Source organism: Lutimaribacter saemankumensis, assembly GCF_900100005.1.
Classification (GTDB): domain Bacteria; phylum Pseudomonadota; class Alphaproteobacteria; order Rhodobacterales; family Rhodobacteraceae; genus Lutimaribacter; species Lutimaribacter saemankumensis.
Genome location: NZ_FNEB01000013.1, coordinates 1 through 46,448, shown reverse-complemented (window position 1 = coordinate 46,448; position 46,448 = coordinate 1). Strand labels below are relative to the sequence as shown.

Sequence of the window (46,448 nt, the reverse complement as noted above, 5' to 3'; positions counted from 1 at the left end):
AGCCGCTTCAGCTCTTTCAATTGATCTACGCCCATTCCGCCATACTGCTTGCGCCAGCGATAGTACGTCTGTTCAACAACGCCGATCTGTCGGATTGCGTCGAGACGGGACATGCCCTGTCCCATCAGCACCTCAACCTGTCGTAACTTCGAGACAATCTCTTCGGGTTTGGGTCGCCTGTTTGCCATTCTCGGTCCTCCGTTTCCTAAACATAGTGGTGGACCAGTTCAGTTGGGGAGGCTCATTCAGGTTTCGCCGGGGTTCCGATTGTGTGTTGTCGTTTCCTCGCAATCCGCGCCGGCATGACCGTCGCGCGGCGCTCAATCCTCAAGGAGAGGTTCCCCATGCGCAAGCCAAAGCAATCGAACAGCAGCACCTCTTTGTTTCGCAACACAAGGCTGGCCATCGCTGCCCTTGCCCTGGGCGGTCTGGCCGCTTGCGATGGTGTCATCGTGGCGGGCCCCCGTCCCGGGCCCTCGATCGTTGTAGGCGTTCCAGATACTTGCGTTGAAATCCGGGATCCGGGGCTGCGCGCAACGGTCATGACGCGGCTCGAGCCCGGGTTCCGCGGCCCGAAGCGTGGTGGCCGCCATGTATCTCTACGCGAGTATCTGCGTACGCATCGGTACCGGGTGTATGACTGCGGCACCATTTGGCGCGTGGTTTTCGTGGCGACACTTTCGACGGTGGAACCGGATTACATCATTCTCCGAAAGGACGGGGTGATCATCCGGCAGTCGTTCTGACCGGTTGCCATGGTTGCGCCCTCCTGTCGTGAGGGCCAGCGCGTCCAACGTCTGTGCCGGCAACGGCCCGGCGAAGTTCGTTTGCGCAATAGGCTGCGAATTGGCGAGGCCGATTCCCCGGCGAAGCTTGACCATCTCAATGCTATCGGTCATTGCAGCCCACACGCCCGCAAATTGAAAAACGAACCCCGGACGCCTCAATGATTCCAGCATGGAAAATCAAACGCGAACTGAAGCGTATAGTCATGCAGATTGCGAGTATTCCGTGGTTCGCGATCTCGCCCATCGCCAAGCGCCACTACGACAGGAAGAAGGAACAATACATCACGGTCACCGAGGGTCGGCTGCCGTATTCGACCGATGTTGCAATACTCTTGATCTTTCAGCCCAGCGGGTTGCTGGACTCGACTTTTCACACGCTGGATCACTTCAAGGCGCGCGGGATTGCTCCGCTGGTCGTTTCCAACGCGCCGCTCAGCGAGAGCGACAAATCCCGGTTAAGCCATTACGCCTGGAGGATCATTGAGCGTCCCAATTTCGGATACGATTTTGGCGGATACCGGGATGGTATTCTGTATCTGCTCGATGCGGGCCATGAACTCACGCATCTTTATGTGATGAATGACAGCATCTGGTTCCCACTGGAAGACGATAGCGATCTGATTGACGAAGCGCGGCAAACGGATGCCGATCTTTTCGGGTTCACGCTGAACAACCGGGTTCGGGGGGATCACAGGCGCCATATCCAGTCCTACTTTTTCGCATTTGGCGGAAAGCTTGTTGGGAGCGCTGATTTCGAGGCGCACTGGAGGGGTCTCTTCCTGACGAACAACAAGAATCTTGTGGTGCGGCGCTGCGAGATACCGATGACCGAAGAGTTTCGAAGCCGTGGATATTCGGTGAAGTTCCGCCACACATATGCCGACGGGGCAGAGGCGTTGAAAGCACTGGACAACGCAACGCTCAAGCGCATCATCGAATACCAGATACGCGTCGATACCGGTAGCGCGCCCCGCCTGGAGCGCCACCTGAAAACCGACACCCTTGACGATGCATGGCGGGCCGGTGTCATGGAAGACGTGGAGCGCGGCATATTCGAGAAGTACTTCCTGGTGATGCATCCCGAGGTTCTGATCCGCCAACTCCATTCTCCTCTCCTCAAGAAGGATCGGCAGGAAATTTATCAGTTGCAGCGCAGGGAACTGATTTCATGCGGTCTGGATGAGAATTTTGCCGACGTGGTGCGCGACGAGATACGACGTTGGGATGCGAAGTGAAGACGATGGGTGGCGGATTGACAACGGAATTTGCTAAGCTCCACCTAACCGCCCAAAAGTCAGATTTGATTATTAAGGCAGGGCTTCGATATGTGGCCTTCGTGATCTATTCCTTTGCCAACCGCATCGTTGGCAGGCTCGCGTCACGGAGCTGAGACACCGCACAAGAATGCATATATCGGACCAGGACGCCCTTGAATGAGTGGATATTGCGAGAGCCTCAACTAATGCTTCCGGGACGGGGTAGCCAATGGCGATGCTTTCTACATCCAGCGCGAAACACAGATCAACATCTAAGAATGCAAGACGCCCTGCAGCACTAGGAGACCACACATTTCACTGGGCTACCGCACATCGGCTCTGGAACCCACCATCCCGATGGAAGCCAGACCCATCTTGCAATAACAATCAAACTTGATAGGTCAGGTAGACATGCGAAATGGGGACAAAGAGCCACATTTGCATTTGCTTGAGCGCTAAGAGAGAAGGTCAACTAGTGCAGCCTCGAACAAAAAGACTCTTTTTACACGTTGGGCATGGGAAAACCGGCACAAGTTTCCTTCAAAATGTACTTGTATTAAGCCAGGATAACCTTCTGGAAGACCACATCCTATATCCAACAGACGTTTCCCGTGAGTCTGCGAACTTTGGAGAAGTGACCTCAGGAAACGCACGCCATATTTTTGAGAGTCTCTCCAGCGTAGATGAGTTTCTTTCAAGTATTGAAGAGCGTGAGAGCTCTATTCTTTTGTCAAGTGAATTTTTGTTTTTGCATTTTCCGGATATACTAAAGGAAGAGGGTAGTGCTAGAGAGTTGTTTAGCACTCTAAGGAGGCATGGTTTTGAACAGATTGATGTTTTACTTTTTATTAGAGACCCAATTTCATTCGCAGTGTCAGCTTGGCTCCAATTGATTAAGTCGAATAGAGGTCAGTTAGACCTGTCCGATTTTTTATCTACTACAACTGCCCGTTATCCATCGCGCGTTCGCCGCTTCATTGAGATTTGTATCAATCATGATTTAGTAAGCCTTACGATCTTGAACTATTCGCGAATAAAGGAAAATCAAATTAGTGCTCTTTCGAGTTGGCTTGGAGTAAATGAGTCACGCTTTGTTATACCTTCAAACGTTAAGGTGAATAGATCTTTAACTGGCGGTGAGGCTTGCATAATTAAGTTGTTGAATTCTTCCGGTGCGCATTTTGACGGCCACGTTGGAAAGGAGTTAGCCTCTCTGTTACCAAATGTTCCTTCGTCCGGTGTTACTTTTCCATTGGAACTGCAAATTGATTTTCTCCATTCGATGAGGCAGGATATTGATTTCGTGTCGAATTTCACTGGCATAGAGCACGCGTATCGTGACGATTTAATAGAAGACGCAATGGACGTTTATTGTTTTAGTAAAGAGCAGTTGGAAATAATCTCAGAATATTTGATAAACCATGCTATTCCGGGCAGTCATTTTCAGCAAAAAACGACAATCAGGCATAAACTAAAGTCCATTATCTCCAAGCGGTTTTCTTCGAAAAAGTAAACTACGAAACGTATATACTATTACCCGCTTTTCTCTTCGTGCGAAAATGCGATATCTCATGATCTCAGTTGGCGACACTTTTAGGGGGTCAAAATTGCCGTGTGTCAAAAAGCGAACAGAAGAGCTAAAAAATGAAACGCATAGTATCCATAGCGACTAGGGTCTGAACTTCGGTAACGGGGGCGTCCCGGTCAAGCCGTTTTGCGCAAAACAATAGATCCGCCATAGCGGTTCCTTTGATAATTTTTGGTGCCCGCCCTGGCTTTTGTCGCGGCTATTGGCTGAGGTCCTTCGGGTACATGCTTCGGTTCGTGGTCAGCGCGGCGGCTGCCAACATGATGCTGGTTCGATGTAATTCCGATGAGCCCATCTCATAGGCGTGCTTGACTTGTGTCAGCGACAGTCCAAGCCACGGCATCCTCGGAACCACGTCCCTGCGGGACGTCGGAAGCCTACGATCAATCAGGCAAGGGGTGATGTGTCATCCGGTCAGGCAAGGTTCGGCGCGGCATCTGGCTGGAAGGTCGTGTTATCGATCCAAATCCGGTGAAGTATGACAGCGATGCGGCGTGCGATGGCGACCATCGCGATTTTACGACCGCGCCGCTGCGCGAGCTGGGCTCCCCATGTTCTCAGCCATGTCGATCGGCCGCGGTTCATCATGACGGTTGCTGCTTGGCACAATGCTCGCCTCCGCGAGGCCTTGAAAGACAAAGTGATACAATCCTGCATCCCAGGCAGGAAGTCGCGCGGCAAGCCTGTCAAATATGACAAGCGCTGCTACAAGCGCCGCCACCGCATTGAGATCATGTTCGGGTGCCTGAAAGACCGGCAACGGGTTGCCACATGATACGATCACTGCCCAGAAGTCTTCTTCTCGGCCATCGCTCTAGCCGCAACCGTTATTTTCTGGTTATGAGGCCTGAGCCTAGACAAGGTTGCTCTGATACTTCGGCCTAAACCGGGAAACTGAGCTGGTAATCCTCCCCATGGTTAATGGGATGCGGAAGTAGAATTTTCTCGGCAGGATGAACGAGGAGATTCCGATGAAGAAGAGCCGTTTCACCGAAGCCCAGATCATGGGCGTGCTGCGCCAGGCGGAGGGCGGTATGCCCGTTCCCGAGCTGTGCCGCGAGCACGGGATCAGTAGCGCGACGTTCTACAAGTGGCGGGCCAAGTATGGCGGCATGGATGCGTCCATGATGAGCCAGATGAAGGCGCTGGAGGACGAGAACCGGCGGCTGAAGCGTATGTTCGCCGATCTCAGCATGCAGGCCGATCTGCTTCGAGAGGCACTGGGAAAAAAGTGACGCGGCCAGCTCAGCGCCGCGAGCTGGCCGAGAAGGCGGTGGCGACGAAGGGGGTCAGCATTGCGCTGGCCTGCCGGGCGTTCGGCGTCAGCGAGACCTGTTTCCGCTACAGCCCGAAGCGTGACGAGGAGAACGAGTTGATCGCCGAGCTGCTGATCGGGCTGACCAATGTCCACAAGACCTGGGGTTTCGGACTGTGTTTCCTGCACCTGCGCAACGTGAAGGGGCATGTCTGGAACCACAAGCGGGTCCACCGCATCTACTGCGAGCTGGAACTGAACCTGCGGATCAAACCCCGGCGACGGCTGAAGCGGGAGAAGCCCGAGGAACTGGCGGTGCCGGAGGCGCCCAACCTGGTCTGGTCCATGGACTTCATGGCCGATCGCCTTGCCGACGGGCGACAGTTCCGGCTTCTGAACGTGCTGGACGACTTCAACCGTGAGGGCCTGGGCATCGAGGTCGATTTCTCGCTGCCCGCCGAGCGGGTCGTCCGGTCCCTGAACCAGATCATCGAATGGCGCGGCAAGCCTTTGGCGATCAGGGTGGACAACGGCCCCGAATATGTCAGTTCAACGCTGACGATCTGGGCAGAGAAGCAGGGCATCGCCCTGACCTACATCCAGCCCGGAAAACCGCAGCAGAACGCCTACGTCGAGCGCTACAACCGGACGGTCCGTCATGAATGGCTGGACCTCTACATCTTTGAAACCATCGAGGAGGTGAACCAGATCGCAACTGAATGGCTATGGACCTACAACAACGAACGCCCCAACATGGGCATCGGCGGCGTCACACCCGCCATGAAGCTGAAAATGGCCGCGTAAGTTCTACAGTCGCGCCCCGTCAAAACGGGGAGGATTACCAGCTGTCGAACTACTATTTTGGCTTGGTTCTCCTGTTGCTACTTGTGGAAAAAACATCCATCAAGAAGCCCTGCTACTTTTAACTATGATGTGCACAGATGGAGATCGTCCAAATATGGAAAAAGGGCTGATGGAAATAGTCGAGAGCGGCCACGAGAAGGTATCCGACAAATGGGCGTCCTATCTTCCGTTTTACCAGAAGCATTTATCTCCCTTTCAGGCCAGCCCGGTTAGATTGCTGGAAATCGGAATACAGAATGGTGGCTCACTTGAAGTTTGGTCGCAATTTTTTCCCAAAGCTGAGATCATAGTTGGATGTGATATTAATCCAAAATGTGGGTCGCTTACATACGACGATCCGCGTGTGCGGGTGTTTGTAGGTGATGCTGGGACCAAGATCGTTAAAGCAAAAATCTCTAAGGCTTCAGAATATTTCGACATAATAATCGATGACGGGTCACATAAATCGGAAGATATCGTGAAAGCATTCTCACTTTATTTTCCTATGCTGAAACCTGGAGGTGTCTATATCGCTGAGGATCTCCACGCGAGCTACTTCGAAGACTACCAAGGTGGCACTGAGGCGCCGTACTCGTCGCTCAATTTCTTTAAGCGTTTGACGGATTACGTAAATCGAGAGCACTGGGGTGCCGATGTGCCAGAGAATACCCTTTTAAGTTATTTTAGTAAGCATTGGGCCGTTGATTTCGACTCAAATTCGCTTGATTGTATTACTGAGGTTATATTTTCCAATTCACTTGTTCTGGTTCGCAAGGGGCATCCCGGAGACAATGCGCTTGGTCACCGCGTCGTCTCCGGGACATCAGCGCTGGTTGATGAGAGCATCAAAAATCTCGACCTTAGCGAACCACTTAAGCGCAACGAAAGCCGGAACCCTACGGGCCCGCTCAGTATGCGCCTTGAAGCTTATCCCGGTGAGGCCCGACGCCTTAGCGCCGCCTTAAAGGCGACTGCCGACGAACTCGAAGAAAAAAAGAGTGAGCTTGCCGCAGCCGTGGAAAAGGCGATAGCCGTGCGCGTGCAAATTGAAGAGATAGCCACGCCTCGGGAGCTGCTAAAAAACCTATTCACCACTTTGCAGTACAAAATTTTGCATGGTCTGAGCAAGTCGCGGCCGATCGTCTCAAAGAGGGCTGCGGCGCGTTTTGCTAGGAGTGCGGCCAAACGGGATCCCTCTCGCTTAGAGCTAACCCCGACGTTGTCGGATCAGCTATTGCCGATTATGGAGTCTGGGTTTTGGGATGAACGCTGGTATAGGGATCGCCACTGGAGCGAAATCGAAACCGCAGCAAAGCGCGATAAAAGAATCCTCTCCCCCTTAAATCATTATATCATTGAAGGCTGGAAAAATGGGTACGAGCCGTCGGACTATTTTCCGATAAAGCGTCCTGCGGATTTGGAAAAAAATCCAGTAACCCATTTTATGGATACGGTACGACACAATGGATACCAATTTGAAGAAAACGTTTGGAATCCAAAGCCGCAGGACATCAGCGATTATTGGTTGTATAGGGAAAGTCGGGAAGCGAAGCGCGTTATTTATACTTGTATAGTGGGCCATTACGACGACTTAATTCAGCCCAAGTATATCGATCGATCCTCAGACTACGTTTGCTTTACAGATAGACAAGATCTCCTTGAATCTAAGGAAGTCGGTGTCTGGAAGATTCGCCAGCTCGAAAAAACACTCGAAAATGCAACGCTGACTAACCGCTGGCACAAGATGCATCCGAGCGAGCTTTTTGCCGACTACGAGGAGAGTCTCTATGTAGATGGCAATATCAACGTGCTCACTCCCTACATCTTTGAAGCCATCGAGAAGAGAGGCGCAGAAATGCTTTTGCCTCAGCATTTTTCGAGATCCTGTATCTCCGAAGAATTGGACGAGATCGTCAGAACCGGTCGGATCGATGAGAAACAGGCTCGCCTCGTGGACAACATTATTCAAAAGGCCCGTTCCGACGGTTTTCCAACGAATTGGGGGTTGACCGAAAACAATGTAATCTTCCGTAAGCATCACGATGCCCGGATAAAGTTGCTTATGCAAGAGTGGTGGACGTTGATCGAAACGGTGGCTCCCAGAGACCAGGCCCATTTCTGCTTTCTTCTCTGGAAGCACGGCTTCTCGTTTCCAAGCATTACATTCCCGAATTGTCGTAGCCTCTACAAGGACTTTGCTGTGGTGCGTCATAACACTCCAGAAGAGATACAGTTGCGGAAGGTAATTGAAAAACGAATTGAACCCATATTCGATGACGGTGCGGTGGCGATTGTCTTGTCTTGCAACGAAGCATTCGTAAATTTCCTTGACGTCCTTCTGGCATCCGTTGTTGCAAACAGCTCGAAAGAACGGAATTACGATATTATCATCCTAACTCGCGATGTGACTGATACCTCGAAACAGCGCATTCAGGACAACTACAGTTCAAATGAAAATATATCTATTCGATTTTACGACATGACACCTGTCTTGGCAGCACTTACCAACATGGATTTGCATATCGAAGGCTATGTACCAGTCGAGACGTACAATAAGATTTTCCTCAATGATATTCTTAGAGGTTACGAAAAGGTGGCTTATATCGATACTGATATCATTTTAAATCGGGACATAGCTGACCTATATGATATCGATCTGTGTGGTAGAGCAATAGGCGCGTCCCCTAACGTTGCCAATATCCACGCCGCTAATGCAGGCAAAAAAATAAAGAGCCGAGACTTCTACGCGTATCTTCAAAAAGACCTAGGCATCTGGAATGTCGACCGGTATTTTCAGGCGGGTATTCTGCTTGTGGACCTATCTCACCGAAACACCCAAAAATTGTTTCGTAAGTGCGTAGACAAAATTAAGGAGATTAATCAGCCAGTATTTTTCGATCAATGTATCTTCAATAGTGTTTTTTATGGAGATGTCTACTATTTGTCGACAGAGTGGAATACAGTTTGGTATCTTCAAAACTATTCTCATCTTCGCTCTACTGTGCCTGAGGACTTGTTCTTCGATTATGCAAGGGCGTTCAACAAACCATCGATTATTCACTTCGCCAGTGGTGACAAACCGACTAACAAGACAGATTGGCGGCTCGGCGAATATTTCTGGAAATATGCGGTCCAGACCAAAAGCAAAGATGCACTACTTTCGTCGCTTTCGGATGATCAGCGCCAGTCTCCGCAAGTCGTCGGTGCAATTTCAGGGCTAACAGTAATCCCGGAGATGATCCGCATACTTGTTCATGTGCATTTATATTATGAGGATCAGCTTCCCTTCATGATGGAAGCTATTTCCAGTTTTCATGATTTCCCAAGAGATGTGTATTTTACGACCCACAAAGGCTCGAAAATCGACAAGGCCGCCGTTCTTGCGGCAGAGCCGGGGTGCAAGTTTATCGAACTACCGAACCTCGGATACGATATTTTTCCGTTCATCGAAGTGTTACGCAGGGTGAATCTCTCACAATATGATTATATTCTGAAGCTTCACACCAAGGCCCCTCGGACTACAGAACAGGGAGATGTCTACGGGATTGATGTCCCGGGCTACACTTGGCGCGATGAACTTGTGGGCGCTTTGGCCGGCTCACCGAAAATTGCGAGCGCCAATATTGAGCGCTTGCAAAAGGACAAGACGATCGGCGCACTTGGTTGCGAAGACTTCATATTTAACACTCACGACAATAACGAGGAGAATAACTATAAACTGAAGGAGTGGCGATCCTATATTGGTGTTCAGTCAGGAAATAGGTATATCGGTGGAACCATGTTCTTGGCCCGCGCTTTCCCTTTCGAGCATTTCAAGAAACTCCACAACAAGCCGGAACTCTTCAAAGGAGATTCCATGAGCACGAAATCTCATAATGATTTTGCGCATGTTGTCGAACGCCTGTGCGGCATTGTCATCGAAAATGAGGGCATGACAGTGCAAGGATGCTAAGTGTTTGATCCCACGGTTTGATGTGGCGCTTCATTCGGCGGAGTAGAAGTAGACACTATTGGACAAGTTCGTCACGGCTACGCCACGACTACGGGCGCCAACCCGGCAGCAACACAGCGATTGCAAGCTTCGACCGCTGCGCTGAGTCGGGAACTCGGGCTCAATCCGAAGACCGTCGTGAATTGGTGCAACCGCGAGACGGTCGAGGCTCTCACGACTGGGCCCAAGGAGCCTCGGCCCTCCGTTCTCAACGAGGCTTAGCAAGCAATGGTCGTTGCTTTTCGGCGTCACACGCTCTTGCCGCTAGGCGAAAGCCTCTATGCCCTTTGACCTGCTGACCTGCCCCCCGCGAAATCCCTCATCATGATGTAGAGTCTGCCCAAGCTTGAAGGAGCAGACGAATGCGAAAGAGCCGTTTTACCGAGGTGCAGATTATCGGGATGATCAAGGAGCAAGAGGCGGGCATGCCGACGGCCGAAGTGTGCCGTCGTCACGGGCTGAGCCCTTCCACGTTTTACAAGCTGAAAGCCAAATACGGCGGCATGGAGGTGTCGGAAGCCGTCCGACTGAAGGCGCTGGAAGACGAGAACACCAAGCTCAAGCGCCTGCTGGCCGATACGATGCTCGACAACGTGGTCCTGAAAGATCTTCTGGGAAAGAACTGACGACGCTGACCAAGCGGCGAGAGGCAGCGCTCAGAGCGATGCGGGATCACGACATCTCGCAGCGCCGGGCCTGCCGGCTTGTCGGTGTCGATCCAAAGACGGTCCGGCGCGAACGCCCGCCGGATTGCCCGAGATCCGCAAAGAGATGCAGGAGATTGCCGGCAAGCGACGTCGGTTCGGCTATCGTCGGATCGGCGTCCTGCTCGAACGCAAGGGCATGATCATGAACCACAAGAAGCTGTATCGGCTTCACCGGGAGGAAGGTCTCTCGGTGAAGCGACGACGTGGCCGCAAACGGGCCCGCGGCACACGCACACCGATGCCGGAGGCGGCGCGCCCAAATGCGCGGTGGTCGCTGGACTTTCTGTCGGACAGCTTTGGTGCTTCACGCAAGTTCCGCATCCTGGCAGTGATCGACGATTGCTGCCGCGAAAACCTGTGCCTCATGGCCGACACCAGTATCTCGGGAGCCCTTGTCGCCCGCGAGCTGGATGCGCTGGTGAGGGTCTACGGAAAACCAGGTTGCATCGTCAGTGATAACGGCACGAAGTTCACAAGCCGGGCCATCCTGAAATGGGCCGACCAGAACGATGTGCCGTGGCATTACATCGACCCAGGGAAGCCACAGCAGAACGCCTTCATCGAGTCGTTCAACGGCAGCCTGCGCGACGAGCTATTGAACGAGGAGATCTTTGACACCCTGAACGATGCCCGGCGAAAGCTGGCGCTATGGCGATATGACTACAATGCCGTCAGGCCGCATTCGTCGCTCGGAAACCAGACGCCACTGCAAGCGCGCCGAGCGCTTGAGCAATTTGAGGGCTCCGCGCCCGGCGCGCTTGCCCAAACCGAAACCCATGATTATCAAGATCAAACCCGCAGACTCTCGTTATGAACGAGGGACCGAAGGGGGGCAGGTCACCTGGACTCCAGAGCCGGGCAGATTTACCATCAATCTGAACTACCAGATGCCGGGACTGAACATCGATAGAGTTTCTAAGATGAACTCACCTTGAATTGGGCGCGAAGATTTCTCCCGTCCATGGTGTAGCAGCCCGACGTGTCTTATCCAGTTTGATTCTTATTGGATCATGGGGCTTGGCTTCCATCGGGATGATTGTTTCCGGAGCCGATGTGCGCTAACCCATTGAGCTTTGTTTTCTCCTGCTGTGTGGAGCCTCTGACGCAATACCGGGTGGGGACGGGTGCGTCGTTCCAGGCCCGATCCTTGGGTGCGTTGGATTATCGTGCCCGTCGCATGAAAATCCTGATGGTCTGGCGAAATGTGCTGTTGGCGCGGTGGGCGGATGCAACGACCTATGGGCTTTCTCACGACCATCCCGTGATGCAGGACATTCAGGACGAGCTTTTCGACGTTGAAACGCGCCTGCTTTTCTGTGGGGGCGGTGACGCGGGTACTGCCTTTCGCAAAGCTCTGGCAAAGCCCGGGCGCTTCCTTCGCACGGCCGCGTCAGAACTCAACCGGCATCGCCGCAAGCGGGTCTGACTGCTGCAGCGATGCTTGTGCGCCAAGTTGACTGGTGATCGTGCAACAGAGTGCCACACAGACGAGATGCGCATGTTCTGTTTGCATCCCCTGCCTACTGGGGTAGGAACGCGCAGATCAACATGACGGGAAGCCCATGTCCGTTTCAATGCTTTCGACCTTTGTCAAACCGATGCACCCGGAGGGCCGGCGCTTTGTCGCGATTGCGGCGGGCATTGCCGTGCTTTTGTTTTTCCTGTGGGAGCCGCTTGGCTGGATCGGTGTCGGCCTGACGATCTGGGTCTATTACTTTTTCCGCGACCCAGAACGGGTCGTGCCCATGCGGCCCGATATCATGGTGTCGCCGGCGGACGGTGTGGTGTCGATGCTTGAACCGGCCGTGCCGCCAGCCGAGTTGGGCCTGGGCGAAACCGAGATGCTGCGCGTTTCGGTCTTCATGTCGGTTTTCAATTGCCATGTGAACCGGCTTCCTGCCGAGGGGCGGATCGAAAAGGTCGCCTATCGCCCCGGGAAATTCCTGAATGCGTCGCTCGACAAGGCGTCGGTCGATAATGAACGGAACGGTATCACCGTCGCCATGGCCGATGGCCGGCGTTACGGTGTCGTTCAGATCGCGGGGCTGGTTGCCCGCCGCATTCTGTGCTGGTCGAAAGAAGGCGACACGCTGAAGCGTGGCGACCGTTTCGGGTTGATCCGTTTCGGATCGCGACTGGATATCTACCTTCCAGACGGCGCCACGCCGATGGTGCGCATCGGGCAGACCATGCTGGCCGGCGAGACTGTCATCGCCGATCTCTCCGGTTCATTGCACGAGTCGTGACCGATGGACGATAACACGGGCGAAGACACATCCAACGGCCAGCAGAGACCGGTTTCGGTCCTGATGCTGGTGCCCAACATGGTCACGCTGGTCGGATTGAGTTTTGGCCTGACGGCTATCCGTTTCGCCATCGAGGGCAGTTTTGCGACGGCGGTGTTCCTGATCCTGATGGCTGTGATTGCGGACGGTCTCGACGGTTTGCTGGCCCGTCGGCTCGGGGCGTCATCGCTGTTGGGGGCGCAGCTTGATTCCCTGTCGGATTTCCTGTGTTTCGGTGTGGCGCCGGTAATCGTCGTCTACCTGCTGCACCTGTCCGAAGCGGGCGGGTTCGGTTGGGTTGCCGCGCTTCTGTTCGCGGTCGCGACAAGTCTCAGGTTGGCGCGGTTCAACGTGATGTCGGGCCAGGCGGATCCGGGGGAGGTTCCGACCCGTCACCTTGTGGGCGTCCCGGCCCCCGGTGGGGCCCTGCTTGCCTTGCTGCCGGCGTTCCTGGCGCTGGCGAACGTGATCGAGCCGCACGACGCACATGTGATCGTATCGATCTGGCTGTGCTGCGTCAGCGTTCTGATGATCTCGACCCTGAAAACGATCTCTCCCAAGGCCCTCAGGGTGCCGCCGCGCCTGATCGTCGTCATTTTCCTTTCGACGATCATCCTGATCGGGTTGAGCTTTTTCCGCCCATGGTTCCTGCTTATCGCGCTGGACGCGGTGTATCTGATGACGATCCTCTACGCGCTGGTGCAGGCGAAAGGCAGGCTGTTCGCCTGATCCAACCGTCGGCACAGCTACAAGGCGGGGGCCCGGTATAGGCCGGGAACCAGCCCTTCGGCCAGCGCTTTCAACCTTTCAGGCGGTGTGCCGGCCGGCTGCGGCGGGCCATAATGCACGTCATAGCGCCCCCCCAATTTGGCCAAAAGTTCGGATACGTAGCGCAAGGACGCCACCATGCGTCCGAAATCGTCGTTGCCGCCGGACATGGCGCGGGCCAGCCGTCTGGTTCGGTAATACTGGTGCGAGTTTCTTAGATTTGCTGATGCGGGCACGATGGGTGCACTGCAGGCGGCAGACATCCGGGTGATGCCGCTGCGCCAAGGGGGCTCGATCAGATACCCGTCGGTCATGCCCGGCACGCGACCCGATCCGAAAACGAGCAGCGCGCCGCCATCGTGAAGATGGGCCTGCATGCCCGCCCGCGTCTGGCGGGCGGTCAGCACGTTGTCCTTTCGATCGAGATCGACGGCAATGATGCAGTCCCGCCCCAGAAACCTTTCAGCCTCGCGGTTGGCGACAACTTTCAGGTCCGGCCGCCGGTCCAGCAGAGCCCCCGCATGAGCGATGAAATCGAAAGTTCCGATCGGATGCGTCGCACCGATGACCACGGGCCCCTGCGCCGGTACGTTTTCAAGCCCATGCGGTATGATCTGCGTGCCGCCGTTCATCGCCAGCAGCGCCCGCACCAGTTCGGGGCCGGTACGCCCGTCGAGTTCGATCAATACGCGCTCGGCCTCTTTCAATGCGAAGAACGCATGCCCACCAAAGCTGCGGCTGAAGAAATCGACCATTCCCATGACCCGCCGCAAAGCGTTCAGCCGAAAATCCGCGCCTTCCGGTATGCGCAGTCGTGCACGCAGCAACTCGTCCATGGGATTGTCGTTTTTTCTTTTCGTCACCGGCATTGCCCCTGCGTGCGGAATTGGGCCGCACTGCATCAAAAGTTCCCCTCGGGAGTATTTTGCTTGTAAAACAGGCTATCGCAACGTCGAGACGCAACAGTTCGACGATTATGGGAGGGAGCGGCGATATGAACACTCCGGCGGCGGCTGGCATCGACGAGGTGATGCTGAACTTTTCCCCCACAAGCTTGCAGATACTCAATGCCGTACTTGCGGTCGTCATGTTTTCGATCGCCATCGACCTGAAGCCCGACGATTTCAAGAAGATCGCCCATGCGCCCAAGCCATTGCTGACCGGACTGTTCTCGCAGTTTGTCGTGTTGCCGGCGCTTACGTTCTGCCTTGTTCTGATCACGGCGCCGCAACCGTCCATCGCGCTCGGGCTTATCCTCGTGGCGGCGTGCCCCGGTGGCAACATTTCCAACTTCATCACCCACCGTGCGCGTGGCAACGCGGCCTTGTCAGTGTCGATGACGGCGTTTGCCACGGTCGGGGCGATCGTTCTGACCCCCTTGAACATCGCCTTTTGGGGCAGTCTCTACCCGCCGACCCGCGCAATCCTTCAACGAACATCGATCGATCCGGTATCGGTGGCCATCACGGTCGGCGTGATGCTGGTGTTGCCGCTTTGCCTTGGCGTTCTGCTGAACATGCGCCGACCGGACTTGACCGCGCGGTTGCGTACACCGCTGCAATACGTGTCGATGGGTATATTCGTGGCATTCGTCGTGCTGGCGCTTGCGGCGAACTGGACGCTGTTCCTGCAATTCGCGGGGGCGGTTGCCGTTCTCGTCTTTCTGCATAACGCGCTTGCGCTTGGTGCGGGCTTTGCCACGGCGTCCGTCATGGGATTGTCCGATTTCGACCGCCGCGCGGTGATGATCGAAACCGGTATTCAGAATTCGGGGCTGGGGCTGATCCTGATCTTCGGGTTCTTCAGCGGCTTGGGCGGTATGGCCGTCGTCGCAGCATTCTGGGGGATTTGGCATGCGATTTCCGGCATCGCGCTGGCCGGCATGATGGCGCGCACGCAACCCGCCTGATCGAGCGTGTTCCCTTGAAACCGCTGCATCGGAGGCCCATCTTGCCCGAACCGGCATGCGAAGTGGAAGTCGCGGTTGCAGGTATCAATCGTCAGGCGCCAGGCCGCAGGGGCCCTATCCCGAGATGGCTGGTTCAGGTGTCTGATTTGCATCGACTGTCCCCCACAACCTTGCTAGATACGCGGGACCAAGAAACGGTTAGGCGAGTTGAATGGCGTCGCTACTGAAAAACTGGCTGCCGGCTTTTACGAAGAGCGCGCGGGATAACAGCCTTTTGTGGCGTTTGTTGCGCGACAGTATCCCCGAGCACAAGAACAGATACTTGCTGGCCGTCATGGCGATGATCGTCGTGGCCCTCACGACCGCCAGCACCGCCTGGCTGATGGGGGAAATCGTCGACTCAATGAACGACGCGGACAACCGGGCGCGTGTCTATTGGGTGGCGGCGGCTGTTGCGCTGACCTTCATGTTCAAGGGGCTGGCGTCTTTCGCGCAGGCGGTGCTGATGGCGCGTGCGGGCAACAGGATCGTCGCCGAGAAACAGACCACCCTGTACAATCGCCTGCTCAAGCAGGGGGTCGGGTTCTTTTCCACGACCGAGTCTTCCGACATCCTGATGCGCGTGACGAACAGCGCGCAACGGGCAAGGTCGGTTATCGATGTCATCGTCACAAGCGTCGTGCGTGACAGCCTGACGCTGATCGGCCTGATCGCCGTGATGGTTTATCAGCAACCCGTTTTGTCGCTGGTCAGCCTTGTCGTTGGTCCGGTTGCCATGTTCGGGGTGCAAAAGATCCTTGCGCGTGTGCGTGAGGTGATGAAGCAGGAACTCAAGAGCATCGCCGAGATCATCAAGGTGGTTCAGGAAACTGCAACCGGCGTCCGCGTGATCAAGACTTTTTCGCTGGAAGGCGTGATGAGCGACCGTATGGATCAGGCGGTGCGCAATGTCGAAAAGCGCAACAACAAGATCGTCCGGCTGGAAAACGCCACCGCCCCCCTGATGGATACGATCACTGGGCTTGCGATCGCATCGGTCGTGGTTCTCAGTTCGGTCAGCCTTTTCGGCGGGCAGCCTGCTTCACCCGGTCAGCTGATGTCTTTCGTGACGGCGTTTCTTATGGCCTATGAGCCCGCCAAGCGCCTGATGCGTATGCGTGTCACGATCGAACACGGCATGGCTGGCGTGCGCATGATGTTCGAGCTGCTCGACAAGCCGATCACTCTTCTCGAGGCGGAAAACCCGGTGGAGCTGCCCGATGGTCCGGGGCATGTAAAGTTCGACAAGGTCGGATTTTCGTACACGGACGGAAAATCCATCATCCGTGACATGACCCTCGATTTCCCCGCGGGGAAAACCACGGCGCTTGTCGGTCCGTCTGGGGGCGGCAAGTCGACCATCCTGAACCTGATCCTGCGGCTGTACGACCCGCAGGAAGGCACCATTCAGATCGACGGCGTCGACATCAAGACGGCAAGTTTTGCAAGCCTGCGGGAAAAGATTTCCTATGTCGGTCAGGACACGTTCCTGTTTTCGAACACGGTGGCCGAAAACATCCGTATCGCGCGGCCGGATGCGACCGACGAAGAAGTGGTCGAGGCCGCCCGCGTTGCGCATGCCGACGAATTCATCCGCGACTTGCCGAACGGCTATGAAACGAAGATCGGTGAAAACGGTGCTTTCCTGTCCGGTGGACAGCGGCAGCGCCTGGCGATTGCGCGGGCGGTTCTGAAAGAGGCGCCGATCCTGGTTCTGGACGAGGCCACAAGCGCGCTCGACGCGAATTCCGAAGCTTTGGTCAAGAGTGCGCTGGAGCGTGTAACCGAAGGCCGGACCACCATTGTGGTGGCGCACAGGCTGTCCACGGTCATCCACGCGGATCAGATCTGCTATCTCGAAGACGGGCGCGTCGTCGAACGCGGCACACGCGACGAGCTTTTGGCCAAGGGCGAAAAGTTCAAGGATCTTTACGAAATGCAGTTGCTGGACTGACGCGTTCTGATCATTTCTGGATTTCAGATGCGTCTGCCGCCCATCTGCAATTCACCGGTAGTCAGCACCGGAGCGGCGTCAATCTCTTCGGCGTCAAGCATCGTTGCGATGCGTTCCAGCGCTGCGACGAGCATGGCTTGCTCCCAGTCCTCGAGCGCCTCGAAGGAGCGGACGAATTTCTGCTGCAGGGCATCCGGCGCGTTTACCAGGGTTTCGTGACCTTCCGGTGTGATCGTCACGTTGGTTTGACGCCGATCCGTTTGTGATGGCACGCGGCATACCTGGTTGCGGCTGACCAGTTTGTCGACCAGCGCGGTTATGGTGGCCTGGCTGACGCCCATCTGCTTGGCCAGGTCTTTCGGAGTTGCACTGCTTTTTTCATCGACGATTTGCAGAACGCGCAGCTGCGCTGGCGTAAGCCCCGCGGAATGAGCAAGCTCGCGCGCGTACAGTTCGGTCGCGCGCAGGATACGCCGCAGGGCGATCAGGCTGTCGTCGGTTCTGTCCATCAAGTCCTCCGCATTGAGAGGTATCATCTCAAGTTTTGTCATATCCTTCAATCGCCTAAGCATTCCTTTCTTGGTGCATCGGATTTCTAAGGTCATCAAATTTACACAATTCACAAAAATAAAGCAAATTTCCGGGAAAAATGGCAATATTCGGCCTTTCTTTGAGAATTTTACTTTGTGACTTGAAATAGTTTGCTTGCTGGTTATTTTAACAATCGAACAAAACAAGCGAGGGAACTCGATCCGATGCCGAAAGATGTGACACCGCCCCGAACGCGTATGCCCCGGCTGCGCAAACCCGAAGCGACGGACGGGGCCGAAATCTGGGAGCTGGTGCGCAGCTGCAAGCCGCTCGATGAAAATTCGATGTACTGCAACATCGTGCAGGCGGAGCACTTTCGCGACACCTGCGTCGTTGCCGAGATGGATGGCGAAATCGTGGGCTGGATTTCCGGCCACATGATCCCCAACCAGGACGCGTTTTTCGTGTGGCAGGTGGCTGTCAGCCCCAAGGCCCGCGGCCTGGGGCTTGGCAAGAAGATGCTGCATCACCTGATCGAACGCGAAGAATGCGACGGGGCGGCCTGCCTCAAGACCACGATCACGCGCGACAATGACGCAAGCTGGGGCCTGTTCCGCAGCTTTGCCCGGATGATCGGTGGCGATCTGAGCGACGAGCCGCATTACATCCGCGACGAACATTTCGATGGCAAGCACGCCACCGAGCACATGGTCACGATCGAGTTTCCCGAAGAGCTGGCGAAAGCCGCCTGATCGCGACCCTACAATCCCAAACACGAGGATATTCCCATGCCGACTGACAAGTCAGCCGACAACACAGCTATTTTCGAACGCCGCGAAAGCGAAGCACGTTCTTACTGCCGCGGCATGCCCGCGATGTTCACCCGCTCGCAGGGCTCCGAGATGTTCGATGCCGATGGTAATCGCTACATCGACTTCCTGGCGGGCTGTTCTTCGCTGAATTATGGCCACAACGACCCGGATATGAAGGCGGCGCTGATCGAGCATATCCAGAATGACGGTATTGCCCATGCTCTGGACATGCACACCGAACCCAAGGCCGCATTCCTGGAGGCGTTCGAGCGCATCATCCTCAAGCCGCGCAATTTTGATTACAAGGTGATGATGACTGGCCCGACCGGCACCAACGCCGTTGAATCGGCGATGAAGCTGGCCCGCAAGATAACCGGCCGCAAGAACATCATCGCCTTCACCAACGGCTTTCATGGCATGACCATGGGGGCGCTCGCGGCAACCGGTAACGCCGGCAAGCGTGGCGGTTCCGGCATGAGCGCGCTGGATGGCGTGACCCACATGCCCTACGAAGGCGCATTCGGTGATGATGTCGATAGCCTCGCGCTGATCGAACAGATGCTCGACAATCCGTCGAGCGGCGTCGATGCCCCGGCTGCCTTCCTGATCGAGCCCGTTCAGGGCGAAGGCGGGCTGAACGCGGCCAGCACCGAATTCATGCAGGGCATCGCCCGCATCGCCAAAAAGCATGGCGCGCTGTTCATCGTCGATGACATCCAGGCGGGTTGCGGCCGTACCGGCACTTTCTTCAGCTTCGAAGAGATGGGGATCGAACCCGATCTTGTGCCTCTGGCCAAATCCTTCGGTGGGATGGGTCTGCCCTTTGCGGCCCTGCTGATCAAACCCGAACACGACATCTGGAAGCCTGCCGAACATAACGGCACCTTCCGTGGCAACACGCATGCCTTCATCACGGCGCGTGTCGCGCTGGAAAAGTTCTGGGCCGACGACGCGTTCCAGAAAGAACTGGCTGAAAAGTCGGTCATGCTGACCACAGCATTGCAGCAGATGGCCGAACTGATCCCCGGTGCGACGCTGAAAGGCCGCGGCCTGATGCAGGGTGTCGATGTCGGTTCCGGTGACCTTGCGGGCGATATCTGCGCCCGTGCCTTCGAAAAGGGCCTGGTGATCGAAACATCGGGCGCCCATGACGAGGTGGTCAAGGTTCTGGCCCCGCTCACCACGTCGCCCGCGCTTTTCCGCGAAGGGTTCGATATCCTTTTCGAGGCGACGCGCGAAGCAACGACCAGCATGAAATTGGCAGCGGAGTAAGCAGAATGATTGTCCGGGATTTCGACGACATCACCACGAACGAAAAAGACCGCGTCGTATCGGACGCACAGTGGACATCCGTGCGGATGCTGCTGGCCGACGACAAGATGGGATTTTCGTTTCACATCACCGTGCTCGAAGCCGGTTCGGAACACACGTTCCACTACAAGAACCACTTCGAAAGCGTCTATTGCATGCAAGGCAAGGGCTCGATCACCGATCTGGCGACTGGTGAAACGCACCAGATCAAGCCTGGCACGATGTATGCGCTTGACCAGCACGACAAGCACACGCTGCGCGCCGAAGAAGAACTTTGGATGGCCTGCTGCTTCAACCCGCCCGTGACGGGCAACGAGGTTCATCGCGAAGACGGCTCGTACGCAGCGCCCGAGGAACTGGTGGATTGAACCATGACCCATACGGTTGAGAAAATCGGCGGGACGTCCATGTCCCGCGTCAACGAACTGCGCGATACGCTGTTCATCGGTGATCGCGAAGGTGCCGACCTGTATGGCCGCATCTTCGTCGTGTCAGCCTTTGGCGGCATCACCAACCTGCTGCTGGAACACAAGAAAAGCGGCAAGCCGGGTGTCTATGCGCAATTCGCGAATGCCGACACCGATCATGGCTGGCACGAGGCGCTGGACCGCGTGGCCGATGCGATGGTCGAAGCGCACCGCGCGGTTCTGGACAGCGCGGCGGATACCGAGCGCGCGGACGAATTCGTGCGCGACCGGATCGAAGGGGCGCGCAACTGCCTGATCGACCTGCAGCGGCTGTGTTCCTACGGGCATTTCCGGCTGGCCGAACACATGCTGCAGATCCGCGAATTGCTGTCGGGTCTGGGCGAGGCCCATTCCGCCTTCGTCACCACCTTGCTGCTGCAGCGGGCAGGGGTGGATGCGCGGTTGGTCGATCTGTCCGGATGGCGCGACGAGGGCGACGTGACCCTGGAAGAGCGGATCGAGACCGCGATGAAAGGCGTCGATCCGATGACCGAGATGCCGATCGTGACGGGGTATGCCCAATGCGCCGAAGGGTTGATGCGTGAATTCGACCGGGGCTATTCCGAGGTGACGTTCTCGATGATGGCTGCCCTCACCGGCGCGCGCGAGGCGATCATCCACAAGGAATTTCACCTATCGTCGGCCGACCCCAATCTTGTGGGACAAGACGCAGTGCGCAAGCTGGGCCGGACGAATTACGACGTGGCGGACCAACTGTCTAACATGGGTATGGAGGCGATCCACCCCAAGGCGGCCAAGACCTTGCGCCAGGCCGACGTGCCGCTGCGTGTGACCAACGCGTTCGAGCCGCATGATCCGGGCACCCTGATCGACGATCAACCCGCAGATGAGGCGGCAGTCGAGATCGTGACCGGCCTCGACATCATCGCGCTCGAAGTGTTCGAACAGGACATGGTGGGCGTCAAAGGCTATGACGCGGCGATCCTCGATACGCTGACGCGCCATGATGTGCGTATCGTGTCGAAAGTGTCGAACGCGAACACGATCACGCATTACGTCGACAGTTCGCTGAAGACGATGCGCCGCGTGGAAAAGGATCTGGCGGCCAAGTACCCGTCTGCCGAAATCAGGTCGCGGACGCTGTCGCTGGCCTCGGCCATCGGGCGCGATCTGCGCGGTTTGTCGGTGCTGACGCGCGGTTTGCAGGCCATCGCCGATGCAGGCCTGGAATCGATCGGCGCGACACAGGGGCCGCGCAACGTGGATGTTCAGTATATCCTCGACCGCGAAGACCTGAAGCCGGCGATCAAGGCGTTGCACAGCGCCTTTATCGAAGACCAGGCGCGCGAGTTGCCGCGCGTGGCGTGACCGCGACTGCAGTCATGTGACTTTCGCCCCGGCCAAAGCGCCGGGGCTTTTTTATCGGGACGCGGCGTAGCGCTTTTCCTCGGCGAAATAGTCGTCGAACCCGATCCGCGTCTTCAATTCGTCGAAACTCATCAACGTATCGGCGGCGGGCGTGCCGGTCTTGAAGGCTTCGAGCGCGTCAGCCATCGCCTTCATCGCGGCGGCCATAACCGTCAGCGGGTAGGCCGCTATCTTGAAACCCAGCTTTTCCAGCTCTGCCGGCGGCAGGGCGGGCGTCAGGCCGCCTTCGACGATATTGGCCATGCAAGGCCCGTCGATCTCGGTGCAGATGCGGGCCATTTCCTCGACATCGCGGGGGGCCTCGACGAACAGGATGTCGGCGCCGAGGCGGCGGAATTCCTGCGCGCGGGCAATCGCCTCGTCCAGCCCGTGTTCATGGCGCGCGTCGGTGCGGGCCAGGATCAATATCTCGTGGCCTTCGGCGCGGGCGTCGGCGGCGGCGCGGATGCGCTCATAGGCTTCGTCACGGCTGACCACGGATTTGCCCGCGGTGTGCCCGCAGCGTTTCGGCGATACCTGGTCTTCGATCATCACGCTGGCGAACCCGGCCTGGGCAAAGCCGCGCACCGTGCGCTTGACGTTCAGCGCGTTGCCATAGCCGGTGTCGCCGTCCCCGATTACCGGGATCGACACGGCGTTGCAGATATTGCGGCCCTGGTCCAGCACCTCGGCATAGGACATCAGGCCGGTATCCGGCATACCCAGCCGCGCGGCCGCGGTGGCAAAGCCCGACATGAAGGTCAGCGGAAAGCCCGCCTGTTCGATCAGCTTCGCTGACAGCGGATCGAAGCAGCAAGGCATGGTGATCAGGCCGGGTTGCGCCAGAAGGGCGCGCAGGGCATCGGGGCGGGATTGGGTCATGTCATCAGTCTCAGAGTTTGAAGGGAATATAGAGCGCGAGATCGGGCCAGATATAGAGCAGCGCCACCATCACCAGCATCAGCGCAAGAAACGGCAGCGTGCCGCGCGACACGTCGCCCAGCGTGGATTTCGTCACAGATTGTATGACGTAAAGGTTCAGTCCCACGGGCGGGGTTATCAGCGCGCATTCCACCATGATGACCATGTAGATGCCGAACCAGATCGGGTCGAACCCCATGCCCATCGCGGCAGGCAGCAGCACCGGCGTCATGATCAGAACCATCGACAGCGCCTCGAACACGAGACCCATCAACAGCAGAACCACCGACACGATCAGCACCAGGCCCAGCGGGGAGCTGACCACATCCGACAACATCATCGAGATGTCCTGCGGAATGCGGTAGAGCGTGATCGCCTTGCCGAATATCTTGGCCCCGCCGATGATCAAAAGGATCGCAACCGTGGTCGCCATGGAATCCACCATCGCTTCCCACAGGGCCTTCCATGTCAGGCTGCGCAGGATCACCGCCGTGATGAACAGCGCCAGAGCAAAGCCTATGGCCGCGGCCTCGGTCGGGGTGAAGGCGCCGGTATAGATGCCGCCAAGGATCACCAGAGCCAGCAGGAAAGACGGCGCAGCGCGCATGCTGGCGCGGATGCGTTCCTCCCAGCTGACGGCAGGGACGGGGGTGTAGTCCTGCAGAAACCGTGCGGATACGATGGAATAGACGATGAACAGCGCGATCAGCCCCAAGCCCGGACCGATCCCCGCCATGAACAGTGAAATCACCGATTCCTCGGTGACGAAGCCGTAGATGATCAGCGGGATCGACGGCGGGATAAGGATGCCCAGCGTGCCGCCTGCGGCCAGCAGGCCATAGACGAACCGCTTGTTGTAGCCGCGGTTGATCATTTCCGGGGCGGCGACCGTGCCGATCGTGGCCGCTGTGGCGACCGAACTGCCGGAAATGGCGGCGAAGATGCCGCAGGACAGGATCGTCGCCACCGCCATACCGCCGGGCCAGTGCCCGACCCAGGCCTGAACGGCGGAAAATAGGTCGCGCCCGACGCCGCCTTTCAACAGGATGTTCGACATCAGCAGGAACAGGGGCACCGCCAGTAGGATGAAGCCGTCCAGTGTCGACAGCATCGCCTGCGGCGCCATGAGGGGCGAGAAACCACCGAAATAAAGCATTCCGAGGCCCAGCATCCCAAGGGCAAAGGCCACCGGAACGCCGATCAGCAACAGCGCGAACAGCGCGACGAGGATCGTCAGGACGGTCATTCGCTGATCCTTTCCTCACCGGGAAGGTCGCCCTGCGCCGCACGCCACAGGCAGGCGAGGGACGAGATGGCCAAGATCGCAAAACCGGCAGGGATTGCCGCCTCGGGAAGCCAGGCGGGCATGTCCAGCATGGTCCCTGTCGTGCGCCCGCGTTCGAAACTGTCAAAGAAGATGTCCCAGCCGTAGATCACGACGACGACCGAGAAAACCAGGACGACCAGCAGCGCCAGGATTTCGGCAATCTGCCGTCCGCGCGGGGGCAGTTGGGCGGTGACGGCCGTCACGCGGATGTGCCGGCGCTGGCTGAGCGCCCAACCCATTGCAATCGGGCAGGCCCAGATCAGGAACAGCTGGCTCAGTTCGGCCGCCCAGATCGTCGGCGCGTTAAAGAAATAGCGCGCTACGACCTCGTAGGTCAGCATCACCCCGGTGCCGGCCAGCAAGACCGCCGCGATCCACGCTGTCGCGGTTTCGATCCATGAAATCAGACGCATTCCCACCCCCGTTGCGAAAGACACCGCCCCGCATGAGCAGCGGGGCGGTGTGCAGGTGTCATATTGCGATCAGAACTGCGACGCAGCGTCCAGCATCGCCTTGCCGGCATCGCCTGTCTTTTCAAGGAAGGCATCGTAGACGGGCTGCGACACTTCCTTCCACGCGGCGATTTCCTCGGCGGTGGGGGTGTAGACGGCCATGCCGTTTTCCTTTGCCGCGGCAAAGGCGCGGGCCTCGATCGCCGACATCTCGTCGCGCACGGCGTTTTCCGCGTTCCGGGCGGCCGTTGCGATGATCTCTTGCTGGTCGGCGGGCAGGCCGTTCCACCAGTCGGTGTTGACCACGACAATGAACTCGATATCGGCGTGGTTGGTCACCGTGATGGTGTCCATGACTTCCCACAGGCTGCGCGACTGCACGCCCGAAACGCCGGTCATGCCGATATCGACAGTGCCGCGTTGATAGGCCAGGTACTGCTCGGAGCCCGAGATGATCGTGGGCGCACCGCCCGCGGCCTCGGTGAAATCACCCAGCGTCTTGCCGAAAACGCGGACCTTCTTGCCCTCCATGTCGGCAGGCGTCTTGATCGGCCCGCCGTTCGACAGCATCACCGCGCCGCCATAGGCCTGCCACCACAGCACGGTCGATCCGGTATCCTTGATCGCCTCGTCGATGGGACTGCGGATCGGGCTGTCGGGGGCCACGGCCTTGCGCACCTTGTCTTCGGTATCGAACAAGAACGGCTGGTAGAACACGTCGACCATCGGGATATCGCCCACATACCGGGTCAGCGAGGCGACACCGGCCTCGATCGCGCCCGAGCCAACTGCCTGCGGCACTTCCTTGTCCTTGTAAAGCTGCGCGCTGTCATAGATTTCGACCGCGATATTGCCACCCGATTTCGCCTCGACCTCTTCCTTGAACATCAAAAGGTTCTGGCCGAGGTGGCTTTTCAGCGGCAGTTGCAACGAAATGCGCATCGTCGTGTCGGCGGCATGCAGCGCCAGGGTCGATGCAGCAAGAAAGGCGGCCGAGGCCAGCCCGGTTACGAACTTGTTCATTGTCTCCTCCCATTTTTGTCCGGAAAGATTTGCGGAAAAAAATTCTGCTGACAAGCCATTCGTGTGCAAACGGATCTATTCCTGCCGTTCAGGGAATTGACCATGGCGCGGCGCTGTAGTTTCCTTTCCGGCGAACTCAGGGAGGATTTGACATGTTCGATGCATTGAAATGGATTGCCGGTGCCGCGGCGGCCGGTGCCATGATCGCCGCGCCCGCTTGGGCGGAAACACGCGTCACCTATAAGTCGGCCAAGGCCGGAACGTCCTATTACCAGATGGGTGTGCAGATTTCCGAGGCGATGAAGGCCGGTTCGGGCGGCGACATCATCGTGACCGTCGAAGAAGGGCAAGGCTCGGTCCAGAACGTGATGGAAGTGCGCGCGCGTGGCGGGGATTACGTGTTCACGACGCCGCCCAGCCTTGTGGGGCTGGCGCAAGGCGGCAAGGCAATGTTCGAAGGCAAGGGCGACCCGGCATTCGACGAAATCCGCGCGCTGTTCCCGATCCCGTCGCTGACGATGCATTTCGTCATGTCCGAGGCGTCGGGCGTCAAAAGCTTTGCCGACATGGAAGGCAAGACGATCCTTCTGGGCAAGGGCAGCTTTGGCGCGCGCGAGGGTGAGAAATACCTTGGCCTCTTCGGACTCGAAGGCAAGGTGAACATCGCCGATGCAGAACTGTCGAATGCCGTTGCCGCGCTGAAGAACGGGCAGATCGACGGGTTCGTGACGGCAGGCAGCTGGCCCGCGCCGAACGTGGTCGAGGCCGCGGCCTCGACCGGGGTCACGGTTCTGTCGCTCGATGACGATCAGGTCGCCCAGACCAAGCGCACGCGGCTGGTGATCCCGGCGGGCACCTATGCCGGCCAGGATGCCGACATCGTCACCACCTCGTTGCCGGTCGTCGCGTATGCCACGACCAAGATGGATGACGAAACCGCCTATCAACTGACCAAGACCTTCTGGGAAAACAAGGCGAAGATGGCCGAAAGCGCCGCCTGGTGGGCCGGCGTGGACGAAGGCCTGATGTCGACCATCACCGGCAAAATCCACCCCGGTGCGATCCGCTATTACAAAGAGGCCGGCATCGCGCTGACCGAGGGCCAGATGTAACAGCCCGGCAGGGCGGAAACACGGGGCCGGGCCGCGATTGGCCCGGCCTTTGATTTGCAGGGGGCAGGGATCATGGGCACGACGGACGATCAGGCGCAACACGGGTGGGCGCAGGTGCTGTGGCTGGCGCTGGCGGCGCTGCTGGTGGCCTATCACATCGGTCTGATCTTTTCGGGGCTGGTGCCGAACCTTGTCAGCCGCCCGCTGCACATGGCGCTGATCTTGCCGTGGATATTCCTTTACGGCGCAACGGGCTGGCGGTTCGTCACGGGCGGGGTTCTGTGCGCGCTCGGCGTGGCTGGCAGCGTCTGGATCGCCTGGAACGCCGACGCGCTGGGCGATCAGTACGGGTTCCTGGAAAGCGAATTCCAGGTCTGGCTGTCCTTTGTCCTGCTTGCCGTGGTGATCGAAGCCGCGCGCCGGGTGATCGGATGGCCCTTGCCGATGGTCGCGCTGGCCGCGCTGCTTTACGCGTTTTTCGGCCACCTGATCCCCGGTGAGTTCGGCCATTCCGGCACGCCGCTGCGGTCGTTCCTGGGCACCATGGTGATCGCCGAAGGGGGGATATGGGGCAGCCTGACGGCGGTGTCGGTGGGCGTCGTTTCGATCTTCGTCATTTTCGGGGCGGTGCTGAACGCGGGCGAGGCCGGGCAGGGTTTCATGAATGTGGCGGCCGCCGCGGCCGGGCGGCTAAAGGGCGGGGCGGCCAAGGTTTCCGTCCTGTCCTCGGCGCTGTTCGGCTCGATCTCGGGGTCGGCCAGCGCCAACGTGGCCTCGACCGGCGCGATCACGCTGCCCGCTATGGCAAAGCTTGGCTATCCCAAACGCCTGGCCGCGGGCGTCGAAGCGGTGGCCAGTTCGGGCGGGCAGATCATGCCGCCGCTGATGGGGGCAGGGGCCTTTGTCATGGTGGAGCTCACCGGCACGCCCTACACGCAGATCATCGCCGCCGCGTTCCTGCCCGCGATCCTCTATTTCTGGGCGGTCTGGGTGGGGATCAACGCCTATGCCACGCGGTTCGACCTGCGCGGGCTGGACGAAAAGGACCGGCCCGCAACCCGCGATGTGGTGATAACGGCGCTGTTTTTCCTGATCCCGTTCACGGTTCTTCTGCTGGGCATGTTCGCCTTTGGCTATACCCCGCAATACGCCGCGTGCCTTGCCATCATCGCAGGCGCGGTCCTGTTGCTGAACGGGGGCGACCTGCGCTTCGACGCGGTCCGCACCGGCGCGCGCGTGGCCGAGGCGCTGCTGACCGCCTCGAAACAGGTGGCGATGATCGCGTCGATCATCCTGTGCGCGTCGATCATCATCGGGGTGCTGGGGGTGACCGGGCTGGGGGTCAAGATCACCTCGGTCATTTTGGAAGGGTCGGGCGGGCTGTTGTGGGCCTCGCTGCTGCTGACGGCGCTGGCCTGCCTTGTTCTGGGGATGGAGGTGCCGACCACCGCGGCCTACGTGATCTGCGTGTCCGTCGCCGGGCCCGCGCTGATCGAACTGGGGCTAGAGCCACTGCAGGCGCATCTTTTCGTGTTCTGGTTCGCGCTGCTGTCGACGATCACGCCGCCCGTCTGCGGGGCCGTCTTCATCGCGTCAGGGATGATCGGGGAAAACTGGTTGCGCGTGGCCGTAACCTCGATGGCGCTGGGCGTGGGGCTTTACCTGATCCCGTTGGGCATGATCGCGCAGCCGCAGATCATTGCTTTGGCCGAAAACCCGGGCGCGGCGATCCTCGCTTTCGCGATGATCGGCGCGGGGTTGGCTGCAATATCCTTTGGCCTGATCGGCCGCGCGCCCGCCCTATTGCGACTGGGGCTGAGCGTTGGCGGGGCCGTGTTGATCTTCGGCCCCGCCCTGTTCTGATGCGTCAGGTCTTGGCGATGCGATAGATCGCCGGGATCACCAGGACCGTCAGCGCGGTCGAGCTCAGCAGCCCAAACAGCAGCGAGATCGCCAACCCCTGGAAGATCGGGTCGACCAGGATCACGGCCGCGCCGATCATCGCCGCGATTGCCGTCAGCAGGATCGGCTTGAACCGGGTTGCGCCCGCTTCGATCAGGGTTTCGACCGTCACCTTGCCCTCGGGGTCGGCGTGCCGGATGAAATCGACCAGCAGGATCGAGTTGCGCACGATGATCCCCGCCAGCGCGATGAACCCGATCATCGACGTGGCCGAAAACGGCGCGCCGAACAGCCAGTGCCCGGCCATGATGCCGAGAAAGGTCAGCGGCACGGGTGTCAGGATCACCAGCGGCAGGCGGAAGCTGCCGAATTGCGCGACGACAAGGATGTAGATCCCCAGCAGCGCCACGCCGAACGCGGTGCCCATGTCACGGAATGTGACCCAGGTCACCTCCCATTCGCCGTCCCACAGCAGGACGGGCGTGTCGGTTTCGGTCGGCTGACCGTTCAGGCGGATTTCGGGCTTGTGCCCCTCGGGCCAGTCCATCGCTTCGATCCGGTTGGCGACTTCGATCATGCCGTAAAGCGGCGCTTCGAAATCCCCGGCCAGTTCGGCGGCGACCATGATCGTATCAAGGCCGTTGTGGCGGAAGATCGGAAAGCTGGCCCGCTCTTCGGTGACGCGCACCACGTCGCCCAGTTCCACCACGCCGCGCCCACCGGGCAGGGCGTTGGCCGGAACGGGGGTCGACAGCGTCGTGGCGTCCATCACGCGTTCGGCGCGGTCACGCGCGACGACGATGGGAATGGGCTGCCGCCCGCCGCCGCGATGCGAATAACCCACCACCATCTCGCCGTTGAGCAGGCGCAGGGTCTGGGCCACATCGGCCTCGGCCACGCGGTAGAAATCGAGATCGGACGGCTCCATCACCGCGCGCAGGCGGCGCGGCTGTTCGCCATAGCTGTCATCGACATCGACGACAAAGGGGATCTCTTCGAAAACCGCGCGGATTTGGGCCGAAACCGCGCGGCGCGTCTCGGCGTCTGGGCCATAGACCTCGGCCAGCAGGGTCGCGATCACGGGCGGGCCGGGCGGCCGTTCGACGACCTTCAGGACAGTCCCCGCGGGGACGTCCATTTCCGCCAGTTTCTCGCGCAGTTCCAGCGCGATCTCGTGGCTTGTGCGGTCGCGGTGGTGCTTGGCCTCGAGGTTGAGTTGCACATCGCCCATCTCGGGGTTCTGGCGCAGGTAATAGTGCCGCACCAGCCCGTTGAAGTTGAAGGCCGAGGCTGTGCCCGCATGGGTCTGGGCGGAATGCACCTCGGGCAGGGTCATGGCGATGCGGGCGGCGGCCTGCGCCACCGCATCCGTTGCCTCGACGCTGGCGCCCTCGGGCAGGTCGACCACGATGGACAACTCGGACTTGTTGTCGAAGGGCAGCAGCTTGACGGTCACATCCTTGGTGTAAAGCGCACCGAGCGAACCGAAGGACAGGACCACGACCACCAGCAGGAACAGCCAGCTGCGCCCCTTTCCGGCCAGCAGCGGCCGCGCGATGGCGGCATAAGCGCGGCCCAGCCGTCCGCCGGGGAAGCCGCCTTCGCCTTCGCCGTGATGCAGCGGTGCGCGGCCCGCGATCTTGAGCATCAGCCAGGGTGTGACAATCACGGCGACGAAGAACGAAAAGATCATCGCCGCGCTCGCGTTGGCGGGGATCGGGCTCATGTAGGGGCCCATCAGCCCGCTGACGAACAGCATCGGCAAAAGCGCGACGACGACGGTCAGGGTTGCGACGATGGTGGGGTTGCCCACCTCGGCCACCGCGTCGATGGCCGCGCGCATCCTGTCGCGCCCGTCCTTCATCGCCCAGTGGCGGGCGATGTTCTCGATCACGACGATGGCGTCGTCCACCAGGATGCCGATGGAAAAGATCAGCGCGAACAGCGACACACGGTTCAGCGTGTAGCCCATGATCCAGGCCGCAAAGAGCGTCAGAAGGATCGTGACGGGAATGACGATGGCCACGACCAGCGCCTCGCGCCAGCCGATCGCCAGGAACACCAGCGCGACGATGGACACCGTGGCAAGGCCGAGGTGGAACAGCAGTTCGTTGGCCTTTTCGTCGGCGGTTTCGCCGTAGTCGCGGGTTACTTCGATCTGCACGGTGTCGGGGATCAGCTTGCCCTGCATCGCCTCGACCCGGTGGAGGATTTCCTCGGCCACGATCACGGCGTTCGATCCGGCCCGCTTGGCCACCGCAAGGGTGACCGCAGGCGCGCGGGTGATTGCGCCATCGTCGCCCCGATGCAGTGTGGCGACATGGTGTTCGTCGGTCTCGGTGACAAAGGACACATCGGCCACGTCGCGGACATAGACGGTGCGCCCGTCGCGTGCGGTCAGTTCGAGATTGCCGATTTCCTCGGGCGTGGACAGTGTCTGCCCGATGACCAGCCCGATCTGTTCGCCGCCATCGCGCAGAAGGCCCGCGGGCGTGGCGCTGTTGGCGCCCTGCACCTTGCCCGCCAGCTGTTGCAGCGTGATGCCGTAAAGCGCCAGCTTTTCCGGGTCGGGCGCGACGCGCAGCGCCTCGTCCGTGGCGCCGATGACGTAGGTCAGGCCGACGTCGTCGATGGTGGCCAGCTTGACCTCGACCTCGCGGACAATGCGGGTCAGGTCGGCGGCTGTGACCGCCTCCTGCCCATGCGCGGGGCTGAAGGTGAGCGCGACGATGGCAACGTCGTTGATACCGCGCCCCACGACCAGTGGCTGGGGTATCCCCACGGGGATGCGATCGAGGTTCGACAGGATTTCATCACGCACGCGCAGGATGGCGGTGTCGGCGGACACGCCCACTTCGAACCGGGCGGTCACCATCACCCGGTCGTCGCGGGTGTCGGAATAGACATGTTCGACGTTGTCTATGCCCTTGACGATGGTTTCCAGCGGTTCGGTCACCAGCTTGACGGCATCTTCGGCGCGCAGGCCATCGGCCTGCACGTGGATGTCGACAAGCGGCACGGAAATCTGCGGTTCTTCCTCGCGCGGGAGGCTGATCAGCGCGATCAGGCCCATGGCCAGCGCGGCGATGAGCATCACGGGCGTCAGCGGCGATGTGATGAAGCCGCGGGTCAGAGCCCCCGCGATCCCCAGCGGGCCCTTGTGGTTCGAGCTGTCGTCACTCATTTCCGGTCACCACGATATCGCCGGGTTCAAGCCCGCTCAGAACTTCGCGCCAGACGGCGCCATCGTGGATGATTTCCTGCCCAAGGACCACGACGTGGCGCAGGGGCTGTCCATGATCCTCGATCGTCACGAAATCCAGCCCGCCGGTCTGGCTGACCGCCGATTCCGGCACCAGAAGCGCCTCGCGCTCGCCCACGGGCAGGCGCACGGGGACGCGGCGGCCGATAAAACGGGCGTCCAAGCCTTCGACCTCGATATCGGCCTGCAGCCGCCCGCCGGTGATCAGCGGATAGAGCTTGGCCAGGCGGCCTTCCTGCAGGCCATCCGCGCCTTCGATCTGGATCGTATCGCCCTCGGCCAGCGCGGCGGAGAACCGTTCAGGGATGGCAAGGCGCATGAAAACGCCGCCACCGCCGATTTCGGCCACGGCCTCGCCCGGGGTGATGACCGATCCGCGCGACACCGGCACGTTCAGGATGATGCCGGCCTCGGGGGCCAGTACGCGGCCTTCTTCGATTTGCCGTTCGACGACCAGTTTTTCGGATTCGGTGCCGGCGATTTCGCCTTCGAGCACGTCCACCTGGGTTTGCAGCGCGTCAAATCGCTGGGTGGTGATGACGCCGCGATCCAGCAATTGCCGGCCGCGTTCCAGGTCGGCGCGGGCGGTTGCAAGTTGCGAGTTCAGCGCGTCGAGCCGCGAATTGAGCGCGTCGATCTGGAATTGCAGCTTGTCGTCGGTGATGACGGCAAGGGGCTGCCCCGCCTCGACCTGGTCGCCCTCGGTCACCATCAGGCTGTCGACAATGCCGCCGATGCGCGCCCGTCCGGGCACGCGGTCGCGGGTGTCGACCTGGCCGTAGATCGCCTTCCATTCGGTCAGCGTGGTGGGGCTGAGTGTCAGTGTTTCGGCCCAAAGCGGGCTGGCCAGCAGGCCAAGCAGAAGGATAACCGGGATAGGGCGCATGACGGGCCTCATTAATATTCCAAACTTTGAATTTGATGTAGTGGCATACAGTGGCACTTTTCAAGCCCTCACAGTAAACTCGCGCAACGCATGTTGTTGCAAGGGCGCAGATCGCAAAGCGGCGGCCGGGCGCACCTTGGGCATGCTACGCTGCGTCATTTCCCACATGCGTCGCCGGGGCGTTACGCTCGGACCCGACAGGGACAGGGAAGTGACCGATGCAGAACCCGTTCGATACACCCGAGCGCCGCGCGTTTCGCGATAGTGTCGCGCGTTACGTCGCCACCGAGATAACCCCGCATGTCGATGCCTGGGACGAGGCGGGCGACGTGCCATGGTCGGTGCATGAAGGGTTGGGCGCGCTGGGCATCTTCGGCTTTGGCGTGGATGAAAGATACGGCGGCCTGGGGTTCGACGACGTGTTCATGCGCGCGGCCTTTGCCGAGGAACTGGCGAAATGCGGCGCGACCGGTGTGGGGGCTGCCGTGGGCGGGCGGATCATTTCGATCGGGCCGTTGCAGAAGCTGGCAAGCGACGAGATCCGCGATGCGGTTCTGGCCGACATCGTGGCCGGGCGGGTGGGGTCGAGCCTTGCGATCACCGAACCTTCGGGTGGGTCCGACGTGGCACGGCTGAAAACGTCGGCGCGGCGGGAGGGTGGCGATTATGTTCTGAACGGGCAAAAGGCTTTCATCACCGGCGGGATGAAATCGGATTATTTCGTGGTCGGGGCCAGGACGGGTGGCGAGGGGCTGGAGGGTATCTCGCTGTTTTTCGTGCCGGCGGACACGCCCGGATTTTCGCGTGCGGACATGGGCCCGAAGATGGGGTGGTGGGCGTCGGATACCGCGGCGCTTTATCTGGACGAGGTGCGGGTGCCCGCGCGCTACCTGATGGGCGAGGAAAACCGCGGCTTTCTGTCGATCATGGGCAATTTCAACTACGAGCGCATCACGATGGTCGCGATCATGCTGGGCATGATGAAGGTCTGTTTCGATCATTCGGTCGCCTGGGCGCAGACGCGGGAAACCTTTGGAAAGCCGCTGATCCGGCACCAGGTGATCCGGCACAAGCTGGCGGACATGTCGGCAAGGATCGACATGATCGAGGCCTATCTGAACCAGATATGCTGGCAGGCCAACGAAGGCGCGATGCCGGTTGCCGAGATCAGCAAGGCCAAGTTTTCCGCCTCGACCGCGCTGGAGTTCTGTGCAAGCCAGGCGATGCAGATCCTGGGCGGCGCGGGATACCTGCGGGGCAATCCGGTCGAACGGATGTATCGCGAGGTCAAGGTGCAGGCCATCGGCGGCGGGTCGGAAGAGATCATGCGCGACCTGGCGGTGCGGCAGATGGGGCTCTAGCCACGCGCTGTATATCCCGCCTTCGGCACGGGCCGCCGGTGGGGATATTTCCGGCAAGAGGACGCGGGGCCACGGTGCATTGCCCCGGCTGCGTGCGCCATGTATCAGGGGCCAAATTCGAATATCCATCAGGAGCGGAACACATGGCGTCCTATCAGTATGTCTATCACATGCAGGGGGTCTCCAAGACCTATCCCGGCGGCAAGAAATGTTTCGAGAACATCCATCTCAACTTTCTGCCCGGTGTGAAAATCGGTGTCGTTGGTGTCAACGGCGCCGGTAAATCGACCCTGCTGCGTATCATGGCGGGCATCGACAAGGATTTTCAGGGCGAGGCCTGGGCGGCGCAGGGCGCGAAGGTGGGATACCTGCCGCAGGAGCCCGAACTGGACCCGAACCTGGACGTGCGCGGCAACGTGATGCTGGGTGTGGCCGAAAAGAAGGCCAAGCTGGACCGGTTCAACGAGCTGGCGATGAATTATTCCGACGAAACCGCCGACGAGATGGCCGAGTTGCAGGACGAGATCGACAGCAACAACCTGTGGGATCTCGACAGCCAGATCGACGTCGCGATGGAGGCCCTTCGCTGTCCGCCGGACGATGCGGATGTCACCAAGCTGTCGGGTGGTGAAAAGCGTCGTGTCGCGCTGTGCAAGCTGCTGCTGGAAGCGCCCGACATGCTGCTGTTGGACGAACCGACCAACCACCTGGACGCGGAAACCATCGCCTGGCTGCAGCAGCACCTGATCGAGTACAAGGGCACGATCCTGATCGTCACCCACGACCGGTATTTCCTGGACGACATCACCGGCTGGATTCTCGAGCTGGACCGCGGGCGCGGCATTCCCTACGAGGGCAATTATTCCAGCTGGCTGGAGCAGAAGGCCAAGCGGCTGGAGCAGGAAGCGCGCGAGGACAAGAGCCGCCAGAAGACGCTGGAGCGCGAACTGGAATGGATGCGCGCCAGCCCCAAGGCGCGGCAGGCGAAATCCAAGGCGCGTATCAACGCCTATAACGACCTGGCAAACCAGTCCGAACGCGAAAAGATCACCCGCGCGCAGATCGTCATCCCCGCGGGCAAGCGGCTGGGTGGCAAGGTGATCGAGGTGAACGGCCTGAAAAAGGCGATGGGCGACAAGCTGCTGATCGAGGATCTGTCCTTCAGTCTGCCGCCGGGCGGCATCGTCGGCGTGATCGGCCCGAACGGCGCGGGTAAGACCACGCTGTTCCGCATGCTCACCGGGCAGGAGCAGCCCGACGAAGGCACGGTGGAATATGGCGATACGGTCGAGCTGTCCTATGTCGACCAGACACGCGACGCGCTGCCCGCGGACAAGACCGTGTGGGAGGTGATTTCCGGCGGGAACGACATCATCCAGCTTGGCGATGCCGAGGTGAACAGCCGGGCCTATTGTTCGGCGTTCAATTTCCGTGGCGGCGACCAGCAGAAGAAGGTCGGCGTTCTGTCGGGGGGTGAGCGCAACCGCGTGCACATGGCGCGTCTGCTGAAATCGGGGGGCAACGTGCTGCTGCTCGACGAACCGACGAACGACCTGGACGTGGAAACGCTGCGGGCGCTGGAAGACGCGCTTGTGGATTTCGCGGGCTGTGCGGTCGTGATCTCGCACGATCGTTTCTTCCTCGACCGGATCTGTACGCACATCCTGGCCTTCGAGGGTGAAGCGCATGTCGAGTGGTTCGAGGGTAATTTCGAGGATTACGAGGAAGATAAGAAACGCCGCCTCGGTCCCGACGCGCTGGAGCCCAAGCGGCTGAAATACAAGAAATTCGCGCGCTGAGGCGGCGGATTTCCGCGATTTGGGCCCGTACAGAGCGATCTGTACGGGCCCTTTTTCTGCCTGGCATTGCCGTGGCGCGGCCCCGTTCCCATGTGACACGCACGCAAGGAGAAAAGGAGACCGCCATGCAATGCCCGATTGATGGAACGACGCTGCAAATCGCCGAACGGCAAGGGGTCGAGATCGACTTTTGCCCGCAGTGTCGTGGTGTCTGGCTGGATCGTGGAGAGCTGGACAAGATCATCGACCGCAGCATGGCCGAGGCCCCTGCGCCGCGTGGCGGCGGGTACGATGACAAGCCGCGCAAGAAAAAGCGCGAGAGCTTCCTGTCGGAGCTGTTCGACTTCTAGGACAGGCCGGGGGCCGGGCAGGCACGGAATGCCTGCACCGGTTCCCCTGCGTCTTGCAGCGGAATGTCGACCCGCCGCGACCCTGCAATCGCGGTGGCGATGCTGTTGAACTCCAACCCGTTCAGGACGTTGCCGAAGCCGGTATCGGTGACGGTCAGGGTGCGCCCGTCGCCCGACAGCCTGTGCCGGTCGGTTCCGATGGTCAGCGCCCGGCCACCGCCGAATGCGATGGAAAACCCGTCGGAGGCCGGCCATGCGCCGTCGCGAAGCGTCAGGGCGATCGTGTATTCCGGTAGGGCCGCGTCATAGGTGATGCGGACCGACACCTGGCCTGTGGCGTGCTCGAGCGTGCACAAGGGCAAGGCCGAGAACTCCCATGCCGGTGCGGGGCTTGCGATGAATGCCATGAGGGCGGCCAGTCTGAACATGCGTATCATCCTGTGGCGATGCGTTCCCCGCAGAACCTAGCGGCATCACGGTTGCGTTAAAGTCTTTCGGCAATCTGGACTTGCGCCCCCCGAGCCCCAAATCAAATGCGGAACCTAGGAGAGGGGAGTTTGACAATGACCGAACAGGAACGTCAGGAGCGCGTCTATCAGACCGCGCTCCGCCGTATTCGTGAAAAGGAACGGATCGAAAGCGGCTTTGCCGGAGGGTTGGTTGCGGTGGCGCTGACCATGGAAGAAGTCGACAGGCTGAGCGCCTGGGGTGAACGTGCAAAGACCTTTGTTTACCTCTTCGCGATGGCGCTGCCGCCGTATTTTGTATGGGCGTTCCTGCTGAATTGAGGTGGATGGTCAAACTGCGCGGCACTTGATTTTTGCAAGCCGAAATGCGATATGGGCGGTGCAAGACCATCTCTACGATCTTTCTGTTACCGCGACCCGGCACACAGTCTTCGATCCAGACGTGACTTCGCCGAGCCGCTGCATGACGCGAGCGGTAGTTAAACAGAAAGGAAACTCACATGGCCAACGGCACTGTGAAATGGTTCAACACCACCAAGGGCTACGGCTTTATCGCACCTGAAACGGGCGGCAAGGACGTTTTCGTGCACATCTCGGCTGTCGAGCGTTCGGGCCTGACCGGCCTGGCCGACAACCAGAAGGTCACCTACGACCTGGAAGCCGGCCGTGACGGCCGCGAAAGCGCAACGAACATCGCCCTGGCCTGATCCTTCGGGCGAATGGATGAATTTCGCGCGGTCCCGGAAACGGGGCCGCGTTTTTCGTTGTCGATCTTCGCTTTGACGCGAGTCCTGTCAGGGGGCTAGGCTGAGGCCAAACCGCGCTGACCGAAGGAGGACGTCAAATGCGTTTTGCACTTGTTGCTTTGGGGCTGATGGCTGGTATCGCACATGCCGACGAGGTCGCGATCACCAAGGACTTGCCGCGTGTGACCGTGGAAACGGGGGCCGGGCCGGTGGTGATCGAGCGTATTCAGGACCAGAACCACGAGGTCACCGGCGAATGGGCGCGCACGTCGCGACCCTGCCCGAATTTCTGCGTGCAGCCGATCATTCCCGCGCCTGGCGTCACGCCGATCGGCGAGCTGGAACTGATCGGGTTCCTGAACGATCCCGATGTCGTGGTGGTCGACGGGCGTGTACGCCGCGATTTCGAAACCGGCGCCATTCCCGGTGCGGTCAACGTGCCCTACACCGAGGCCGCCGACAGGCTGGGTGAATTGGGCTGTGAGCCCGACTTCGAAGGGTTCATCTGCGAAGGCGACAACATCAAGAGCGTCGCGCTTTACTGCAACGGGCCGTGGTGCGGTCAGTCCCCGACGGCGGCGCGGCGCATGATCGAAGCCGGTTTCCCCGCCGAAAAGATCTATTACTATCGTCCGGGCATGCAGGGCTGGCGCATGCTGGGCCTGACGGTGACAGGCGAATGAGCGACCTGCCCGTGATCGGGGCGCAGTTGACGGTGCTGGATCTCGACCGGCACCGCGACTGGATTTTCGAAAAGGACCGGGACATCGAGCTGCCCGAGTTCTGCATGGCCGACATCCTGAAAAACCCCGGCCCGTTCATCGACATGGCCAAGGCCAAACTGAAGGGCTGGAAGGGACGTCTTGGCATCCACGGTCCGTTTTCCGGGTTCGAGCTGAACGTGAAAGACCGCGAAATTCGCGCGGTCGTGCAGGCGCGGCTGGATGCGGCGCTGGATGTCTGCGGCCGCCTCGAGGCGCGGCAGATGGTGATCCATTCGCCCTATGATCCATGGGATGCGCATAACCTCGATAACGGACCGCATGACCGCGAGAAATCGATCCGTGCGGTGCTCGATACACTGGAGCCCGCCCTTGCCCGCGCCGCCGATATGGGCGTGGAGATGGTGCTGGAAAACATCCGAGATACCGACCCCGCGCTGCGCCGTGCCGTCGTCGAGGCGGCGGACAGTCCCGCCTTGCGCCTGTCGGTCGATACCGGGCATGCGGAATGGGCGCATGTCAGCGCCGGAGCCCCGTCGGTCGACCGTTTCGTTCAGGACGCGGGCGATCTGCTGGGGCATGTGCATCTGCAGGATGCCGATGGCTATGCCGACCGCCACTGGGTGCTGGGCGAGGGCAGCATCAATTTTCACGCGATCTTCAAGGCGCTGGGCGATTTGCACGGCAACCCGCATCTCATCGTCGAAATCAACGATTTCACCCGTGTGCCCGACAGCGTCGCGTATCTGGAGCGGTTGGGCCTGGGCCAGTGATCCGGCGTCAGTCGTCCGGCGCCATGCAGGAATATGCGCGCCCGTCGGGCAGTACGCATAGCTGGCTGTAGAACCCTTCGGACAGCGCGCCTTGGGCGGGCAGGCGGTGGCTGCGTTCTTCGCGGTCGAGATAGTCGAGACAGGTCGACGCATAATAGCTGCGGCGGCGGTCTTCGTTGTCGTACCAGGCGGCAAAGGCCGCTGCGGCGGCAGCCTCGACGCCTTGCGCGCGGGCGGCGTCATAGGCGGCGGCGATATCCGCCTGCATCGGCCATTCCGCCAGAGCCTGCCACATCGCCGGCTTACCCCGTTCGCGCAGGTAGTCGGCGACGACGAGACTGGTGACCGATGCGTCGGCCTCCATCGCGAAGACGGCCTGTGCATAGTCCTGCATGGTCAGCGCCGGGGTGGGGCAGGTGCCAAGCGAGAATTGCTGCACGTGGCGCAGTTCATGCACCAGAACGGCCTGACCAAGGCCAGGCGGCAGGTCGGCGGCCAGCATCAGGCGGCCGGTATCCGGTTCGAAATACCCGCGCGCGCCGATCATCGGATCGACGATACACACCTGACTGACCTCGGTGTTCAGCGTGTCGCGAAGGGCCGCAAAAGCGTTGAAGACAAGGGACAGATCGGAAAGGGACTGAGTCAGCGCAGGCAAGGTATCGAAGGGGGGCGCCGCACATTTCGTTTCAGCCCGGGCCGGGGCGGCGAGCACGCAAAGGGCAAGGAGGATGGGCATCAAGCTGCGCATGGCAAAATGGATATGCGGTTCGGGCGAAGTTGGAAAGCGCGTCATTGCCGGGTTTGGATGCCGGGCGGTGGGTGAGTGATGCGGGGCGACAGGCGGGAAGCCGCTGTTGTCGGTTTGCCTTGAGTCACGGTTTTGCTTGCTATTGGTGGGCCGACCTGTCACTGAGCAGTTGCTTAGACCTTCTATTCGACTTCTGTTTTCCTTCACCGGCGCGCAGTCTTTCGATCCAGACGCCTCTTCGCCGGGCCGCTGCATATTGCGAGTGGCATACATCAAAGGAAAACACAGATGGCCAATGGCACTGTAAAATGGTTCAACTCCACCAAAGGCTTCGGCTTCATTCAGCCTGAATCGGGCGGCAAAGACGTGTTCGTTCACATCTCGGCCGTTGAGCGTTCGGGCCTGACCGGCCTGGCGGATGACCAGAAGGTGACGTTCGACGTCGAAGCGGGCCGTGACGGCCGCGAAAGCGCGACGAACCTTCAGCTGGCGTAAGCCCTTGCCGGGCCCAGGCCCGGCCTGAGAAGAAATTTTGCGCGGCTTCCGAAAGGAGGCCGCGTTTTTTTCTTTGCAGATGATAGGCTTACGACAAGAGGGCAGCCTTCGGGTGGGGTTTCATCGGCCCTTGCGCCGCTTGTTGCCGCCCCGCTGGCCGGCCCGGCCTGCCGTTGACCGACCGCGCGACTTTACAGCGTCTTCGCTGGCTTTTTCGACCGCCTGCTGGCGGGCCAGCGGGTCGTCGTGGATCGCAAGATCGACAGCTTCCAGCCGCTTGATTTCGTCGCGCAGGCGGGCGGCCTCTTCGAATTCGAGGTTTTCGGCGGCCTTGCGCATGTCGTCGCGCAGGCCGTCCAGAACCGCCTGCATGTTCGAGCCCTGCAGCTTGTCGTCGATCTTGGCGGTGACGCGGTTCATGTCCACGTCGCCCTTGTAGAGCCCAGCCAGAATGTCGTCGACATTCTTGCGCACGGTTTCCGGCGTGATCCCGTGTTCCTCGTTATAGGCGATCTGCTTGGTGCGGCGGCGGTCGGTTTCTGCGATCGCCCGCTCCATCGAGCCCGTGATGCGGTCGGCATACATGATCACCCGGCCATCGGCGTTTCGCGCGGCGCGGCCGATCGTCTGGATCAGCGAGGTTTCGGAACGCAGGAACCCTTCCTTGTCGGCATCCAGGATGGCGACCAGACCGCATTCGGGGATGTCGAGACCTTCGCGCAGAAGGTTGATGCCGATCAGCACGTCGAACGCCCCAAGGCGCAGATCGCGCAGGATTTCGATCCGCTCGATCGTGTCGATGTCGGAATGCATGTAGCGCACGCGCACACCCTGTTCATGCAGGTATTCGGTCAAATCCTCGGCCATGCGTTTGGTCAGGGTGGTGCAGAGCGTACGGTAACCGGCGGCCGAAACCTTGCGCACCTCGTCCAGCAGATCGTCGACCTGCATTTCGACCGGGCGGATTTCGACCTGTGGATCAAGCAGCCCGGTCGGGCGGATCACCTGTTCGGTGAACACACCGCCGGTCTGCTCCAACTCCCAAGCGCCGGGGGTTGCGCTGACGAACACGGATTGCGGGCGCATGGCGTCCCATTCCTCGAATTTCAGCGGGCGGTTGTCCATGCAGGACGGCAGGCGGAACCCGTGTTCGGCCAGGGTGAACTTGCGGCGGTAGTCACCACGATACATGCCGCCGATCTGCGGCACCGAGACATGGCTTTCGTCCGCGAAAACGATGGCGTGATCGGGGATGAATTCAAACAGGGTGGGGGGCGGTTCGCCCGGAGCGCGGCCCGTCAGGTAGCGGGAATAGTTTTCGATCCCGTTGCACACGCCCGTCGCTTCGAGCATCTCGAGATCGAAATTCGTGCGCTGTTCGAGCCGCTGTGCTTCGAGCAGCTTGCCCTCGCCCACCAACTGGTCGAGCCGTTGGCGCAGTTCCTTTTTGATGTTGATGATCGCCTGCTGCATCGTCGGTTTTGGCGTCACGTAATGCGAATTCGCATAGACGCGCACACGTTCCATCGACGCGGCCTTTTCGCCGGTCAGGGGATCGAATTCGGTAATGGATTCCAGTTCTTCGCCGAAGAATGACAGCTTCCAGGCCCGGTCTTCGAGGTGGGCGGGCCAGATTTCCAGGCTGTCGCCCCGCACACGGAACGATCCCCGCTGGAAGGCCTGGTCGTTGCGCCGGTATTGCTGCGCGACCAGATCGGCCATGACCGAGCGCTGGTCGTATTCCTTTCCGACCTGCAGATCCTGCGTCATCGCACCATAGGTTTCGACCGAGCCGATGCCGTAAATGCAGCTGACCGAGGCCACGATGATCACGTCGTCGCGCTCCAGCAGCGCGCGGGTGGCCGAGTGGCGCATCCGGTCGATCTGTTCGTTGATCTGGGATTCCTTCTCGATATAGGTGTCGCTGCGCGGCACATATGCCTCGGGCTGGTAGTAGTCGTAGTAGCTGACGAAGTATTCGACCGCGTTATCGGGAAAGAACCCCTTGAATTCGCCATAGAGCTGGGCGGCAAGTGTCTTGTTCGGGGCCAGGATGATGGCGGGGCGCTGGGTTTCCTCGATCACCTTGGCCATGGTGAAGGTCTTGCCCGTGCCTGTCGCGCCCAGAAGAACCTGGTCCCGCTCGCCGGCGTCGATGCCGCCCGAAAGCTCGGCGATGGCGGTGGGCTGATCGCCGGAGGGCTTGAACTCGGTATGCACGACAAACCGTTTTCCGCCTTCGAGCTTTTCGCGGGTCTTCACGTCCGGGGCTGGGGAATGGAGGATCGGTTCCGACGCGTCGGAATGTGCGTAAGGCATGAGAATCTCCGGCTGGGCTGCTACAGATTTGATCTGTTTTTGTTCCAGTTCAAGCCCGCAGGACACATCCGGCCCAAGGGCCGCGGGAAAAACAGGCGACCGGCATTATTTGACGTTCCGGCATGTGCTTACAACCTTTGGCCTGTCAGGACAGACTGGAAACGCGAGTTTCAAAAACATCTATTTCTTGCGTGATTTCCGTTTGCGTTGCTAGTCTTCGGCTTGCAAGCAGTGTGCTAGGTTGCGCCCCCGGCTGCAACACCCACCCCTCGCTCCCCGTGGCCGGGGCATGACCATGCAGCTGTTTGCACCCCAAAGGTTTTCACACCTTGTGTTGGCCCTTGCCCCGTTGAGGGTTTTGGCCGATAACGGCTGCGCAAACTGGCAAGAGGATTCCGATGCGCGCCCGTATCTACAAACCCGCCCGCAATGCGATGCAATCCGGCACGGCCAAGTCCCGGCACTGGGTTCTGGAATATGCGCCTGCCTCGCAGCGCGAGGTGGATCCACTGATGGGCTGGACGTCGTCGTCGGATACGCAATCTCAGGTCAAGCTGCGCTTTTCCTCCAAGGAAGCCGCGCTTGAATATGCCGAAGCGCACGGGGTCGACGCGATCGTTGTCGAACCGAAGCCGCGCAAACCCAATGTCCGTCCGGGTGGCTATGGCGAGAATTTCGCGACCAACCGCCGTGGAGCATGGACCCACTAACGCTTGCGCCCGAGCGGTATCCTGCGCAAACAGGCACCAGCGGTCCCATAGCTCAACTGGATAGAGCAGCTGACTTCTAATCAGCAGGTTCGGGGTTCGAGTCCTCGTGGGATCGCCATAATTTCAAAGACTTAACGATTTAGCGATCGCCATGTTGGATCATGTTGGATCAGTGTTGTTCCCGATCTGATCCAACTACTTCTGGCGACGCAGTTGAACGATCTGGTTCGCGCCTTCGCTTCTGTTGCGCGAATAGCGGTTGGTGGTCGAGACGCTGGCATGTTGTGCGGCATCTCGCAAGGCATAGGGATCCACGCCCAAGCTCTTTGCTTCCGTGACTGCACCGGCCCGTACATCCATCATCCAGATATTCTCCGGAAGTCCGGCATCCTTGCGCATGCGCGCCCAGGCTTGGGACCAGCCGCTCGGTGTATAAGGAAGTCCACCAGACCGCATAGACCGGATGACGGGCCCAACCGGGTTCTCAGGCCGCAGCAACCGCAGCCGGGTTTGGATCTCGGGAAGAGGCGTGAGGTCGAAGAGATATGGCTCGGACAGGCTCTTCGCGGTATTCGATATGACCTTGGAGAAGCTGGTCAGATCTGCATCGAACATGTCCCATGTCAGGCCATCTTGCCAGCGTTTGCCATTGCGGATGATGCCACCTTCCTGCTCATCCGTTGGCAGCCACTGACCGCGGACGTCGACGGCGCGCAAGGTGAACTCGAACTGGATCAGGATGCCAACCGCAAAGTCTGGCAGGCCCGTGGCATCCGCGGCGGCAACGATCTGGTAGACCTGCTCCCGCGTCGGTGCCACTTGCCGGGCCGCCCCGACCTGGAACCGCATCTCTCCGAGCGTCTCTGCGACGGCAGCAGCCTCCCTGATCTGCAGGGCCTTGCCATAGCGTGCGACGCGCCGAAGCGTATTGAAGAAACGGTGGACGTACGATGCGGACCGTCCCTTGTCCTCCATCGCCTTCTGCGTCCGCTTGATCTGCTCATAGCTTAGATCCTCGATCCGCATATGTCCGATCGCGGTTTCGAGTTTGGCAAGCTGCTGGAGGTAACCGTGTTTCGTGTTTCCCTTCACTTCGTGGATTGGCGAGAACTCATCCGACTTGTACCGAGCGATTAGGTAGTGCCAGGTGCCAATTTGTATTCTTGCTTGATCCAGGCTGTCCCACCAGCGGACAAGTTCCTGCGTGAGCTGCCGGCAGCGGAGAGCGCGGTCGAGTTGGTGCTCGTCATCCGGATGGCCTGATTCTCCGACCTTGACGGATTTAACTTGGTATCCGGCTGACAGGTACTTCTTCGGGCATTTCCATCGCGCTTGTCGTGCAAGGGGATCCCGCCCGGACCACGAAAGGCATGGTGCATAGAGTGGGTCTGAGCCGTCCCACAAGGCGTCCTTAAACGGCATCGAGATTTACCTCCGTTCTGGATGTCAGATTGGATACCGCCACCGTTTTTGCATCAGGGATGCGGCGGCGATGATCTATCCAAGCATCCACGTCGGCCTTGTGGTAGTTTTTTGTAAGCGGATCCTTTTTAGGGAAACCCTCACCTTCAAGCGTGTCACGTTTGCGAAGGAACTGATCTTTGGATAGCCCAAGACGCTGCGCCACCCAGGAAACTGATCCAAATGAACTTTCTTCGCTCATTGTGAGATCTTTGCTCATGATGAATGTGTCTCCTGTAGGCATAGAGGCAGGGTTTCCGGTTCCAATCGCCGCATGGCCGTTTTCTGTCGATCAGGCCTTGGCATCATGCCCTTCGGTCGCGTCATAGATCCACTTCAGGACAGGGCCATGAATCGTGACGCTTACAGTCACAGTCGCGGGGGACTTGAACTCAAATTTCTCCGGAAGGTCCTCAAAAACCAGCCGTTTCGTATCAAAGAGTCCGCCGTAGAAGATTTCCGCAGGACCATTTTTCTCGATAGTGACCGAGACTTTTTGATCGGGGTAGTTCTTCTCGCCGAGCTGTCGAGCGAGCCTCGTCACGGCGTCAAGAATGTTGCTGTCTGATAGGTCTTTGAGCGTTGCGCCGAACGGATCGACAACCTCGTTCAATGTACTGTCCGCCAGGCCGTCGGTTGGCATAACGCAAAGCTCCAAGCGGCGGACCTCGTCCGCCGCTTGTGTCAGATTAGTTGCTCTCGCCCATGCACATACGAGTTGGACCCCTTCTTTGAGCGTGATGTCGGGATGAAAGCGGCCCCGGGCAAGCTGTCGAAGACCTTGCTTTGCCAGGGCCCGATCGACCGTGGCGAGTTCTGTGCTCTCGACTTGCATGGCGTCGGCCAAGCCAGCGATGAATTCTTTGGGCTTCATGTGATCCAGTCTCTGTCGCTCTGACTTTGTGATAAATAAAATTCACACCAAAGTAAATGGAAGGAATAAAATTCTTCCCAAAATTTCAGGAAGTGCTGCGTTTCCTGCCTCTTTCGAAGGAGCAAGGCATTAGACGCCGCAATCAATAAGCGAGGCTTCGCGCATATGCGGGAACGCCAGACGCAAACACTAAAGCAGTAACGTGGTTGGTGCGAGATCCCTTTCCATCAAAGCCATTAGCTGTCCTCTAAGGCTAACAGGGATGTTGCCAGGAGCCGAAGTAGATCCTCCGGTGTTCCAGAATTCGAGCTGGAGTTAATTATCGAGCCTTTTTATGAACAATTCTCTGGTAATTGTCGGTACCAAAAAGGCCCTCGCGTCTCATTTGATCCGTCGTGAACGGTATTCATTCGGACTTGCAGGCGTTCCTATCTGAAATGTCATGCAGCATCTGATAGCCAACTCGTCCAAATCGCACGTAGTTCGTCGGCAAGTGTCATCGGATCGAATGGCTTTGTGATTACCGCGATTGCGCCTTGCGCACGCAGCTCTTCTGCAAAATGGTCTTCAGCCTTCGCTGTAACAAACACCGTCGGTACGTCCGCCATGCCTGGAATTTCTTGAATTTCACTACGGAGTTCCTGGCCACTCATCTCTGGCATCATGACATCCAAGAGCAGAAGATGCGGCGCGAATTCCTCTGCTGAAGAGATCGCCGATTGGCCATCGCTGGATTGAAGGATCCTGAATTGACCGACGGTTTCCAGTGCGATCTGCACGATGGTGCGGATGTCTTCATCGTCATCGACATGTAGTATGCGTTCAAGTTCCATTAGTTGACCTTCGATTGGTGAGTTGCCCAA

The 46,448-nt window shown here is 59.3% G+C and carries 41 protein-coding genes, 1 tRNA gene and 4 pseudogenes; 29 read left to right on the top strand and 17 right to left on the bottom strand.

Annotated features, from left to right (window positions below; genetic code table 11):
* Positions 1 to 188 (bottom strand): transposase (locus tag BLT50_RS17600; protein WP_139170485.1); only part of this gene is annotated, 188 nt, incomplete at its 3' end.
* Between the two features lie 156 nt (positions 189 to 344).
* Between BLT50_RS17600 and BLT50_RS17595 the strand changes: the two genes are divergently transcribed.
* The 3 genes from BLT50_RS17595 to BLT50_RS19110 all read left to right on the top strand — a co-directional run bounded on the left by BLT50_RS17595 (position 345) and on the right by BLT50_RS19110 (position 3,557).
* Complete coding sequence (locus tag BLT50_RS17595; protein ID WP_139170567.1) at positions 345 to 746, top strand: hypothetical protein; 402 nt, start codon at positions 345 to 347, stop codon at positions 744 to 746.
* Between the two features lie 200 nt (positions 747 to 946).
* Positions 947 to 2,023, top strand: coding sequence for a rhamnan synthesis F family protein (locus BLT50_RS17590; protein ID WP_090030412.1), 1,077 nt, complete (start codon positions 947 to 949; stop codon positions 2,021 to 2,023).
* Between the two features lie 469 nt (positions 2,024 to 2,492).
* A complete protein-coding gene (locus BLT50_RS19110; RefSeq protein WP_139170566.1) occupies positions 2,493 to 3,557 on the top strand; it encodes a hypothetical protein in 1,065 nt (354 codons plus the stop codon).
* A 489-nt stretch (positions 3,558 to 4,046) separates the two neighbouring features.
* On the opposite strand, the pseudogene BLT50_RS19795 reads toward BLT50_RS19110, so the two are convergent.
* A pseudogene (locus tag BLT50_RS19795) lies at positions 4,047 to 4,169 on the bottom strand (IS110 family transposase); the annotation flags it as partial.
* An 82-nt stretch (positions 4,170 to 4,251) separates the two neighbouring features.
* Between BLT50_RS19795 and BLT50_RS17575 the strand changes: the two are divergent.
* The 8 genes and pseudogenes from BLT50_RS17575 to BLT50_RS17540 all read left to right on the top strand — a co-directional run.
* Positions 4,252 to 4,476: pseudogene (locus BLT50_RS17575) on the top strand (transposase); the annotation flags it as partial.
* 127 nt (positions 4,477 to 4,603) lie between these two features.
* Positions 4,604 to 5,691 (top strand): IS3 family transposase gene (locus BLT50_RS17570; RefSeq protein ID WP_090030429.1). Its coding sequence is split into 2 segments (ribosomal slippage): positions 4,604 to 4,853 and positions 4,853 to 5,691, totalling 1,089 coding nucleotides; the frame shifts between segments, so codons are not numbered across the junction.
* Positions 5,692 to 5,845: 154 nt separating this feature from the next.
* Positions 5,846 to 9,682: a glycosyltransferase gene (locus BLT50_RS17565; RefSeq protein ID WP_175491523.1), complete on the top strand. Its 3,837-nt coding sequence runs from the start codon at positions 5,846 to 5,848 to the stop codon at positions 9,680 to 9,682.
* Positions 9,683 to 9,739: 57 nt separating this feature from the next.
* Positions 9,740 to 10,009, top strand: a pseudogene (locus BLT50_RS19790) (IS481 family transposase); the annotation flags it as partial.
* 74 nt (positions 10,010 to 10,083) lie between these two features.
* Positions 10,084 to 11,242, top strand: a pseudogene (locus tag BLT50_RS17555) (IS3 family transposase).
* A gap of 363 nt (positions 11,243 to 11,605) precedes the next feature.
* The gene (locus BLT50_RS17550) at positions 11,606 to 11,854 is read left to right on the top strand and encodes a hypothetical protein (protein WP_090030403.1); all 249 of its coding nucleotides are present in this window, start codon (positions 11,606 to 11,608) and stop codon (positions 11,852 to 11,854) included.
* Between the two features lie 136 nt (positions 11,855 to 11,990).
* Positions 11,991 to 12,674 carry a phosphatidylserine decarboxylase gene (locus tag BLT50_RS17545; RefSeq protein ID WP_090030401.1) on the top strand — a complete coding sequence of 228 codons (684 nt, stop codon included), beginning with the start codon at positions 11,991 to 11,993 and terminating at the stop codon, positions 12,672 to 12,674.
* Between the two features lie 3 nt (positions 12,675 to 12,677).
* The gene (locus BLT50_RS17540) at positions 12,678 to 13,442 is read left to right on the top strand and encodes a CDP-alcohol phosphatidyltransferase family protein (RefSeq protein ID WP_090030398.1); all 765 of its coding nucleotides are present in this window, start codon (positions 12,678 to 12,680) and stop codon (positions 13,440 to 13,442) included.
* A gap of 17 nt (positions 13,443 to 13,459) precedes the next feature.
* On the opposite strand, the gene BLT50_RS17535 is transcribed toward BLT50_RS17540, so the two are convergent.
* Positions 13,460 to 14,344, bottom strand: a complete 885-nt coding sequence (locus BLT50_RS17535) for a 1-acyl-sn-glycerol-3-phosphate acyltransferase (protein WP_139170565.1) — start codon at positions 14,342 to 14,344, stop codon at positions 13,460 to 13,462.
* A 131-nt stretch (positions 14,345 to 14,475) separates the two neighbouring features.
* Here BLT50_RS17535 and BLT50_RS17530 point away from each other — a divergent pair, with 131 nt between their 5' ends.
* Together BLT50_RS17530 and BLT50_RS17525 are read left to right on the top strand one after the other, a co-directional pair.
* On the top strand, positions 14,476 to 15,390 hold the full coding sequence (locus tag BLT50_RS17530) for a bile acid:sodium symporter family protein (protein WP_090030426.1): 915 nt from the start codon (positions 14,476 to 14,478) through the stop codon (positions 15,388 to 15,390).
* A gap of 286 nt (positions 15,391 to 15,676) precedes the next feature.
* Entirely contained in the window at positions 15,677 to 17,383 is a 1,707-nt protein-coding gene (locus BLT50_RS17525) for an ABC transporter ATP-binding protein (protein ID WP_342706711.1), read from the top strand.
* 23 nt (positions 17,384 to 17,406) lie between these two features.
* Here the strand turns inward: BLT50_RS17525 and BLT50_RS17520 are convergent, their stop codons facing one another.
* On the bottom strand, positions 17,407 to 17,892 hold the full coding sequence (locus tag BLT50_RS17520; protein ID WP_090030424.1) for a MarR family winged helix-turn-helix transcriptional regulator: 486 nt from the start codon (positions 17,890 to 17,892) through the stop codon (positions 17,407 to 17,409).
* A gap of 246 nt (positions 17,893 to 18,138) precedes the next feature.
* Between BLT50_RS17520 and ectA the strand changes: the two genes are divergently transcribed.
* The 4 genes from ectA to BLT50_RS17500 are packed head-to-tail and all read left to right on the top strand — an operon-like array spanning position 18,139 to position 21,833.
* On the top strand, positions 18,139 to 18,666 hold the full coding sequence (gene ectA, locus BLT50_RS17515; protein ID WP_090030391.1) for a diaminobutyrate acetyltransferase: 528 nt from the start codon (positions 18,139 to 18,141) through the stop codon (positions 18,664 to 18,666).
* Between the two features lie 36 nt (positions 18,667 to 18,702).
* Positions 18,703 to 19,998: a diaminobutyrate--2-oxoglutarate transaminase gene (ectB, locus tag BLT50_RS17510; protein ID WP_090030388.1), complete on the top strand. Its 1,296-nt coding sequence runs from the start codon at positions 18,703 to 18,705 to the stop codon at positions 19,996 to 19,998.
* Between the two features lie 5 nt (positions 19,999 to 20,003).
* Complete coding sequence (locus tag BLT50_RS17505; RefSeq protein WP_090030385.1) at positions 20,004 to 20,405, top strand: ectoine synthase; 402 nt, start codon at positions 20,004 to 20,006, stop codon at positions 20,403 to 20,405.
* Between the two features lie 3 nt (positions 20,406 to 20,408).
* Positions 20,409 to 21,833 carry an aspartate kinase gene (locus BLT50_RS17500; RefSeq protein WP_090030383.1) on the top strand — a complete coding sequence of 475 codons (1,425 nt, stop codon included), beginning with the start codon at positions 20,409 to 20,411 and terminating at the stop codon, positions 21,831 to 21,833.
* Positions 21,834 to 21,884: 51 nt separating this feature from the next.
* On the opposite strand, the gene BLT50_RS17495 is transcribed toward BLT50_RS17500, so the two are convergent.
* The 4 genes from BLT50_RS17495 to BLT50_RS17480 form a co-directional block, all read right to left on the bottom strand.
* The gene (locus BLT50_RS17495) at positions 21,885 to 22,754 is read right to left on the bottom strand and encodes an isocitrate lyase/PEP mutase family protein (RefSeq protein ID WP_090030381.1); all 870 of its coding nucleotides are present in this window, start codon (positions 22,752 to 22,754) and stop codon (positions 21,885 to 21,887) included.
* A 10-nt stretch (positions 22,755 to 22,764) separates the two neighbouring features.
* Positions 22,765 to 24,039, bottom strand: coding sequence for a TRAP transporter large permease (locus tag BLT50_RS17490; protein WP_090030379.1), 1,275 nt, complete (start codon positions 24,037 to 24,039; stop codon positions 22,765 to 22,767).
* A complete protein-coding gene (locus BLT50_RS17485; protein WP_090030376.1) occupies positions 24,036 to 24,533 on the bottom strand; it encodes a TRAP transporter small permease in 498 nt (165 codons plus the stop codon). The genes BLT50_RS17490 and BLT50_RS17485 overlap by 4 nt, the downstream gene beginning before the upstream one ends.
* Positions 24,534 to 24,602: 69 nt before the next feature.
* A complete protein-coding gene (locus tag BLT50_RS17480) occupies positions 24,603 to 25,595 on the bottom strand; it encodes a TRAP transporter substrate-binding protein (RefSeq protein WP_090030374.1) in 993 nt (330 codons plus the stop codon).
* A 152-nt stretch (positions 25,596 to 25,747) separates the two neighbouring features.
* Here BLT50_RS17480 and BLT50_RS17475 point away from each other — a divergent pair, with 152 nt between their 5' ends.
* On the top strand, positions 25,748 to 26,707 hold the full coding sequence (locus BLT50_RS17475; RefSeq protein ID WP_090030371.1) for a TAXI family TRAP transporter solute-binding subunit: 960 nt from the start codon (positions 25,748 to 25,750) through the stop codon (positions 26,705 to 26,707).
* A gap of 72 nt (positions 26,708 to 26,779) precedes the next feature.
* Positions 26,780 to 28,570 carry a TRAP transporter permease gene (locus BLT50_RS17470; protein ID WP_090030368.1) on the top strand — a complete coding sequence of 597 codons (1,791 nt, stop codon included), beginning with the start codon at positions 26,780 to 26,782 and terminating at the stop codon, positions 28,568 to 28,570.
* Between the two features lie 4 nt (positions 28,571 to 28,574).
* On the opposite strand, the gene BLT50_RS17465 is transcribed toward BLT50_RS17470, so the two are convergent.
* Both BLT50_RS17465 and BLT50_RS17460 read right to left on the bottom strand, forming a co-directional pair.
* Entirely contained in the window at positions 28,575 to 31,793 is a 3,219-nt protein-coding gene (locus BLT50_RS17465; protein WP_090030366.1) for an efflux RND transporter permease subunit, read from the bottom strand.
* Complete coding sequence (locus BLT50_RS17460; protein WP_090030363.1) at positions 31,786 to 32,757, bottom strand: efflux RND transporter periplasmic adaptor subunit; 972 nt, start codon at positions 32,755 to 32,757, stop codon at positions 31,786 to 31,788. Before BLT50_RS17460 ends, BLT50_RS17465 begins: the two co-directional genes overlap by 8 nt.
* Before the next feature lie 218 nt (positions 32,758 to 32,975).
* Between BLT50_RS17460 and BLT50_RS17455 the strand changes: the two genes are divergently transcribed.
* The 3 genes from BLT50_RS17455 (at position 32,976) to BLT50_RS17445 (ending at position 36,267) form a co-directional block, all read left to right on the top strand.
* Positions 32,976 to 34,118, top strand: coding sequence for an acyl-CoA dehydrogenase family protein (locus BLT50_RS17455; protein ID WP_090030361.1), 1,143 nt, complete (start codon positions 32,976 to 32,978; stop codon positions 34,116 to 34,118).
* Between the two features lie 143 nt (positions 34,119 to 34,261).
* Positions 34,262 to 35,917, top strand: coding sequence for an energy-dependent translational throttle protein EttA (ettA, locus tag BLT50_RS17450; protein ID WP_090030358.1), 1,656 nt, complete (start codon positions 34,262 to 34,264; stop codon positions 35,915 to 35,917).
* Between the two features lie 125 nt (positions 35,918 to 36,042).
* Entirely contained in the window at positions 36,043 to 36,267 is a 225-nt protein-coding gene (locus tag BLT50_RS17445) for a TFIIB-type zinc ribbon-containing protein (RefSeq protein WP_090030421.1), read from the top strand.
* On the opposite strand, the gene BLT50_RS17440 is transcribed toward BLT50_RS17445, so the two are convergent.
* Positions 36,264 to 36,695 (bottom strand): hypothetical protein, encoded by a 432-nt coding sequence (locus BLT50_RS17440; RefSeq protein ID WP_090030355.1) that lies wholly within the window; start codon positions 36,693 to 36,695, stop codon positions 36,264 to 36,266. The two genes, BLT50_RS17445 and BLT50_RS17440, sit on opposite strands and share 4 nt — an antisense overlap.
* 135 nt (positions 36,696 to 36,830) lie before the next feature.
* On the opposite strand from BLT50_RS17440, the gene BLT50_RS17435 reads away from it, so the two are divergent.
* From BLT50_RS17435 to BLT50_RS17420, 4 genes are all read left to right on the top strand, one after another.
* Positions 36,831 to 37,055 (top strand): hypothetical protein, encoded by a 225-nt coding sequence (locus BLT50_RS17435; RefSeq protein WP_090030352.1) that lies wholly within the window; start codon positions 36,831 to 36,833, stop codon positions 37,053 to 37,055.
* A 179-nt stretch (positions 37,056 to 37,234) separates the two neighbouring features.
* Complete coding sequence (locus tag BLT50_RS17430) at positions 37,235 to 37,441, top strand: cold-shock protein (RefSeq protein WP_090030350.1); 207 nt, start codon at positions 37,235 to 37,237, stop codon at positions 37,439 to 37,441.
* Positions 37,442 to 37,578: 137 nt separating this feature from the next.
* Positions 37,579 to 38,163: a rhodanese-like domain-containing protein gene (locus BLT50_RS17425; RefSeq protein ID WP_090030348.1), complete on the top strand. Its 585-nt coding sequence runs from the start codon at positions 37,579 to 37,581 to the stop codon at positions 38,161 to 38,163.
* Positions 38,160 to 38,975 (top strand): sugar phosphate isomerase/epimerase family protein, encoded by an 816-nt coding sequence (locus tag BLT50_RS17420; protein ID WP_090030345.1) that lies wholly within the window; start codon positions 38,160 to 38,162, stop codon positions 38,973 to 38,975. Before BLT50_RS17425 ends, BLT50_RS17420 begins: the two co-directional genes overlap by 4 nt.
* A 7-nt stretch (positions 38,976 to 38,982) precedes the next feature.
* Here the strand turns inward: BLT50_RS17420 and BLT50_RS17415 are convergent, their stop codons facing one another.
* Positions 38,983 to 39,714: a DUF6782 family putative metallopeptidase gene (locus BLT50_RS17415; RefSeq protein ID WP_342706710.1), complete on the bottom strand. Its 732-nt coding sequence runs from the start codon at positions 39,712 to 39,714 to the stop codon at positions 38,983 to 38,985.
* Positions 39,715 to 40,014: 300 nt separating this feature from the next.
* Here BLT50_RS17415 and BLT50_RS17410 point away from each other — a divergent pair, with 300 nt between their 5' ends.
* Positions 40,015 to 40,221: a cold-shock protein gene (locus BLT50_RS17410; protein WP_090030341.1), complete on the top strand. Its 207-nt coding sequence runs from the start codon at positions 40,015 to 40,017 to the stop codon at positions 40,219 to 40,221.
* 120 nt (positions 40,222 to 40,341) lie between these two features.
* Here the strand turns inward: BLT50_RS17410 and uvrB are convergent, their stop codons facing one another.
* Entirely contained in the window at positions 40,342 to 42,540 is a 2,199-nt protein-coding gene (gene uvrB, locus BLT50_RS17405) for an excinuclease ABC subunit UvrB (RefSeq protein WP_090030338.1), read from the bottom strand.
* A 398-nt stretch (positions 42,541 to 42,938) separates the two neighbouring features.
* Here uvrB and BLT50_RS17400 point away from each other — a divergent pair, with 398 nt between their 5' ends.
* Together BLT50_RS17400 and BLT50_RS17395 are read left to right on the top strand one after the other, a co-directional pair.
* Positions 42,939 to 43,250, top strand: coding sequence for an ETC complex I subunit (locus tag BLT50_RS17400; protein ID WP_090030335.1), 312 nt, complete (start codon positions 42,939 to 42,941; stop codon positions 43,248 to 43,250).
* A gap of 41 nt (positions 43,251 to 43,291) precedes the next feature.
* Positions 43,292 to 43,368, top strand: a tRNA-Arg gene (locus BLT50_RS17395).
* 77 nt (positions 43,369 to 43,445) lie between these two features.
* Here BLT50_RS17395 and BLT50_RS17390 read toward each other — a convergent pair.
* The 4 genes from BLT50_RS17390 to BLT50_RS17375 form a co-directional block, all read right to left on the bottom strand.
* Positions 43,446 to 44,672 carry a site-specific integrase gene (locus BLT50_RS17390; protein ID WP_245723444.1) on the bottom strand — a complete coding sequence of 409 codons (1,227 nt, stop codon included), beginning with the start codon at positions 44,670 to 44,672 and terminating at the stop codon, positions 43,446 to 43,448.
* Positions 44,662 to 44,931, bottom strand: a complete 270-nt coding sequence (locus BLT50_RS17385; RefSeq protein ID WP_090030333.1) for a hypothetical protein — start codon at positions 44,929 to 44,931, stop codon at positions 44,662 to 44,664. The genes BLT50_RS17390 and BLT50_RS17385 overlap by 11 nt, the downstream gene beginning before the upstream one ends.
* Before the next feature lie 72 nt (positions 44,932 to 45,003).
* A complete protein-coding gene (locus tag BLT50_RS17380) occupies positions 45,004 to 45,585 on the bottom strand; it encodes a hypothetical protein (protein WP_090030330.1) in 582 nt (193 codons plus the stop codon).
* Positions 45,586 to 46,025: 440 nt separating this feature from the next.
* On the bottom strand, positions 46,026 to 46,448 hold a 423-nt coding region (locus BLT50_RS17375), incomplete at its 5' end, for a response regulator (protein WP_245723443.1).

Bases quoted from the DNA above. Each gene is read 5' to 3' on its own strand.
- BLT50_RS17520 (WP_090030424.1), bottom strand. From the start codon at position 17,892: ATGGACAGAACCGACGACAGCCTGATCGCCCTGCGGCGTATCCTGCGC.
- BLT50_RS17530 (WP_090030426.1), top strand. From the start codon at position 14,476: ATGAACACTCCGGCGGCGGCTGGCATCGACGAGGTGATGCTGAACTTT.
- BLT50_RS17550 (WP_090030403.1), top strand. From the start codon at position 11,606: ATGAAAATCCTGATGGTCTGGCGAAATGTGCTGTTGGCGCGGTGGGCG.
- BLT50_RS17480 (WP_090030374.1), bottom strand. From the start codon at position 25,595: ATGAACAAGTTCGTAACCGGGCTGGCCTCGGCCGCCTTTCTTGCTGCA.
- BLT50_RS17430 (WP_090030350.1), top strand. From the start codon at position 37,235: ATGGCCAACGGCACTGTGAAATGGTTCAACACCACCAAGGGCTACGGC.
- BLT50_RS17445 (WP_090030421.1), top strand. From the start codon at position 36,043: ATGCAATGCCCGATTGATGGAACGACGCTGCAAATCGCCGAACGGCAA.
- ettA (WP_090030358.1), top strand. From the start codon at position 34,262: ATGGCGTCCTATCAGTATGTCTATCACATGCAGGGGGTCTCCAAGACC.
- BLT50_RS17410 (WP_090030341.1), top strand. From the start codon at position 40,015: ATGGCCAATGGCACTGTAAAATGGTTCAACTCCACCAAAGGCTTCGGC.
- BLT50_RS17565 (WP_175491523.1), top strand. From the start codon at position 5,846: ATGGAAAAAGGGCTGATGGAAATAGTCGAGAGCGGCCACGAGAAGGTA.
- BLT50_RS17455 (WP_090030361.1), top strand. From the start codon at position 32,976: ATGCAGAACCCGTTCGATACACCCGAGCGCCGCGCGTTTCGCGATAGT.
- BLT50_RS17590 (WP_090030412.1), top strand. From the start codon at position 947: ATGATTCCAGCATGGAAAATCAAACGCGAACTGAAGCGTATAGTCATG.
- uvrB (WP_090030338.1), bottom strand. From the start codon at position 42,540: ATGCCTTACGCACATTCCGACGCGTCGGAACCGATCCTCCATTCCCCA.
- BLT50_RS17470 (WP_090030368.1), top strand. From the start codon at position 26,780: ATGGGCACGACGGACGATCAGGCGCAACACGGGTGGGCGCAGGTGCTG.
- BLT50_RS17435 (WP_090030352.1), top strand. From the start codon at position 36,831: ATGACCGAACAGGAACGTCAGGAGCGCGTCTATCAGACCGCGCTCCGC.
- BLT50_RS17465 (WP_090030366.1), bottom strand. From the start codon at position 31,793: ATGAGTGACGACAGCTCGAACCACAAGGGCCCGCTGGGGATCGCGGGG.
- BLT50_RS17460 (WP_090030363.1), bottom strand. From the start codon at position 32,757: ATGCGCCCTATCCCGGTTATCCTTCTGCTTGGCCTGCTGGCCAGCCCG.
- ectA (WP_090030391.1), top strand. From the start codon at position 18,139: ATGCCGAAAGATGTGACACCGCCCCGAACGCGTATGCCCCGGCTGCGC.
- BLT50_RS17500 (WP_090030383.1), top strand. From the start codon at position 20,409: ATGACCCATACGGTTGAGAAAATCGGCGGGACGTCCATGTCCCGCGTC.
- BLT50_RS17475 (WP_090030371.1), top strand. From the start codon at position 25,748: ATGTTCGATGCATTGAAATGGATTGCCGGTGCCGCGGCGGCCGGTGCC.
- BLT50_RS17415 (WP_342706710.1), bottom strand. From the start codon at position 39,714: ATGCCCATCCTCCTTGCCCTTTGCGTGCTCGCCGCCCCGGCCCGGGCT.
- BLT50_RS17400 (WP_090030335.1), top strand. From the start codon at position 42,939: ATGCGCGCCCGTATCTACAAACCCGCCCGCAATGCGATGCAATCCGGC.
- ectB (WP_090030388.1), top strand. From the start codon at position 18,703: ATGCCGACTGACAAGTCAGCCGACAACACAGCTATTTTCGAACGCCGC.
- BLT50_RS17595 (WP_139170567.1), top strand. From the start codon at position 345: ATGCGCAAGCCAAAGCAATCGAACAGCAGCACCTCTTTGTTTCGCAAC.
- BLT50_RS17420 (WP_090030345.1), top strand. From the start codon at position 38,160: ATGAGCGACCTGCCCGTGATCGGGGCGCAGTTGACGGTGCTGGATCTC.
- BLT50_RS17425 (WP_090030348.1), top strand. From the start codon at position 37,579: ATGCGTTTTGCACTTGTTGCTTTGGGGCTGATGGCTGGTATCGCACAT.
- BLT50_RS17545 (WP_090030401.1), top strand. From the start codon at position 11,991: ATGTCCGTTTCAATGCTTTCGACCTTTGTCAAACCGATGCACCCGGAG.
- BLT50_RS17385 (WP_090030333.1), bottom strand. From the start codon at position 44,931: ATGAGCAAAGATCTCACAATGAGCGAAGAAAGTTCATTTGGATCAGTT.
- BLT50_RS17380 (WP_090030330.1), bottom strand. From the start codon at position 45,585: ATGAAGCCCAAAGAATTCATCGCTGGCTTGGCCGACGCCATGCAAGTC.
- BLT50_RS17505 (WP_090030385.1), top strand. From the start codon at position 20,004: ATGATTGTCCGGGATTTCGACGACATCACCACGAACGAAAAAGACCGC.
- BLT50_RS17540 (WP_090030398.1), top strand. From the start codon at position 12,678: ATGGACGATAACACGGGCGAAGACACATCCAACGGCCAGCAGAGACCG.
- BLT50_RS17490 (WP_090030379.1), bottom strand. From the start codon at position 24,039: ATGACCGTCCTGACGATCCTCGTCGCGCTGTTCGCGCTGTTGCTGATC.
- BLT50_RS17390 (WP_245723444.1), bottom strand. From the start codon at position 44,672: ATGCCGTTTAAGGACGCCTTGTGGGACGGCTCAGACCCACTCTATGCA.
- BLT50_RS17495 (WP_090030381.1), bottom strand. From the start codon at position 22,754: ATGACCCAATCCCGCCCCGATGCCCTGCGCGCCCTTCTGGCGCAACCC.
- BLT50_RS17485 (WP_090030376.1), bottom strand. From the start codon at position 24,533: ATGCGTCTGATTTCATGGATCGAAACCGCGACAGCGTGGATCGCGGCG.
- BLT50_RS17440 (WP_090030355.1), bottom strand. From the start codon at position 36,695: ATGTTCAGACTGGCCGCCCTCATGGCATTCATCGCAAGCCCCGCACCG.